This is a genomic window from Fictibacillus gelatini DSM 15865, from assembly GCF_000430745.1.
In the GTDB taxonomy this organism is placed as follows: domain Bacteria; phylum Bacillota; class Bacilli; order Bacillales; family Fictibacillaceae; genus Fictibacillus_A; species Fictibacillus_A gelatini.
The window spans coordinates 1-57,671 of record NZ_AUMP01000007.1; the positions used below are offsets into that span (position 1 = coordinate 1).

The 57,671-nt window shown below is 39.6% G+C and carries 58 protein-coding genes and 1 pseudogene; 53 read left to right on the top strand and 6 right to left on the bottom strand.

Annotated features, from left to right (window positions below):
- Nucleotides 1–232 (bottom strand): transposase (locus tag H538_RS23550; protein WP_035350548.1); only part of this gene is annotated, 232 nt, incomplete at its 3' end.
- 1,069 nt (nt 233–1,301) lie between these two features.
- Here H538_RS23550 and H538_RS0110275 point away from each other — a divergent pair.
- The 8 genes from H538_RS0110275 (at nt 1,302) to H538_RS0110310 (ending at nt 8,613) form a co-directional block, all read left to right on the top strand.
- On the top strand, nt 1,302–1,655 hold the full coding sequence (locus H538_RS0110275) for a hypothetical protein (RefSeq protein WP_026677521.1): 354 nt from the start codon (nt 1,302–1,304) through the stop codon (nt 1,653–1,655).
- Between the two features lie 233 nt (nt 1,656–1,888).
- Nucleotides 1,889–3,493: a tetratricopeptide repeat protein gene (locus tag H538_RS0110280; protein WP_026677522.1), complete on the top strand. Its 1,605-nt coding sequence runs from the start codon at nt 1,889–1,891 to the stop codon at nt 3,491–3,493.
- 216 nt (nt 3,494–3,709) lie between these two features.
- Complete coding sequence (trxB, locus tag H538_RS0110285; RefSeq protein WP_026677523.1) at nt 3,710–4,654, top strand: thioredoxin-disulfide reductase; 945 nt, start codon at nt 3,710–3,712, stop codon at nt 4,652–4,654.
- 242 nt (nt 4,655–4,896) lie between these two features.
- Nucleotides 4,897–5,364, top strand: coding sequence for an NUDIX hydrolase (locus H538_RS0110290; protein WP_245595223.1), 468 nt, complete (start codon nt 4,897–4,899; stop codon nt 5,362–5,364).
- A 95-nt stretch (nt 5,365–5,459) separates the two neighbouring features.
- The gene (gene rapZ, locus H538_RS0110295; protein ID WP_026677525.1) at nt 5,460–6,338 is read left to right on the top strand and encodes an RNase adapter RapZ; all 879 of its coding nucleotides are present in this window, start codon (nt 5,460–5,462) and stop codon (nt 6,336–6,338) included.
- Nucleotides 6,335–7,282: a gluconeogenesis factor YvcK family protein gene (locus H538_RS0110300; protein WP_026677526.1), complete on the top strand. Its 948-nt coding sequence runs from the start codon at nt 6,335–6,337 to the stop codon at nt 7,280–7,282. Before rapZ ends, H538_RS0110300 begins: the two co-directional genes overlap by 4 nt.
- A gap of 99 nt (nt 7,283–7,381) precedes the next feature.
- Nucleotides 7,382–8,323, top strand: coding sequence for a DNA-binding protein WhiA (whiA, locus tag H538_RS0110305; protein WP_026677527.1), 942 nt, complete (start codon nt 7,382–7,384; stop codon nt 8,321–8,323).
- 32 nt (nt 8,324–8,355) lie between these two features.
- The gene (locus H538_RS0110310; protein ID WP_026677528.1) at nt 8,356–8,613 is read left to right on the top strand and encodes an HPr family phosphocarrier protein; all 258 of its coding nucleotides are present in this window, start codon (nt 8,356–8,358) and stop codon (nt 8,611–8,613) included.
- Between the two features lie 74 nt (nt 8,614–8,687).
- On the opposite strand, the gene clpP is transcribed toward H538_RS0110310, so the two are convergent.
- Nucleotides 8,688–9,281 carry an ATP-dependent Clp endopeptidase proteolytic subunit ClpP gene (clpP, locus tag H538_RS0110315; RefSeq protein WP_026677529.1) on the bottom strand — a complete coding sequence of 198 codons (594 nt, stop codon included), beginning with the start codon at nt 9,279–9,281 and terminating at the stop codon, nt 8,688–8,690.
- 259 nt (nt 9,282–9,540) lie between these two features.
- Complete coding sequence (gene yvfG / locus H538_RS0110320; RefSeq protein ID WP_026677530.1) at nt 9,541–9,753, bottom strand: protein YvfG; 213 nt, start codon at nt 9,751–9,753, stop codon at nt 9,541–9,543.
- Between the two features lie 218 nt (nt 9,754–9,971).
- On the opposite strand from yvfG, the gene H538_RS0110330 reads away from it, so the two are divergent.
- The 14 genes from H538_RS0110330 (at nt 9,972) to eno (ending at nt 27,295) form a co-directional block, all read left to right on the top strand.
- Entirely contained in the window at nt 9,972–10,637 is a 666-nt protein-coding gene (locus tag H538_RS0110330) for an HlyD family secretion protein (RefSeq protein WP_026677531.1), read from the top strand.
- 8 nt (nt 10,638–10,645) lie between these two features.
- Entirely contained in the window at nt 10,646–12,463 is a 1,818-nt protein-coding gene (locus tag H538_RS0110335) for a DHA2 family efflux MFS transporter permease subunit (protein WP_026677532.1), read from the top strand.
- A gap of 272 nt (nt 12,464–12,735) precedes the next feature.
- Nucleotides 12,736–12,936 (top strand): cold-shock protein CspD, encoded by a 201-nt coding sequence (cspD, locus tag H538_RS0110340; protein WP_026677533.1) that lies wholly within the window; start codon nt 12,736–12,738, stop codon nt 12,934–12,936.
- A gap of 187 nt (nt 12,937–13,123) precedes the next feature.
- Nucleotides 13,124–14,443 carry an RNA polymerase factor sigma-54 gene (gene rpoN, locus H538_RS0110345; RefSeq protein WP_026677534.1) on the top strand — a complete coding sequence of 440 codons (1,320 nt, stop codon included), beginning with the start codon at nt 13,124–13,126 and terminating at the stop codon, nt 14,441–14,443.
- 146 nt (nt 14,444–14,589) lie between these two features.
- Nucleotides 14,590–17,742 (top strand): efflux RND transporter permease subunit, encoded by a 3,153-nt coding sequence (locus H538_RS0110350; RefSeq protein ID WP_026677535.1) that lies wholly within the window; start codon nt 14,590–14,592, stop codon nt 17,740–17,742.
- Nucleotides 17,743–17,874: 132 nt separating this feature from the next.
- Complete coding sequence (locus H538_RS0110355) at nt 17,875–18,582, top strand: ABC transporter ATP-binding protein (RefSeq protein ID WP_026677536.1); 708 nt, start codon at nt 17,875–17,877, stop codon at nt 18,580–18,582.
- Nucleotides 18,579–19,727 carry an ABC transporter permease gene (locus H538_RS0110360; protein ID WP_026677537.1) on the top strand — a complete coding sequence of 383 codons (1,149 nt, stop codon included), beginning with the start codon at nt 18,579–18,581 and terminating at the stop codon, nt 19,725–19,727. Before H538_RS0110355 ends, H538_RS0110360 begins: the two co-directional genes overlap by 4 nt.
- 26 nt (nt 19,728–19,753) lie before the next feature.
- Nucleotides 19,754–20,005 (top strand): glutaredoxin family protein, encoded by a 252-nt coding sequence (locus H538_RS0110365; protein ID WP_322786398.1) that lies wholly within the window; start codon nt 19,754–19,756, stop codon nt 20,003–20,005.
- 158 nt (nt 20,006–20,163) lie between these two features.
- The gene (locus H538_RS0110370; RefSeq protein WP_026677539.1) at nt 20,164–21,195 is read left to right on the top strand and encodes a sugar-binding transcriptional regulator; all 1,032 of its coding nucleotides are present in this window, start codon (nt 20,164–20,166) and stop codon (nt 21,193–21,195) included.
- Nucleotides 21,196–21,279: 84 nt separating this feature from the next.
- On the top strand, nt 21,280–22,287 hold the full coding sequence (gene gap / locus H538_RS0110375; protein WP_026677540.1) for a type I glyceraldehyde-3-phosphate dehydrogenase: 1,008 nt from the start codon (nt 21,280–21,282) through the stop codon (nt 22,285–22,287).
- A 113-nt stretch (nt 22,288–22,400) separates the two neighbouring features.
- Complete coding sequence (locus H538_RS0110380) at nt 22,401–23,585, top strand: phosphoglycerate kinase (protein WP_026677541.1); 1,185 nt, start codon at nt 22,401–22,403, stop codon at nt 23,583–23,585.
- 48 nt (nt 23,586–23,633) lie between these two features.
- A complete protein-coding gene (gene tpiA / locus H538_RS0110385; protein WP_026677542.1) occupies nt 23,634–24,398 on the top strand; it encodes a triose-phosphate isomerase in 765 nt (254 codons plus the stop codon).
- Entirely contained in the window at nt 24,388–25,923 is a 1,536-nt protein-coding gene (gene gpmI / locus H538_RS0110390) for a 2,3-bisphosphoglycerate-independent phosphoglycerate mutase (RefSeq protein WP_026677543.1), read from the top strand. Before tpiA ends, gpmI begins: the two co-directional genes overlap by 11 nt.
- Nucleotides 25,924–26,002: 79 nt before the next feature.
- Nucleotides 26,003–27,295: a phosphopyruvate hydratase gene (gene eno / locus H538_RS0110395; protein ID WP_026677544.1), complete on the top strand. Its 1,293-nt coding sequence runs from the start codon at nt 26,003–26,005 to the stop codon at nt 27,293–27,295.
- Between the two features lie 51 nt (nt 27,296–27,346).
- On the opposite strand, the gene H538_RS26695 is transcribed toward eno, so the two are convergent.
- Both H538_RS26695 and H538_RS0110405 read right to left on the bottom strand, forming a co-directional pair.
- A complete protein-coding gene (locus H538_RS26695; RefSeq protein WP_245595224.1) occupies nt 27,347–28,471 on the bottom strand; it encodes a TcaA second domain-containing protein in 1,125 nt (374 codons plus the stop codon).
- Nucleotides 28,472–28,476: 5 nt separating this feature from the next.
- The gene (locus H538_RS0110405; protein ID WP_035350551.1) at nt 28,477–29,550 is read right to left on the bottom strand and encodes a DUF5105 domain-containing protein; all 1,074 of its coding nucleotides are present in this window, start codon (nt 29,548–29,550) and stop codon (nt 28,477–28,479) included.
- A 500-nt stretch (nt 29,551–30,050) separates the two neighbouring features.
- On the opposite strand from H538_RS0110405, the gene H538_RS0110410 reads away from it, so the two are divergent.
- From H538_RS0110410 to H538_RS0110515, 20 genes are all read left to right on the top strand, one after another.
- A complete protein-coding gene (locus H538_RS0110410; protein ID WP_026677547.1) occupies nt 30,051–30,347 on the top strand; it encodes a WXG100 family type VII secretion target in 297 nt (98 codons plus the stop codon).
- Nucleotides 30,348–30,458: 111 nt separating this feature from the next.
- Nucleotides 30,459–30,872, top strand: coding sequence for a YwqH-like family protein (locus H538_RS0110415; protein WP_026677548.1), 414 nt, complete (start codon nt 30,459–30,461; stop codon nt 30,870–30,872).
- Nucleotides 30,873–30,878: 6 nt separating this feature from the next.
- A complete protein-coding gene (locus H538_RS0110420) occupies nt 30,879–31,163 on the top strand; it encodes a hypothetical protein (protein ID WP_026677549.1) in 285 nt (94 codons plus the stop codon).
- Between the two features lie 20 nt (nt 31,164–31,183).
- Complete coding sequence (locus H538_RS25500; protein ID WP_081412624.1) at nt 31,184–32,782, top strand: T7SS effector LXG polymorphic toxin; 1,599 nt, start codon at nt 31,184–31,186, stop codon at nt 32,780–32,782.
- A gap of 19 nt (nt 32,783–32,801) precedes the next feature.
- Nucleotides 32,802–33,560, top strand: a complete 759-nt coding sequence (locus H538_RS26085) for a hypothetical protein (RefSeq protein ID WP_154657950.1) — start codon at nt 32,802–32,804, stop codon at nt 33,558–33,560.
- 53 nt (nt 33,561–33,613) lie between these two features.
- On the top strand, nt 33,614–33,970 hold the full coding sequence (locus H538_RS23575) for a hypothetical protein (protein ID WP_051291421.1): 357 nt from the start codon (nt 33,614–33,616) through the stop codon (nt 33,968–33,970).
- A 457-nt stretch (nt 33,971–34,427) separates the two neighbouring features.
- On the top strand, nt 34,428–34,871 hold the full coding sequence (locus H538_RS0110450; protein ID WP_026677551.1) for a DUF5085 family protein: 444 nt from the start codon (nt 34,428–34,430) through the stop codon (nt 34,869–34,871).
- Nucleotides 34,872–34,874: 3 nt separating this feature from the next.
- Nucleotides 34,875–35,381: a DUF5085 family protein gene (locus H538_RS23580; protein WP_051291422.1), complete on the top strand. Its 507-nt coding sequence runs from the start codon at nt 34,875–34,877 to the stop codon at nt 35,379–35,381.
- A gap of 207 nt (nt 35,382–35,588) precedes the next feature.
- Nucleotides 35,589–35,885, top strand: a complete 297-nt coding sequence (locus tag H538_RS0110460; RefSeq protein WP_026677552.1) for a WXG100 family type VII secretion target — start codon at nt 35,589–35,591, stop codon at nt 35,883–35,885.
- A 146-nt stretch (nt 35,886–36,031) separates the two neighbouring features.
- Nucleotides 36,032–39,460, top strand: a complete 3,429-nt coding sequence (gene esaA, locus H538_RS0110465) for a type VII secretion protein EsaA (RefSeq protein WP_026677553.1) — start codon at nt 36,032–36,034, stop codon at nt 39,458–39,460.
- Nucleotides 39,435–39,941, top strand: a complete 507-nt coding sequence (essA, locus tag H538_RS0110470) for a type VII secretion protein EssA (protein WP_051291423.1) — start codon at nt 39,435–39,437, stop codon at nt 39,939–39,941. Before esaA ends, essA begins: the two co-directional genes overlap by 26 nt.
- Before the next feature lie 16 nt (nt 39,942–39,957).
- Nucleotides 39,958–40,209, top strand: a complete 252-nt coding sequence (locus H538_RS0110475; protein ID WP_026677555.1) for an EsaB/YukD family protein — start codon at nt 39,958–39,960, stop codon at nt 40,207–40,209.
- A 77-nt stretch (nt 40,210–40,286) separates the two neighbouring features.
- On the top strand, nt 40,287–41,633 hold the full coding sequence (gene essB, locus H538_RS23585) for a type VII secretion protein EssB (RefSeq protein ID WP_081412625.1): 1,347 nt from the start codon (nt 40,287–40,289) through the stop codon (nt 41,631–41,633).
- 63 nt (nt 41,634–41,696) lie between these two features.
- Nucleotides 41,697–46,229, top strand: coding sequence for a type VII secretion protein EssC (gene essC / locus H538_RS0110485; protein ID WP_026677556.1), 4,533 nt, complete (start codon nt 41,697–41,699; stop codon nt 46,227–46,229).
- Nucleotides 46,222–46,626, top strand: coding sequence for a chorismate synthase (locus H538_RS0110490; RefSeq protein WP_169729203.1), 405 nt, complete (start codon nt 46,222–46,224; stop codon nt 46,624–46,626). The genes essC and H538_RS0110490 overlap by 8 nt, the downstream gene beginning before the upstream one ends.
- Nucleotides 46,619–46,918 (top strand): WXG100 family type VII secretion target, encoded by a 300-nt coding sequence (locus tag H538_RS0110495; RefSeq protein ID WP_026677558.1) that lies wholly within the window; start codon nt 46,619–46,621, stop codon nt 46,916–46,918. Before H538_RS0110490 ends, H538_RS0110495 begins: the two co-directional genes overlap by 8 nt.
- Nucleotides 46,918–47,622, top strand: coding sequence for a DUF5081 family protein (locus tag H538_RS0110500; protein ID WP_026677559.1), 705 nt, complete (start codon nt 46,918–46,920; stop codon nt 47,620–47,622). The genes H538_RS0110495 and H538_RS0110500 overlap by 1 nt, the downstream gene beginning before the upstream one ends.
- Nucleotides 47,615–47,953: a hypothetical protein gene (locus tag H538_RS0110505; RefSeq protein ID WP_026677560.1), complete on the top strand. Its 339-nt coding sequence runs from the start codon at nt 47,615–47,617 to the stop codon at nt 47,951–47,953. Before H538_RS0110500 ends, H538_RS0110505 begins: the two co-directional genes overlap by 8 nt.
- 4 nt (nt 47,954–47,957) lie before the next feature.
- Complete coding sequence (locus tag H538_RS25085) at nt 47,958–49,949, top strand: hypothetical protein (protein WP_051291424.1); 1,992 nt, start codon at nt 47,958–47,960, stop codon at nt 49,947–49,949.
- Entirely contained in the window at nt 49,942–50,346 is a 405-nt protein-coding gene (locus H538_RS0110515; RefSeq protein WP_026677561.1) for a hypothetical protein, read from the top strand. Before H538_RS25085 ends, H538_RS0110515 begins: the two co-directional genes overlap by 8 nt.
- Before the next feature lie 140 nt (nt 50,347–50,486).
- Here H538_RS0110515 and H538_RS26090 read toward each other — a convergent pair whose 3' ends face one another.
- On the bottom strand, nt 50,487–50,675 hold the full coding sequence (locus H538_RS26090) for a transposase domain-containing protein (protein WP_161627201.1): 189 nt from the start codon (nt 50,673–50,675) through the stop codon (nt 50,487–50,489).
- Nucleotides 50,676–50,737: 62 nt separating this feature from the next.
- Between H538_RS26090 and H538_RS25505 the strand changes: the two genes are divergently transcribed.
- The 11 genes and pseudogenes from H538_RS25505 (at nt 50,738) to H538_RS0110575 (ending at nt 57,415) form a co-directional block, all read left to right on the top strand.
- Entirely contained in the window at nt 50,738–51,025 is a 288-nt protein-coding gene (locus H538_RS25505; RefSeq protein WP_081412626.1) for an ADP-ribosyltransferase, read from the top strand.
- A gap of 14 nt (nt 51,026–51,039) precedes the next feature.
- Nucleotides 51,040–52,053 carry an ADP-ribosylglycohydrolase family protein gene (locus H538_RS0110520; protein WP_026677562.1) on the top strand — a complete coding sequence of 338 codons (1,014 nt, stop codon included), beginning with the start codon at nt 51,040–51,042 and terminating at the stop codon, nt 52,051–52,053.
- A gap of 201 nt (nt 52,054–52,254) precedes the next feature.
- A pseudogene (locus H538_RS0110525) lies at nt 52,255–52,565 on the top strand (FtsK/SpoIIIE domain-containing protein); the annotation flags it as partial.
- A gap of 192 nt (nt 52,566–52,757) precedes the next feature.
- Entirely contained in the window at nt 52,758–53,540 is a 783-nt protein-coding gene (locus tag H538_RS0110530; protein ID WP_026677564.1) for a hypothetical protein, read from the top strand.
- Nucleotides 53,541–53,562: 22 nt separating this feature from the next.
- Complete coding sequence (locus H538_RS23595) at nt 53,563–54,153, top strand: Tle-like phospholipase domain-containing protein (RefSeq protein ID WP_051291425.1); 591 nt, start codon at nt 53,563–53,565, stop codon at nt 54,151–54,153.
- Between the two features lie 321 nt (nt 54,154–54,474).
- Entirely contained in the window at nt 54,475–54,813 is a 339-nt protein-coding gene (locus tag H538_RS0110545; protein WP_026677565.1) for a DUF4176 domain-containing protein, read from the top strand.
- Between the two features lie 26 nt (nt 54,814–54,839).
- Entirely contained in the window at nt 54,840–55,139 is a 300-nt protein-coding gene (locus H538_RS0110550; RefSeq protein ID WP_026677566.1) for a hypothetical protein, read from the top strand.
- Nucleotides 55,140–55,178: 39 nt separating this feature from the next.
- Nucleotides 55,179–55,529 (top strand): DUF389 domain-containing protein, encoded by a 351-nt coding sequence (locus tag H538_RS0110555; protein ID WP_026677567.1) that lies wholly within the window; start codon nt 55,179–55,181, stop codon nt 55,527–55,529.
- 168 nt (nt 55,530–55,697) lie between these two features.
- Entirely contained in the window at nt 55,698–56,171 is a 474-nt protein-coding gene (locus H538_RS0110560; protein ID WP_026677568.1) for a hypothetical protein, read from the top strand.
- 241 nt (nt 56,172–56,412) lie between these two features.
- Nucleotides 56,413–56,661: a hypothetical protein gene (locus H538_RS0110565; RefSeq protein WP_154657952.1), complete on the top strand. Its 249-nt coding sequence runs from the start codon at nt 56,413–56,415 to the stop codon at nt 56,659–56,661.
- Nucleotides 56,662–57,157: 496 nt separating this feature from the next.
- Nucleotides 57,158–57,415 (top strand): DUF3952 domain-containing protein, encoded by a 258-nt coding sequence (locus H538_RS0110575; protein ID WP_281172183.1) that lies wholly within the window; start codon nt 57,158–57,160, stop codon nt 57,413–57,415.
- Nucleotides 57,416–57,671 lie beyond the last annotated feature (256 nt).

The window sequence follows — 57,671 nt, forward strand, 5'->3', positions numbered from 1 at the left end:
GAAACTGCCCCTGCCGATCCCTGGGGATACTGAGTTCTTCTATTCGTCCGTACTTCGTGTCTAAGCCCCGTGGGTAATAGCCGTTACGCTGCAGCTTTTGATCCGGGTTTTCTACTTTGATGAAATTCTTGATCTCCTCCTGAAGCAGGAATTCAATCTTCTCTTTCAAAAAATCCTTTACCATTTGATCCAATTGATTTTGTGACAGAATATCGGTTATACTAAAATTCATAGTAGGGTCTCCTCTCGTTCTGGAATCTTCGACAATTCCGAGAGTACCCTACTTTTTTTATTTTGAGAAGGCCTTCTTTGACTTACACAAGATATTTTACATCACCTTAGAGAGGCGTTCTCTCGGACAAAACTCACGCCAGGAGAGTAAAAAATATCTTAGAGAGGCGTTCTCACGGACAAAATTCACGCCAGGAGAGTCAAAAATGTCCTAGAGAGGCGTTCTCACGGACAAAATTCACGCCGGGAGAGTCAAAAATGTCTTAGAGAGGCGTTCTCACGGACAAAATTCACGCCGTGAGAGTCAAAAATGTCTTAGAGAGGCGTTCTCACGGACAAAATTCACGCCAGGAGAGTCAAAAATGTCCTAGAGAGGCGTTCTCACGGACAAAATTCACGCCGTGAGAGTCAAAAATGTCTTAGAGAGGCGTTCTCTCGGACGAAATTCATGCCAGGAGAGTTAAAAATGTCTTAGAGAGGCGTTCTCACGGACAAAATTCACGCCAGGAGAGTCAAAAATGTCTTAGAGAGGCGTTCTCACGGACAAAATTCACGCCGTGAGAGTCAAAAATGTCTTAGAGAGGCGTTCTATGGGGACAAATTCACGCCGTGAGAGTCAAAAATGTCTTAGAGAGGCGTTCTATGGGGACATTTTTTATGTTGGACCCGAATTTGTCCTTGAGAGTCATTCTACGTCACGCGGTTTGATTTTGTCCGGAATAGGTGAGGGAGCCATACGAATCATTTTTCCATCGAGCACTTCACAACGCTCTTCTTCTCCCATGTTGCCTATTCCTTATAGGTTACCGTGTTGTCAGGCTTCCCCATACTCATTCCTCTCAAATGATTTCTATGTTTATTAGACAACAGGGGATGGAGAGTTAATAACGGACACCGGGAATAGAGAGATTTGCGAAAATAAACACTACTTTTTTCACAGTTTGAAAAGTGGAGTTCCTGTCGAAATGGGTATAGTACATAGAAAACGTGCTGGGCTCAAAGAATAGGTTGATTCTTATTCACTAGTTTATTATAATCGTTCAGCATGGGAGTGAGAGGGAGTTGATCGTTTGGGAGTAATCACTGGGATTACAATGATTTTTACCGTACTCGTAGGTTTGAGAATGTTTATTGAGTCCGCCAGAATTTTTTTAGATTCGAAAAAAAAGAAACATTGCGTCCATCGCTTTTTTAAGCTGCTTCCGCTTTATATTGTTTCTTTTATTATACATACAGCGCTTTGTTGGTTTTTTAAAGAAAATGAATTCGCCCAATTTGCCCTGTACCAATTGCCGATGATTTTCCTCATGTTCATTTTGGCGTGGCTGTTATTGCTTTTGGCCGCATTTTTGAACAAAGGGAAAAGACAGGCCGAAAAACAAACAACAACGAATAGAAGCAGGAAGATAAAAACAACGTCATAATGGAACGTCATGCCCATCCGGCATGACGTTTTTGATTCGTGCAGGAAAATATAACTATTGATTTTTGGGAAAAAAGAGCGACTATCCCAATCACTCACTTTTCAAAAGTTCGACACTCAAATTTTTGAAAAAGTAATGATGACATCTTCTACCTATGGTATACTTTCTTCGGTGAATTATTTGAGAATAAGACAATAGATGAAAATAGATAGATTAAAAAATTGGAGGAAGAAATGGAGAAGGAAAAAAGCGCGGATACAACTGGCCGTATCCTTCCTTTTAAGCAAGATGGGGAATATTATTTTCAATGCGGGCTAAAGGCGTATCAGAAAAGAGATTTGCATAAAGCGAAAAAAATGTTTGAGAGGGCCGTATTATTTGAACCGGATGAGCCGGCCTTTCATTGCCAGCTTGCGTCGACACTTGCGGAACTTGGCGAATTTCAAGAATCGAATAATTGCTTGCAGCACGTGCTTGAATATGTGGACGGCGAGATGGCGGAATGCTACTTCTTTATGGCAAATAATTATGCCCACCTCGGCATGTTTAAAGAAGCGGAGCAGCACGCCATCCTTTATATGAAACATGAGCCTAACGGTGAATTTTTTGACGATTCCCAGGAGCTGCTTGATTTAATTTACTTTGAAACGGGAAGGCCAGCCGAGCAGCTAACGGAGGAAGAGGAATTGATCGCTTCTCACGAGAAAGCGCGCCATAGCATCGAAACGGGAAATATGAAAGAAGCGAAAGTGCAGTTAAAGGAGATTATTGAAAAACACCCGAATTTTTGGGCAGCATATAATAATCTTGCCTTGACCTATTTTTATGAAAACAAGTATGAAAAAGCTCTTCAAATTTTGGAGGACGTGCTTGCGAAAAATCCGGGCAATTTAAATGCACTCTGTAACATGGCGATCTTTTATCACCATTTAGGGCAGAATGAAAAATGTAAAAAGATTACGGAAGCGTTGAAGGTCATCCATCCAATTCATCCGGAACAGCGGTATAAATTAGGAAGCACGTTTGGCATTTTAGGGGAGCATACTTATGCCAATCGCTGGCTTGTCTCTGTGAAAAAATTTCAAATGAACTACAGCCCGGCCTTCTTCCATCTCATTGCCGTTTCTTATTATGCCATTGGGAACGTTGATCTTGCCATCAAATATTGGCGAAAAGTAGAAGAGATGGATCCGGAAGGTGTTGTTGCCCCATTTTATTTGAAACAAGCGATGATCGGCATGCTTACGGTTACGGGTCTGGACTATCAATATCGTCTTCCGCCAGTTTCTAATGTTCGAAAAAAGAAGCCGGGCTTTTTTGTTCGCTTGAATCAAATTAAAAAAGCGCTTGAGAAAAATAAGTTGACGCATTTAATTCTTTTAAGAGGGAATACGAATAAAGAGGCTGTTTCTTTATTGGAAGCCTTTTGTTCAAAACGGGAAGAACATCCCTTTTTAAAAGAGATGGCGGCGAATTTACTGTTGGAAATGGAACCGGGCCGTACGGTCGTTGTCAAAAACAAACATGAAGAAAACATCTATCACACCGTTTCTTCTATTTTTACAAAAGGCTTTGACATCATCGATTTATTAAAAGAGAAGGAAGCAATTATTGATGATGAAATGACGTTCCTCTGGCTTGAAGTCATGAATCGGGCAAAACTAGAACCTGAACTTTTGAAAAATGAAAAAGGGATGGCGGCTGCCCTCGACTATTTATCAAGAAAACGAAAGCAAGGAGCGACGCAACGGGAAATTGCTGAGCGGTACGGGGTATCGGTTGCCGTTTTATCATCACGGTTGAAAAAAATAAAGAAACTGCTTGAAATGACGGATTGAGCAAATTAATAGACTTCCTTTATCGGTGAATATACCATTATTACAAATGAACGATGGGGCAAGATGACGCAGAACAAAATGGCGGAGCTATTTTGTTCGGAAATTAGAAGTAAGAGGTTAGATTTGTCGGAATCGGGAACAGACGATTCCAGTTATCCAACTTTTTCTGACATCTAAGTGAATGCGCATCTTTTCCGTAAAGGAGTGGGTTAAATCATGAGTGAAGAAAAAATTTATGATGTGATCATAATTGGAGCCGGGCCTGCAGGGATGACGGCTGCCGTTTATACGTCCCGCGCCAATTTAAGCACGTTAATGCTTGAACGCGGGATTCCGGGAGGCCAAATGGCCAATACGGAAGATGTTGAAAACTATCCGGGGTTTGAAACGATTCTTGGACCGGAATTATCGAATAAAATGTTCGAGCATGCGAAAAAATTTGGTGCGGAATATGCTTACGGTGATGTGAAAGAAATTATCGATGGCGAAGAATATAAAACGGTAGTAGCTGGCGGCAAAGAACATAAAGGCCGCGCCATTATTATCGCAACGGGTGCAGAATACAAAAAGCTCGGCGTGCCTGGCGAGCAAGAGCTTGGCGGCCGCGGTGTTTCGTATTGCGCCGTTTGTGATGGTGCATTCTTTAAAGGAAAAGAGCTTGTCGTTGTTGGCGGCGGCGATTCTGCCGTGGAAGAAGGGGTTTATTTAACTCGCTTTGCAACGAAAGTAACAATCGTCCACCGCCGCGATAAACTGCGGGCGCAACCGATTTTGCAACAACGAGCGTTTGATAATGAAAAAGTGGACTTTATTTGGAATCATACCGTAAAAGAAATTCACGGAGAGAACAATAAAGTAAATAAAGTAACGCTTGTCAATACACAAACGGGAGAGGAGCAAGAGTTTAAAACGGACGGCGTCTTCATCTATGTTGGAATGCTGCCGTTAAACCAGGCTTTCCTCAATCTTGGCATTACAAATGAAGCTGGATATGTAGAAACGAATGAAAAGATGGAAACGAAAGTCCCGGGTATCTTCGCTGCTGGGGATATCCGCGAAAAATCACTTCGCCAAATCGTCACGGCAACAGGCGATGGAAGCATCGCAGCGCAGGCCGCGCAACATTATGTAGAAGAACTAAAGGAGAAATTAAAATCGTAATTCGGTTTTAACCATTCTGTAATAATGGTGAAACAATAAAGGGGTATTATAATAGTAAGAAATTGACCCCCTTTTTATAAATAGCTAGACGTTAGGCACGGAACTCGTATCCGTGCCTCTTTTTTGTCTCTGGAATCGGCAGCCGGGCCGTTTTTCACCGAAATGCCAATTGTCTAAAGCAGTTGGCATTTGAGTGGAATACTATAATTTAGTATACTTAGTTTAATGTTCAGGCAATCGAGGTGAACTTTGTGCAAAGAGTAACAAACTGTGTTTTGATAAAAGATAATCAAGTTCTTTTACTGCAAAAGCCACGCAGGGGATGGTGGGTGGCCCCCGGTGGAAAAATGGAGTCTGAAGAATCGATCCGTGATTCCGTCATTCGGGAATTTCGCGAAGAAACGGGAATTTATTTGAAACATCCTCAGCTTAAAGGCGTATTTAATTTTATCATCAAAGAACAAGATAAAATTGTTTCAGAATGGATGATGTTTACCTTTTTCGCAACCGACTTTGAAGGAGAATCACTGTCTGAAAGCGAAGAAGGAAAGGTCGAATGGAAACCGATCGCTGAAATTCGAAACTTGCCAATGGCTCCCGGGGATCATCACATTTTAGATTATGTTCTTCGAGGAAGCGGCATGATTTTTGGTACGTTCACCTACACACCTGATTACAAACTTTTATCCTATCGGCTGGATCCGGCATAATATATATTTGTAATGCGTTTTCTAGAAAGAGATCAGAAGACTGTATGAATTAGGCGACTGCCAATTTCTTGCTTTTAAAAAAGGGGGGAGCGGTTATGGAAGCAAAAGATGTTCAAATGGTTATCATTACAGGGATGTCAGGCGCGGGAAAAACGGTTGCGATGCAGAGCTTTGAAGACTTAGGTTTCTTTTGCGTTGATAATCTTCCTCCGGCACTTTTGCCGAAATTCGTTGATTTGATGGAGGAATCTGAAGGGAAATTAAATAAAGTCGCATTAGTGATGGATTTGCGTGGACGAGAATTTTTTGACCAGCTGTTCTCAACGCTCGATCAGCTTCCAGTCTACTCACATATTCAACCGCAAATTTTATTTCTAGATTGTAAAGACGCTACCCTTGTCAGGAGATATAAAGAAACGAGAAGATCACATCCGCTGGCTAAAAGTGGAAACCCGCTCTCGGGAATTCTTCAAGAAAGAGAAATGTTAGAAGAGCTAAAAGGACGCGCTCAGCAAATCATTGATACATCTGAATTGAAACCGCTCGAATTACGCGAGAGGATCATTCAACGCTTTTCAACGAATGAAGCGCATCCATTTACGATTAATGTCATGTCTTTCGGCTTTAAACATGGCATCCCGATTGATGCAGACCTTGTATTTGATGTGCGCTTTTTGCCGAATCCGCATTATATCGAACATATGCGCCCACGAACAGGCCTTGAAGCAGACATTTCAGAATATGTTTTGAAATGGCCTGAGACAAAGACCTTTCTTGAAAAGTTATTGGATCTATTGAAATTTATGATCCCGCAATATAAACGTGAAGGGAAAAGCCAGCTCATCATTGGAATTGGCTGTACCGGCGGAAAGCACCGTTCAGTTGCGTTAGCAGAATATATCGGGAAAGAATTAGCAAAAGAATTTTCTACATTCTCTAGCCACCGTGATATGGGAAAGGACAAGGATAAATGAAAAAGGAACAACCGAAGATTGTCGTCCTGGGCGGTGGTACAGGGCTTTCCGTTTTGCTCAGGGGGCTTAAGCAATTTCCTGTTGATATAACGGCTATCGTAACCGTCGCCGATGACGGAGGAAGCTCCGGACGATTGCGGAAAGAGTATGATATGCCTCCTCCAGGAGATATTCGTAATGTGCTTGCCGCTCTTTCTGAAGTAGAACCGCTAGTTGAACGCATGTTTCAACACCGTTTTACAACGGGAGACGGTCTTACCGGCCATTCGTTAGGCAATTTGCTTCTTGCGGCTATGCATGATATTACGGGAGACTTTTTAACCGGGATCCAGGAATTGAGCCGGGTTTTAAACGTTCGAGGCCAGGTGCTGCCGGCGGCGAACCGGAGCGTCATATTGCATGCTGAACTTGAGGACGGCACGGTCATTAAAGGGGAATCGAAAATCCCGTTAACGAACAAAAGAATTAAACGCGTATTTCTCACGCCGGAAAAAATTGAACCATTAAGGCAAAGTGTGAAAGCGATAGAGGATGCGGATTTAATCGTCATCGGACCTGGAAGCCTTTATACAAGTATTTTGCCGAACCTGCTTGTAAGCGGCATAAGCGAGGCGATCAAGAAAGCAACGGTTCCACGAGTGTATATTTGCAATGTAATGACACAGCCAGGTGAGACAACGAATTATACGGCAAGTGAACATGTCCAGGCTCTCGTTGACCATATTGGCAAAAATGTGTTAGACGTTATTATTGTCAACAACGAAGACATTCCGGAAGATGTACTCAAGCTTTACCGTGAAGAAGGAGCCGACCAGGTCATCTGTGACGAAGACCGTTTAAAATGGTTTGGCGCAAAAATTATAAGCGAAAATATTATTCAATATGGCACACTTGTACGACATGATGCGAAACGTGTTTCCAAGCTGCTTTTATCTTTGATATAAGAGGCCGTGTTCAAAAAAGAAGGCTAATTGGACTTTTAGAACAGCCTCTACAAGAAAGCGGTTGCCCTCACGTTACCGTAATTGAGAGGGGTGAAAATGGTGTCGTTTGCCGCGGAAACAAAAAAAGAATTAACGCAATTGGAAATTAAAGATTGCTGTGCAAAAGCTGAACTTGCGGCACTTATCCGCATGAACGGTTCCATTTCATTTAGCAATCGAAAGCTCGTGCTTGACATACCGACAGAAAATGCGGCGATTGCCCGCCGAATTTATACATTGATTAAACGCCTTTATTCATTTCATGTTGAATTGTTAGTACGTAAGAAAATGAGATTAAAGAAAAACAATGTGTACATTGTTCGCGTTCCCGGGGAGGCAAAAGCGTTATTAGAAGATTTATCGATTATGAGCGGGGGCTATTCCATTAATCGGACGATTGCGAAGGAAATCAAAAAGAAAAGCTGCTGCCGGCGTTCATATATGCGCGGAGCTTTTCTTGCGGGAGGGTCGATTAACCATCCGGAAACGGGCTATCATCTTGAAATTTTCTCCATGTATGAAGACCACACCCAGGATCTTTGCGAACTAATGAATCATTATGAATTAAAAGCGAAAGTTCTTGAACGGAAAAAAGGGTATATTATTTATTTAAAAGATGGAGAAAAAATATCTGAATTTTTAACGCTCATCGGGGCTCATAACGCTCTTCTTTATTTTGAAGATGTCCGCATTTTAAAAGATATGCGGAACTCGGTCAACCGGCTTGTTAATTGTGAGACGGCGAATTTAAACAAAACAGTCGGAGCGGCATTAAGGCAAGTGGAAAACATTCGTCTGATTGAAAAAGAAGTTGGGCTTGATGTCCTGCCGGATAAGCTCCGGGAAATCGCTGAACTTCGGGTGAAACACCAGGAAATTACATTAAAAGAGTTAGGTGAAATGGTCTCCTCAGGTCCAGTGAGCAAATCGGGGGTAAACCATCGGCTACGTAAAATAGATGAAATAGCAAATAAAATACGATCGGGCCAAGCTATTAAATAAATTAATACGTGTTGTGGGAGGAAAAAGGGAAAATGATTGAGAAAAAAGTAAAAGTCCAATTGAAAACAGGTTTGCAGGCAAGGCCGGCTGCACTTTTTGTCCAGGAGGCGAATCGTTTTACTTCCGATGTTTTCATTGAGAAAGACGGGAAAAAAGTAAACTGTAAAAGTATCATGGGAATTATGAGCCTGGCGATCGGTTCAGGAGCTGAAATCACATTAATTGTAAAAGGCGCTGATGAAGAAGAAGCAATGAACGCGCTGGAAGCTTTCATTTCGGAAAATCACTAAAAAAGAGCACTCGAACGTGAGTGCTCTTTTTCTTTCGGTAATAGAAAACGTACGGGAAAAAATTTCTCTTGTCCTTATTTCGATTCGCTGATTGACGAAATCACTTTATCGACAAGACCGTATTTCACAGCCTCCTCGGCAGTCATAAAGTTGTCACGATCCGTGTCGCGTGCAATGACTTCAAGCGGCTGGCCAGTTCGTTCCGCCAAAATTTTATTAAGATGTTCGCGCATTTGAATAATGCGGCGAGCATGGATTTCGATGTCTGATGCTTGCCCCTGTGTTCCGCCGAGCGGCTGGTGAATCATCACTTCGGAGTTTGGCAAGACAAAACGTTTTCCTTTTTCACCGGCAGCAAGCAAAAATGCTCCCATTGAAGCGGCCATGCCGATACAAATGGTAGATACGTGTGGCTTAATGAAATTCATCGTATCATAAATGGCCATACCTGCTGTAATGGATCCGCCAGGGCTGTTAATATAAAGAGATATATCTTTATCCGGATCCTCAGCTGCAAGGAATAATAATTGGGCGACAATCGAGTTGGCCACATTGTCGTCAATCGCACTTCCTAGCATAATAATGCGGTCTTTTAATAGGCGGGAATAAATGTCATATGCTCGTTCACCGCGGTTTGTTTGTTCAATTACTGTTGGGATTAAGTTCATGGTTCTCCTCCTTTTTAAGAGTGGAAAAATTTTTAAAAACATTATTTCAAATCATCATCTTGCCTTTTATTCGGCTACTGACATCATACAAGAAAAGGTCAAATAAGGTCAAATAAAAAGCAATACAGTATGTAATTCGCTGTAAAGCCTTAAAAATCCTTTATTGAACTATCAATCATCATTCCCGCTTCACCATTTTTTAAACGTGTGAGAGCGGGAAATTATAGAAAAGAAAGCATATTTAGCGCAGTAATGAGCCTTACTGTTCTGATTTAACATTGTTATACGCTTCTTCCAAATTCCGAATGCGCCGGACGATTTCCGCATTTTTGTTCAAATGGTCATTAATTAATGTCCCGACGATTGAACGATAATACGCATTCATGGCATGAACCTTTGAAAATACATCTTTATTCCTTTCGATATATTGCTTAAAGTTCTCTTCAAAAAAAGATACTGAAAACTGTTCCATTTTATAGTTGCTCCTTTCTTCTATAATCGTAGCAAACGAAGCCGGAAAAGCCAATTGGTGAAAATGTGCATTATAAATCTTCTTTTTGTTGACATTATAAAAAATGCATATATAATTTTATTGTTCCATATTAATTCGTATACGAACTATTTGTTAACTAAATTACTTTCGCTTAAAGGAAAAAAGAAAAAAGCTAAACTCAAGGAGGATAAGTCAAAATGAATGCCCGACGCATGATTTTATTAAACGTCATTTTATTGCTTATATTAGTTGGCGGCGGATTTGCAGCATATTATTACTATACAAATTCCGTCAATTACTTAAAGACGGACAACGCCCAGATTACCGGTCAGCAAGTAACAATTGCAGCAACTGCGAACGGACAATTAACGGATTGGAAAGGCGATGTTGGCGAGAAATTCAAAAAAGGTGATGAAATTGGAACGATTCATCCTGCGGGAGCCGCAGTACCCGGAGCGCCGGCACCAAAGACAATTAAAATTAAAGCGCCTGCTGATGGTACCGTCGTACAGAAATCAGCCGTTAAGGATTCTTTCGTAGCAGCAGGAACGCCGCTGGCCCAAATGTATGATCTTGAAAATTTATGGGTAACGGCCAATATTGAAGAGACTTCAATTAATGATGTGAAAAAAGGCCAGGATGTTGATGTATATGTGGATGCTTATCCTGGTTCAACGTTAACTGGAACGGTGGACCAAATTGGCTATGCAACAGCTGGAACGTTTTCATTAATGCCAAGCTCGAATACGTCAGGAAATTATACAAAAGTAACTCAAGTTATTCCGGTAAAAATAAAATTAGACAATTATAAAGGACTTGATATAGTACCTGGCATGAATGTGACAGTCCGAATCCATAAGTAGGTGAAGAAATGTCAACATATTTAGCTGGATATATCGTGATTGCCATAATCCTACTGGCGCTCGTCAATGTGGCATTAATAAGAAGACGGAAGAAACAGGAAGCCCGGCAAATCGATGTCATTCAAACACAAAAGTTGCCAGAGACTAATGAAGAAGTGCGAACAGAGGCACCGTCGACAGCGGATCAAGTCATTGGCGAAACATTAAAAGAATCATCCACTGCCGAACCTGCCGTTGAATATGTGAATGAGGCGGTTGATCAAACCCCTGTTACAAAGAAAAGAATGATCAAAAATGAGCCTAAAGGCGAGTTTAAGGTTGGAAAAATATTAGCGTCGTTAATGCTAGGAGCTTTTGTCGCGATTTTGAATCAAACACTCTTGAATGTGGCAATTCCGCATATTATGACGGATTTAAACGTTTCCGCAAATACCGTTCAATGGCTGTCAACCGGCTATATGCTTGTCAATGCCATATGCATTCCGATCACAGCCTTTTTAATTGAAAAATTCGGCACGCGCAAACTGTTTTTAGCCGCTATGTTTTTATTTACGTTAGGCTCTTTCATTTGTTCCATTTCAACAACGTTTTCTCTTTTGATGATTGGCCGGGTGATCCAGGCAGCTGGAGCCGGGGTCATTATGCCTTTAATGATGACCGTGTTCTTAACGATTTTTCCTCCTCAAAAAAGGGGGGCGGCAATGGGGCTTATGGGTGTTGCCATGTTGTTTGCGCCAGCAATCGGACCTACGTTATCAGGATGGTTGATTGAACATTATTCATGGCGCCTGCTTTTTGACATTGTTTTGCCATTTGGAGTGATTGACCTCATTATCGCCTTTTTATGGATGAAGGACGTTATTAAAACGACTAATCCGAAATTTGATTTTTTAGGATTTTTATTTTCGACGATCGGATTTGGTTTTTTGCTTTACGGTTTTAGCGAAGCAGGGAATGACGGTTGGACCGATAAAGTTGTATTAACTTCCTTAACGATCGGAATCATTGGTTTGATCGCTTTTGTCTGGAGAGAATTAACGGCCGAGAAGCCGATGCTGGATTTACGTGTATTTAAATATGATGTATTTTCTTTAACTACAATTATCAGCATGGCCATTAATATGGCGATGTTTGGAGCAATGCTCCTACTCCCAATTTATTTGCAAAATATTAGAGGTTTCACTGCCCTTGATTCCGGCTTGTTGCTTTTGCCTGGAGCCATTATTATGGGGATTATGTCACCGATTTCCGGCGCCTTATTTGACCGGATCGGCGCCCGCTGGCTAGCGATTGTCGGGCTTTCGATCACGGTCATTACAACATGGCAGTTCAGCAAGCTAACGACAGATACAACGTATGTTCATATCTTATTTTTATACATGGCGCGGATGTTTGGCATGTCCTTCTTAATGATGACGGTCATGACAGCAGGATTGAACCAGCTTCCAAGGCATTTAGCCAGCCATGGAACAGCAGCTTCCAATACAGCAAGGCAAGTAGCGGGAAGTCTTGGCACGGCCTTTTTAGTGACCGTGATGTCAACCCGTTCTACGTTTCATCAGACGAACTTTGCCAGCAGCATATCAAGTTCAAATCCGTATATCGTAAATAAAATTACGCAATTAGGGCAGGGCATTGCCCATGCAGCAGGACTACCGGGCGAGGCCGGCCAGAGTCTGGCGACGAAAATGATTTACGGTGAAATGATGAAGAAAGCAACGATCGAAGGAATCAATGATTCGTTTATTGTGGCAACAGGCATTGCGGCAGTGGCGCTTATTTTATCGTGTTTTATCAAGCGGGTCTTGCCACAAAGCGGAAAGTAAAAACAGTAGGTCTAAAGTTATAAAAGGGAGACCCATAAAAATAGTTCTTTCCGTCTTTTGACATTAAGAAATGTTCATGGTATAGTAAACATAACCATTACTTGTTATATCGTCTGGATTTAAGCGGGTCGTAACTTCAAATGAGAAGTAAAACGTGTTTTGAAATCCTACTTCTCTTTGAATGTACGGCCCTTTTATTTTTAGTGTGTAGCATTGTAATTTGGTTTAGAAATTTTTAAGTGTTGCCACAGGCAATCGACAGGAGGATTACCATGCAAAACGGGAAAGTAAAATGGTTTAACGCAGAAAAAGGCTTCGGTTTCATCGAAGTTGAAGGTGGAAATGATGTGTTCGTACACTACTCTGCTATTCAAACAGAAGGCTTCAAGTCTTTAGAAGAAGGACAAGAAGTTTCTTTCGAAATCGTTGAAGGTGCTCGCGGACCTCAAGCAGCTAACGTTACAAAACTTTAATTGCCAAAAAATATAAGGCGTTGGGAAATCATTCCCAACGCCTTTTTTTGATGTTAAAAAAATAAAGGGCTTACTAAATATTTCATGTGTCCGCTTTCAATTTTTATAGTATGATGGAGATAGTACAAAAAACCTTATGTCTTTTTTTATATAGAGGAAATGGTTGTGTCAGGAAGGGGAATGGAGAATGGAACTTGGTTTATTTCAACAACAGAGCTTAAGTCTTGTTATGACGACGGAGCTTCGACAGGCCATTGCCATTTTGCAATATCCCTGTTATGAATTGTCGCAATTTTTGCAAGAACAGGCGAACGAAAATCCTTTGATAGAGCTTGTTGAACCATCAAATCTTATGTCCATGGGAAAAAGAAAAACGTCAGAGAAAACGATCGGTGAAGGGGAAGAAAATACCCTTGATTATCTTCACCATACGAAAGAAACCATGCATGATTATTTGCTTGATCAAACGATGTTTTTGCCATTAACGAAGGAAGAAAGTTCGATATTAAAATTTTTAATTTTAAATATTGATGATAATGGTTATCTTCAAGTGACAACAGAAGAAGTGATGAAACGGTTTGGCATCGACGAGAAAGCGGTGGAACACGTCATCGGACTTTTACACCAATTAGAACCTGTAGGAATCGGGGCCCGTGATTTAAGGGAATGCATTTTATTGCAGTTAGAAGCATTGGCGATGGAGGATGAACTCGTTTATCGCATTGCGGACAACTATTTAGATTTACTTGCAGAACGAAAATTAAAACAAATTGCCGAGCGCCTGCATGTGAGTGTGGAAATGGTGGAAGAAGCGGCTGATTTTATTCAAACATTGGAGCCGAGGCCGGGCCATTCTGTTTCACATCAAGATGAACGTCTCTTTCTTTACCCGGATATTACGGTTGTAGAAGAAAAGGGGCACTATCAAATCTACTTAAATGATCAGTTTGCGCCAAGAGTCCATTTAAATGAAGGCTATACCCATTTATTGAAAAGTGAAGGTGCAGCGGCTTCAAAATATTTAAAAGAACATTATCAAAAATATCAATGGCTGCTAAAAAGCCTTGAACAACGGCGAACAACGTTATTAAAAATTGCTGAAGAAATTGTAAAAGCGCAAACCGCTTTTTTGCAAAAAGGGCCGCAATATTTAGAGCCGATGACGTTAAAAGATGTCGCGGACCGCATAGGAATGCACGAATCGACGGTAAGCCGGGCGGTGAAAAATAAAGTCATTCAAACACCGAGAGGAGCGTTTGAATTAAAATCCTTTTTCACAACAAAAATTGAAAAAGCGAACGGAGAAAATACGTCCGCAAAAGTCGTAAAGCTCGCAATTGCCGAACTCATTAATCAGGAAGATAAATTAAAGCCGTTATCGGATCAGGCAATCGCAGATAAGTTAAAGAATGAAAGAGGAATGAATATTTCCCGCCGGACGGTGGCCAAGTACAGGGAAGAAATGAATATCCTTTCGTCAGCTAAACGAAAACGATACAGTAAATAATGAATGACCATCATAAGAAATCACGTTCTTATGACGGTCTTTTTTTGTTCACAATATTGATGATAATAATAGTTGCAACTGAATGAGCACTCATTTATATTTTAATTGGGTGACTAGTCGGTCAATGAAGAAGGAGTGGAAAATAGTTGAAACGTGTTATTCAATTTTGTTTAAAAAATAAATTTGCCGTTTGGTTATTGACGCTTATCGTCGTTGTTGCCGGGATCTATTCCGGGTTCACAATGAAGCTTGAGACGATGCCGGATATAAACGCCCCTGTGCTTATGGTATCGACGACCTATGCGGGAGCAACACCGGAGGAAGTGGCCGAGCAAATTACAAAACCGATCGAACAAAAGGTGAAAAGCCTTCCGGGAGTAGATGTGGTCAGCTCCTCCTCGATGCAAAACGCCTCTTCTATTCAAATTGAATACGGGTTTGATAAAAACATGGATAAAGCGAAGGACGAGGTTAAGGAAGCGCTGGAGAATATGGACTTGCCAGATAGATCCGAACGTCCGAAAGTATCCCGGATCAATTTGAATGACTTTCCGATTTTATCTTTAAGTGTTTCTAATGATAAAGAGTCTCTTAAACAACTGACAAAAACGGTTGAAGACGATATCGTACCAGAATTAGAAGGAATTGATGGCGTATCATCGGTTCAGACATCCGGGCAGTACGAAAGTGAAATTCAACTGACATATAAAAAGGATAAATTAAAGAAATATGGACTCGATGCAAGCACGGTTGAACAATTCATTAAAGGAACGAATGTAGCTGTCCCATTAGGATTAATGAATATTGACCAAAAAGAAAAAGCGGTTGTTGTTGATGGAAGTGTCAAAACGCTGAAAGACTTAAAAAATATTAAAATCCCATACACGCCTGTACCTACCGGAGCAATTGCGCAATCTCCAAACATGAAGCAAGGGACGGGGATGGGACAAGCACCGGGTAATGAGAAGCAGGCCGCCCAAAGTCAGGCCAAGCAAAGCAGTGTATCATTGCCAACTGTTAAATTGAGTGAGATTGCAAGTCTTACATTAGTTAACAAACATGAATCGATTTCCAGAACGAACGGGAAAGAATCGATCGGAATCCAAATTACAAAATCGCCCGAGGCCAATACCGTTGAAGTTGCGGATCAAGTGAATAAAACGTTAAATGATCTTAAAAAAGATCATAAAGGATTAACCGTGGTGAACACATTTGATCAAGCGACACCGATCAAAGATTCGGTCCACACGATGTTGTCTAAAGCGGTAATTGGAGGAATTTTTGCGGTACTTATTATATTGCTGTTCCTGCGAAATATCCGGTCAACCATCATCTCCATCGTATCCATTCCTGTTTCGTTAGTCATTGCGCTCCTCGTCTTGAAGCAAATGGATATCTCATTGAACATTATGACACTGGGAGCAATGACGGTCGCTATTGGACGGGTGGTGGATGATTCGATTGTCGTCATTGAAAACATTTACCGCAGAATGACGTTATCGACTGAAAAGCTAAGGGGAAAAGAGTTAATTCGTGAAGCGACGAGGGAAATGTTCATCCCAATCATGTCTTCCACGATTGTAACGATTGCCGTCTTTCTTCCATTAGCGTTGGTGGAGGGACCGGTTGGTGAAATCTTCTTGCCATTTGCCTTAACGATCGTTTTTGCATTAGTCGCGTCATTGCTTGTCGCCATTACTATCGTTCCGTCTTTTGCCCATTCACTTTTCAAAAACGGGTTAAAAAAGAACGGCGAGCATAAAGAAGGACACGGTAAATTAGCGGCCGCCTACAAAAAAATTCTCAACTGGTCGCTGAATCATAAGCTTGTCACATTTGGTCTTGCCTGTTTGATTCTTGCTGGAAGCTTATTTTTAATTCCGAAAATCGGTGTAAGCTTCTTGCCGTCGGATGAACAGAAAATGATGATTGCAACATACAATCCGGATCCCGGCCAAACCGATAAAGAAATCGAACAGATGGCTGTAAAGGCGGAGAACTATTTTAAAGATGACAATCGCGTGAAAATGATCCAGTATTCTGTTGACAGCGGCAACCCGATGACTGGCGTGGGAAGCAAGTCGGGCATTTTCTACGTTGAATATAAGAAGGACACGAAAGACTTTGAACAAGTAAAAAAACAGGTCATTGACGATTTGAAGAAAGTAACGAAAAAAGGGGAGTGGAAAACACAGGATTTCTCAACGGGTGCCTCCAGCAACAAGCTCGAAGTGTACGCTTACGGTTCTTCCATTGATGAACTTAAGCCGGTTGTTACGAATATTGAAAAAGTGATGAAGAAAAACGGTTCGTTAACGAATGTTGATTCAAGCCTTTCGAAGTCGTATGAAGAATATACTCTTGTTGCCAACCAGAACAAATTAAGCAAATTAGGATTAACAGCCGGGCAAGTCGGTTCAGGCTTAAGCAATATTGGCGAAGAGCCTGTATTAACGACGATTAAGCGGGACGGCAAAGAATTAAATGTTTATGTCCATGTGGATAAAAAGAACTATAAGGACATCAATGAATTGACGAACACTAAAGTAGAGACGGCCACAGGGACTCAAGTGAGATTAAAAAATGTGATGGATGTTGAAAAAGGAAGTACGCCAAATACGATTACCCATCGCGATGGCCGCGTTTATGTCAGTGTGAGCGCGGATATTATAGGGAATAATGTTGGAAAGGTATCGCAAGACGTTCAAAAGAAACTTGATGACCTTCAAAAGCCGGACGACGTTTCCATCTCAATGGGCGGCGTGACCGAACAAATTACAGATTCCTTCCAGAAGTTAGGTCTTGCGATGTTGGTCGCGATCGCGATCGTTTATTTAATTTTAGTGATTACATTTGGAGGCGGATTGGCGCCATTTGCCATCCTTTTCTCCTTGCCGTTTACCGTTATCGGGGGTCTATTTGCTCTTTACATTGCTAAGGAAACGTTAAGCATCTCTTCAATGATTGGTGCATTAATGTTGATCGGTATCGTGGTAACAAATGCGATAGTCCTGATCGACCGCGTCATTCATAAAGAAAGGGAAGGCTTATCAACCCGGGACGCTCTTTTAGAAGCAGGGGCCACCCGTCTTCGTCCGATTTTAATGACGGCGATTGCAACGATCGGAGCTTTGCTTCCGCTCGCATTCGGGTTTGAATCAGGAGGCTTAATTTCGAGAGGACTAGGTGTCGCCGTCATCGGCGGGTTAACAAGCTCCACGCTGTTAACACTTGTGATCGTGCCGATCGTTTATGAGTTTTTAATGAAGTTCAAGCGGAAAAAACGTGTAGAACACTAAGAAGGAGCCTGCAGACGGTAATAAAACCGTTTGTAGGCTGCTTTTTTTGTAATGAAATAATTGGGAAAATCTCTCTTTTTACGATAATATGGTACATAGAGAACCGCATTGCCGAAATGGGGGAGGACTAAAATGGAAGTATTGCAGATAGACATTAAGGAAGCTGGTTATGAAGAAGGGGAGGCGGTTTTGCGAAATGTCAATTTTAAGATGAACAGAGGGGAACTCGTCGGTCTAATCGGTGAAAATGGAGCGGGAAAAAGCACAACGATCAAGTCAATCCTTGGAATAATCCCACATTTGAATGGAAATGTTTCGATTTTAACGAACCAAAAGCGTTTTGGCTATATCCCGGAAAAACCGTTGTTTTATGATGAACTAACATTTTGGGAGCATATTGAATATTGTGCAGCGTCGTATGAACTGGCCGATTGGAAAAGCCGGGCAAATGAGTTAATCGCGCTTTTCCGGCTCGAAGAAAAAATACATCAGTTGCCTGTAAGCTTTTCGAAAGGAATGCAACAAAAAGTTATGCTCGTGCTCGGGTTCCTTTCTACGTCTGATTTATATATTGTTGATGAACCGTTTATCGGTCTTGATCCGCGGGCGCAAAAAGACTTTATTCAACTTTTAGTTAACGAGAAAAAACGTGGGGCGGGAATTTTAATGTGTACACACGTTCTTGATTCGGCAGAAAAATTATGTGACAGGTTTGTCCTTTTATCGAGTGGTCAATTGTTCGCCGATGGAACACTATCTGATATTCAGAGGGCATGCGGCATCCAAAATGGATCTTTGCTCGATTGTTTCGATGTATTATGGGAGAGAAGAGCGATATGACGGCGAAAGAATGGTATGACAAACGAAAACGCAAGGAAAAGCAATTTCAGAAAAAGGTATTCGGAATGGTGCTCGATTGGTCGGTTTATGCCTACTATGTCATCCCTGTAGGGTTAATTTTTGCATTCCTTTATGTTGGCTTTTGGACAAGTCCGCCGAAGTGGATCACTCACGTTTCCCCAATCATTGTCTTTGTCTTCTTTTATTCATTAACAATGTTCAATCATGTGCGGACATATATTGCTCCGGCTGACGAACTCTTTTTTCTCCAACGGGAGGAAATGTACAGTGAGTTTATTGCACTAGGAAAATGGCAAGCGGTAAGAAGATCGCTTGTTGGTTGCCTCATCTTGCTTTTTATTTTTCTTCCGTTGTTAGTGAAAGGTTTGTCCTATACCTATCAAGAAGTTTTAGCCCTGGCCCTTTATCTTTACCTCTGGAATGTTTATCAAATGCTTATTAGGCGGTGGGCGCTACTTCGAGGTTGGAAGTGGAAATATCGATTTCTCGTTTATCTTTTCTTTGGGCTGTTTATTGCGGGTTTATTTTTACAGACTACGGGGACGGTTTACTCTTTCATTTTCTATTTATATCCGGCGGTCGTCAGTTTTTTGTTAATGAAAAGAGAGCCTCATCCGAAACGCTATTTTTCTAGAGAATTGGAAATGGAACAGGAAGAAAAGTGGAAATGGGCCAACATGATTATGGTGCGTTCTGGAGCGATGGAAAAGCCGGTGAAAGTTAGAAAATACCCGCCGTTCAACCGGACGTCTAAACCGCTTTACCATAATCGTTATCCGGCCAATGTGCTCGTGGAAACATTTATTAAGTGGATGTACCGTAGCGGAGAAGATATTAAACTCTATCTTTACTTTTTGTATATTGCCTCTTTTGCAATCATTGTAACACCATATGCAATCAAATGGCTGATTTTTCCTGGAATCGTCGGATTGCTTTACATGCTTTCGAAGTCAATCTGGACTTCCTTTATGAATCATCGTTTTAACCGCCATTATCCTTTTCAAGAAAAAGTCGTATGGCAGGCGAAAAGAAAAGCACGGTTTTGGACGGTCGCTGTTCCAAGTATATGTTGTCTCGCCCTTATGAGTATATGTTATTTAATCAAGATGATTTTGTTGAATTAATAAAGAAAAAAAGGAGAACATAAACAATGAATCAATTGAAACTTTCTTTTTTTACTAAAAAGCACTGTCCGCTCTGCGATAAAGCGCATAAGATACTAGAGGAACTGCAACAAGAGATCCCGTTTCAGCTTGAAGAAATCGACATTTATACAGATGATGCGCTGATTGAACGATATGGGCTGATGATTCCTGTTATCGCAATGGATGATGAGGTTATTGAGTATGGGCAAATCAACAAAGAACAAGTAAGAAAGCGCTTGCTTATTTTGAGTAAGTAAAAATGATTGAACTTTCCAAAACGTTCTGATACAATAAGGACGTAAATTAAAAAAAGTCATTTCGGCTTTTTTTTGCAACAATCGGGACATAAAATGACTATGCGGGACAAATTAAGTCCATCGTTTTTTTTCGTTTCATTTAGATTGGGGTAAGTAAGATGAATAACTTATTGGGAATTCAAAAAAAACTAATACCGGATTTACTGGAACTTATGGAAAAGCGATATAAGATATTGCGGGTGATCCGTATTTCCCAGCCAATTGGGAGAAGGAGCCTTGCCGTCCAATTAAATATGACGGAAAGAGTGATGAGAAGCGAAGTCCAATTTTTAAAAGATCAAGGCCTGGTTTCAATTCTAGCTTCAGGAATGTCGCTAACTGATGATGGGGAGAATGTTCTTGATCAGTTAGAAGCGGTAATGAAAGATTTATCCGGTCTTAGTCGTTTAGAAGCCCAATTAAAAGAAGTGTTGAAGTTATCCGAGGTCATTGTCGTCCCCGGTGACAGCGATACCGATGAGTGGGTAAAAGCGGAATTAGGAAAAGCTTCCGTCCTTCGGTTAAAACAAGAATTAATTCACGATCATGTCATTGCCGTAGCGGGCGGTACAACAATGGCTGCCGTTGCAGAAATGATGACTCCAAGCATTCGAGAAAAACAAATCATATTTGTCCCTGCACGAGGCGGACTCGGTGAGAAAGTAGAGAATCAAGCAAACACGATCTGTTCCACCATGGCCAGAAAAGCGCACGGTGAATATCGATTAATGCATGTCCCGGATGATTTAAGTGAAGAATCCTACCTATCATTAATCGAGGAGCCCGGCATTAAAGAAGTATTGGCCCTTATTCATTCCGCAAGTATAGTCATCCACGGAATTGGCGATGCTGAAACAATGGCGAAACGGCGCAATTCGTCGCAAAAAGTGTTAGATAAATTAGAGCGAGAAGGAGCCGTTGCCGAGGCTTTCGGGTACTACTTTAACAAGCAAGGCGAAGTGGTACACCGGGTTCGAACGATCGGGCTACAGCTGAATGAATTAGAAAACAGTCCGCTTTTAATGGCGGTTGCCGGAGGCGCTTCGAAAGCCGAAGCGATTGCCGCCTTTATGAAACATGGCCCGAAACAGGTGTTAATCACCGATGAGGGAGCAGCACGAAAACTGCTTCGCCAGGCGGGAGAAGCTTAAAATTGTAAAAAAGTGTGTATCCTGCTTATTGTACATTTGTTTACATTTATCTATTTTTTTATTATAAAAGGAGGTCCATTTAACATGGCAACAAAAATTGGAATTAACGGATTTGGTCGTATTGGACGAAATGTGTTTCGCGCAGCATTAAATAACCCGAACGTAGAAGTTGTCGCGGTAAATGACTTAACAGATGCAAACACATTAGCCTTTCTTTTAAAACATGACACGGTTCATGGCAAACTTAATGCAGAAGTTGAAGTAAAAGAAAATACATTGATCGTTGATGGCAGAGAGGTGAAAGTATTAGCGGAGCGTGATCCGGCACAGCTTGGCTGGGGAGACCTTGGTGTGGAAGTTGTTGTGGAATCTACTGGACGTTTCACAAAACGTGCTGACGCGGCGAAACATTTAGAAGCAGGAGCGAAAAAAGTAATCATCTCGGCTCCGGCAACTGACGAAGACATTACAGTTGTTATGGGTGTGAACGAAGACAAATACGACGCAGCGAATCATCACGTTATTTCGAATGCATCTTGTACAACGAACTGTCTTGCACCATTTGCAAAAGTTATTCATGAAAAATTCGGCCTTGTTCGTGGTATGATGACAACTGTTCACTCCTATACGAACGACCAACAAATTCTAGATTTGCCTCATAAAGACATGCGTCGTGCACGCGCTGCAGCAGAAAACATCATTCCGACGACAACCGGTGCTGCAAAAGCGGTATCTTTAGTTCTTCCTGAATTGAAAGGAAAACTAAACGGCATGGCAATGCGTGTGCCGACACCGAACGTTTCATTAGTAGACCTTGTCGCAGAATTAGAAAAAGAAGTAACGGTGGAAGAACTCAACGCCGCATTGCGTGAAGCCGCTGAAGGTCCGTTAAAAGGCATCCTCGGTTACAGCGAAGAGCCGCTTGTATCTACTGATTACAACGGATGCACCAACTCTTCAACCATCGATGCTCTTTCAACGATGGTAATGGAAGGGAACATGGTGAAAGTGATTTCCTGGTACGATAATGAAACAGGATATTCAAATCGTGTCGTAGACCTTATTGACTTTATAGCTAAAAAAGGACTTTAATAGAGAGAGACGAATAAAAGGGGGATAAGAGAATAAAGAAGACTCTTACCCTCTTTCTCATGTAAACTAATATTCGTCTTATTATTACATGTTGTCAGGAGGTTTTATTACGTATGAACAAACAAACCGTTCGTGACATCGACGTTAAAGGGAAGGTTGTGTTTTGCCGCGTCGACTTTAACGTGCCGATGGACAATGGGGAAATTACAGACGACACGCGCATTCGTGCCGCTCTTCCGACGATTCAATATTTAGCCGAACAAGGGGCTAAAGTGGTGCTCGCCAGCCATCTTGGCAGGCCGAAAGGAAAAGTGGTTGAAAGTTTGCGTTTGGACGAAGTTGCGAACCGGTTAAGCGAACTTCTTGGCAAGAAAGTCGTCAAAACAAACGAGGCTTACGGAGAAGAAGTGGAAACAGCGATTTCGGCTTTAAAAGAAGGAGACGTTTTATTGCTTGAAAATGTCCGTTTCTATCCTGGAGAGGAAAAGAACGATCCGGTACTTGCGAAAAACTTTGCGGCGCTTGCCGATGTGTATGTCAATGACGCATTCGGTGCGGCTCACCGCGCTCACGCTTCGACGGAAGGAATCGCTCATCACTTGCCTGCAGTAGCTGGATTCCTGATGGAAAAAGAGCTTGAAGTTTTAGGTAAAGCGTTATCAGACCCGGAACGTCCTTTTACTGCAATTATTGGCGGCGCAAAAGTGAAAGATAAAATCGACGTCATTAACAATTTGCTTGAAAAAGTAGACAACCTAATTTTAGGCGGTGGTCTCGCTTATACGTTTATTAAAGCGCAAGGTGATGATGTCGGTAAATCGCTGCTGGAAGAAGATAAAATCGAAACTGCGAAAGCCTTCATGGAAAAAGCGAAAGAAAAAGGTGTCAATCTACTCATTCCGCAAGACGTTGTTGTAGCAGATGAATTTTCAAATGACGCTAATACGAAAGTGGTCGATACGAGCGCTATTCCTTCAGATTGGCAAGGCCTTGATATCGGGCCGAAAACGATCGATTCGTATACAAATGTCATCCGGAATTCGAAACTTGTTATTTGGAATGGTCCGATGGGCGTGTTTGAAATGGAATCGTTCGCAAACGGAACACGTTCAGTGGCGGAGGCTCTGGCTGATAGCGCAAATGCGTACAGCGTCATCGGCGGCGGGGATTCTGCAGCAGCTGTTGAAAAGTTTGGTCTTGCCGATCAAATGGATCACATTTCGACCGGCGGCGGGGCATCTTTAGAATTTATGGAAGGGAAAGCTTTGCCAGGAGTCGTTGCATTAAACGACAAGTAATTCCTTCTTTATTAAATAAGAAAAAAGCAGCAAGGAAGGTGGAGAATCGTGCGAAAACCGATCATCGCGGGAAACTGGAAAATGCATAAGACCATTTCCGAAGCGAAAAGTTTTTTGGAAGAAGTAAAAGGTCTGGTACCATCGAATGAAGTTGTCGATACGGTCATTTGTGCACCTGCCCTTTTCTTAGATACATTAGTGGATGGAATAGGTGAAAAGCCGATATACATCGGCGCGCAAAACATGCACTTTGAAGACAGCGGTGCTTTTACGGGGGAAATTAGTCCTTATGCGCTGAAAGATCTTGGCGTTACCTATGTCATTTTAGGACATTCTGAACGCCGCGAATACTTTAACGAAACCGATGAACTCGTCAATAAGAAAACGCATGCCGCGATTAAACACGGTTTAATCCCAATCGTTTGTGTCGGAGAAACCCTTGCAGAGCGTGAAGCCGGACAAACGAAAGAGATCGTGAAAAGGCAAACGGAAAAAGCGCTTGAAGGATTATCAGTAGATCAGGCGAAATCTATAGTGATCGCGTATGAACCGGTCTGGGCAATCGGCACAGGGAAAACCGCTTCTTCAGAAGATGCCAATGAAGTATGCCGTTACATACGTGGAGTGATTGGCGAGAAGTTTTCTCAAGAGGTGGCTGAACAAGTCCGCGTTCAATATGGAGGCAGCGTGAAGCCGAGCAACATTAAGGAATTGATGAGCATGTCGGATATCGACGGTGCGCTTGTTGGCGGTGCAAGTCTAGAGCCTGAATCGTTCCTTCAATTATTGGAGGGCGTTAATAATGGCAAATAAGCCTGTAGCATTAATTATTCTTGACGGATTTGCCTGCCGTCCCGAACGAAAAGGGAATGCTGTCGCACAGGCGAACAAGCCGAACTTTGACCGGTATTGGGAAAAGTATCCGCACAATCATTTAACGGCTTGCGGAGAGGCGGTAGGACTCCCGGAAGGACAAATGGGGAACTCGGAAGTTGGTCATTTAAACATTGGGGCGGGGCGCATCGTTTACCAGAGCTTGACCCGCGTGAACCTGGCCATTCGTGAAGGGGAGTTTTTTGAAAACCCGACCTTCATCGAAGCGATGGACCATGTGAAAAAGAACGGAACGAACCTCCACATTTTTGGCTTGCTCTCGAACGGCGGGATCCATAGCCATATCGATCATATTCTCGCATTGCTCGAACTGGCTAAAAGACAAAACGTAGAAAACGTTTTTGTCCATGGATTTCTGGATGGCCGGGATGTGCCGCCAAAATCGGCAAAACAGTTCATCGAACAAACGCTGGATAAAATGAAAGAACTCGAAGTTGGAAAGATTGCGACTTTATCCGGACGCTATTATTCTATGGACCGCGATAAGCGCTGGGAGCGTGTCGAGAAATCGTATAGGGCGATGGTGTATGGTGAAGGACCTTCGTATACAGATCCGCTTGAAGTAGTAGAAGACTCGTATAAAAACGAAATCTATGATGAGTTCATCATCCCATCGGTTATTACAAACGAGGACGGGACTCCGGTTGCAACGATTCAGGATAACGACGCGATCATTTTTTGCAATTTCCGTCCGGATCGTGCCATCCAAATCTCTCAAGTGTTTACGAACGAAGACTTTAGAGGATTTGATCGCGGGGACAAGTTTCCAAAAGGCATCCACTTCGTTTGCTTGACACATTTTAGTGAAACCGTCAAAGGAAATGTTGCCTTTAAGTCGATCAATTTAGACAACACGCTGGGCGAAGTTCTTTCCCAACAGGGCTTTAAGCAGCTGCGGATTGCCGAGACGGAAAAATATCCGCACGTAACATTTTTCTTCAGCGGCGGACGTGAAGCGGAATTTCCGGGTGAAGAACGGATTTTGATCGACTCGCCGAAAGTGGCGACGTACGACTTGAAGCCCGAAATGAGCGCTTATGAAGTAACGGATGCGCTTTTAAAAGAAATCGAAGCGGACAAGCATGACGCGATCATCTTGAACTTCGCCAATCCTGACATGGTTGGCCATTCCGGCATGCTTGAACCAACCATTAAAGCGGTTGAAGCGGTCGATGAATGCTTAGGAAAAGTTGTGGATGCCATTATCGCAAAAGGTGGATGTGCAATTATAACGGCTGACCATGGAAATGCAGATGAGGTTGTGACTTTGGAAGGAAAACCAATGACCGCCCATACGACGAATCCGGTTCCGGTTATCGTCACAAAGGAAGGAATTGAGCTTCGTGATGGCGGGATACTGGCTGACCTTGCGCCGACCTTCTTAACATTAATCGGAGGCAAGCAGCCTGCAGAAATGACAGGGAAAACATTAATTAAAGAATAAAAGACTTTCTTTTGCACAGTGGGCCCCTGTGCGAAAGAGTTCGTTTAAACTATTTTTAAAAATAAGGAGAGATGAAAGTATGTCACTTATCGTTGATATTTATGCTCGCGAAGTTTTAGACTCCCGCGGAAACCCGACAGTAGAAGTAGAAGTATTTACCGAGTCCGGCGCAATGGGGCGCGCGATCGTTCCAAGCGGTGCGTCTACTGGTGAATACGAAGCCGTTGAATTGCGTGATGGAGATAAAGAACGCTACAACGGAAAAGGCGTTTTAAAAGCGGTAGACAACGTCAATGAAATTATTGCACCAGAATTGGTTGGCTTTGATGCACTAGACCAGGTCGGCATCGACAAAACGTTAATCGAGCTTGATGGAACAGAAAACAAAGGGAAATTAGGCGCGAACGCCATTCTTGGCGTCTCAATGGCCGTCGCCCGCGCAGCCGCAGAACATCTCGGCTTGCCGCTATACGCTTATCTTGGCGGATTTAACGCGAAACAATTGCCGACACCAATGATGAACATTTTAAACGGCGGTGCGCATGCAGATAACAATGTGGACATTCAAGAATTTATGGTAATGCCGGTCGGCGCTCCAACGTTCTCTGAGGCGCTTCGCATGGGAGCGGAAATCTTCCATAGCTTAAAAGCGGTGTTAAAAGAAAAAGGTTACAACACAGCGGTTGGAGATGAAGGCGGATTTGCGCCAAACTTATCTTCAAACGAAGAAGCGCTTCAAACCATCATCGAAGCAATTGAAAAAGCGGGTTACAAACCTGGCGAAGAAGTGAAACTTGCAATGGATGTGGCTTCCTCCGAGCTTTACAATAAGGAAGACGGTAAGTACCACCTCGAAGGTGAAGGTGTTGTGAAAACTTCTGAAGAAATGGTTGCTTTCTACGAAGACCTCGTATCAAAATATCCGATCATTTCGATTGAAGATGGCCTCGATGAAAACGATTGGGAAGGACATAAGCTCCTTACAGAACGTCTGGGCGACAAAGTTCAGCTTGTCGGAGATGACCTGTTCGTAACGAATACGAAGAAGCTTCGTGAAGGAATCGAAAAAGGAGTAGGAAACTCCATTCTTATTAAAGTGAACCAGATCGGAACATTAACGGAAACGTTCGATGCGATCGAAATGGCGAAACGCGCTGGTTACACCGCAGTCATTTCCCACCGTTCTGGTGAAAGTGAAGACAGCACGATTGCAGATATCGCTGTTGCGACAAACGCCGGCCAAATTAAGACAGGTGCGCCATCCCGTACAGACCGTGTGGCGAAATACAACCAATTGCTTCGCATTGAAGATGAACTTGGCGTCATCGCAAGCTATGCAGGAGCTAATGCATTTTATAATTTGAGCAAATAACGACTAGAAAAAGAAGCCGTGATTAAAGTACATTCACGGCTTCTTTTTTCGTTAAAGCGCTTCTTTTTTCTTCGTACGCATCCATTTCATGACCGGCGGATTGTCAATTTTCATATCCACTTTGACTTTCCAATCATCCGGTTCCGTTCCATCGGTCTCTGTGTCATGCACCTTATCGATCATCCATTTCTTACGATCGGGTTCGTATTTAAGAGAGTATTGGCGAATCGACTTATACGACACATCTTTATAAGATTTTTGCCCACTGTATTTAATCTTGTTGTTATAGGAAACAAAAGCCTGAATATCAGCCTTCCACTGATTATCAAAATAATTAATCGATAATTCATCTATATTGACGACTGCCCCTAAATATTGTGCCTGCATTTCATTGATATATTTTTTGATGACATCAAAGTCTTCTTTCTCAAGCATCGAAGCTTGTTTTAAGGCTTCCGTCACATTCGTAAACTTATTCGTATCAAAACCTGAAGTTTCAACGACAGGTAAGTCACTGTTAAATTTATCAAGAGCCTTCGTAATGTCCTTTTGGATCTTTTTATCATTCCTCGCAAGTTTACTGTCATCCACAAGAAGACTTACGTTTGTGCTGCCCCATACTTCCTTTTTTTCTTTTTTCATAAACGTGCCAAGTTGATTCGTAATCGTCGTCACGAACTGATACGTACCGGGAAGGACTGGACCGTATAGCGCGTCTTTATTTTTTTCTAATGGTTTATTTAATGATTGGATCGAAAGGTTAATTTGATCATCTTCATTTTGCCCGGTTACTTTAATTTTTACAGTTTTTACTTTCAGCTTATAACTCGTAAAAAAGCCCCATTTTTTTTCATCTTTCACTAAACTGATTTGCTGGTTGGATGTTGTGAAATCTTTATCTTTAATTTGTTTGTTTAAACCTTCTTTAATCGCTTGCATGCTGTCGTTGTTCGCTTTTAAAAAAGAGATAAGCGCATTCAACGAAGCATCGTTGACAGCTGCTTTTTTATTATCGGAAATAATGAGACCGTGAAGCAGATTCGGCTTTTTCTGTTCAACAGCCTGTTCGAATGTAGCGACGGTTTTTTCCGGTTTATTCATTTGCTGCAAGATGACAATCCCAATGACAAGAACAACGGCTACAACAATGCTGGAGATGAGCCATTTGTTTTTCATTATTTTTAATACACCTCACCTGCAGCAAACACATTTGAAATTTCTTCAGCACTGTTTTCGTCCGAATTATCAACGGTCCATTTTCCGTCCTTTTGAATCATAAGAACTTTAAGATCATAATGTCCTTCCTTAGGATCTAGTTTGTTAAGGATCGTATCGAATTTTGAAAGGGCATACTTCTCGGATTTTTTCGGATCGTAATCATCGGTATTCTTCCAGTATTCTTTTTTATAATCAAATACTTTTCCCCGTAAATCGCTCAATGGAATGGCAGAGTAATTTAAAACAACAACCGCTTTTCCCTTGGCATTTGCACTTACTTTCGCCTCGATTTTCGCTTTTTGTGCTAAAAACGATTGATAACTTGAATAAAGCTTATCCAATTTTGAATCGGAAATGTTGTTTTCAGTAAATATTCCGTCCATCTTCTCTTTAAAATTCTTCTTAGCTTTATCTTGCAAAGCAGCCTTATCGGCGGTTACATATTTTTCGTAATCACTGTTATCTTTTCCAAGATAAATCGTATCAATATAAGCGGTTAATGCTTTTGCCGGATCGTTTAGTGCATCGAAACTTTCCGCATATTTTTTTGTATCCAATTTCAGCTTAATTTCTTCGCTTTTTTGATTTTGATCATGGTCCATCGAGTTTGGATGAAGGCCGATTTCATACGTTTTATCTTTTTCTACGTCGAAAACATACGTCATCGTTTTCACCTTGCCGGCGCCGATATCACCCGAGTTATCAATTTCCAGGTCGACTTCTGAACTATAGACATTTCGTTTAGGATTGAATTGCTTGTCACCGTCATAAAGCTTAATATCTTCGGAGCCTAAAAATGTAACATCTGAATCTGATACATTTTTCACTTTCAGAGTGACAGCTAACAATCCATGCTTCTTATTTTCGGATACACCGTCATCTTCACCGGTTAGTATGTAGGATGCGTTATCAATAGATGCCTCTACTAATTCGCTTTTAGCTGTGCCGGATGCTGCTTTTTCTCCGGATTTGCCACAGGCGGCAAGAGACGCGATAACGACACAAAGCAATGAGATCATGCCTAATTTCTTTAACATCATGTTTCCTCCCTATTTTTTTGAAATCTCCTTTTTCACCGTTAAAAGTTAAGTAGTTCAGCATTCTAGAATATTCATCTGCGCAGATCTTTCTACTAGAACTTGCACTTTTATTAATAGCATCAATACCCCGTTTAAAAAAGTACTATCTTTTTCTAGTACCCATTAATATTTGGAATATAAGTAAAATAAATCCTTATGTTTGTTGAATAGCTAATGTTTGTTAAACTTATACATTTAACTAGTCTAAAATCATCTATATGAGTGAAATCAAAAACTTTCATCATTGAAAAATAGTATAAAAGAACCATCAAGGAAGTTTGTTTTGCATTTTATTGGTAAAAAAGAAATGGGTCTTTAATGCCGTTTTTCAGAAATATGGAAAAAATGATTGACTTCGGAAACTATTGTTTTTTACAGTAAAGAAGAACTTTAACGGGCAACTTATCTGTCAGTTTGGAAGTTACTCGTTAGAAAATTTTTTAGAGGAGTGATTAGTAATGGCAGGAACCATTCGTATGACCCCGGAAGAGTTAAAAGCGAAAGCGACACGCTATGGACAAAGTGCACAGCAAATCGAGCAGATTTTAAAAGATCTAACCAATTTGCAAAACGAATTAAGAGGAGAATGGGAAGGTCGCGCATTTGAAAGATTCGATGATCAATTTAACGAATTGAAGCCGAAAGTGCAAAACTTTGCCCAGCTTATGCATGACATTAATACACAATTGAATAAAACGGCTGAAGCAGTGGCTCAACACGATGAGCAGTTATCGCAAAACTTTGGGCTTCGATAATCAATCAGCCGCTTGCTTAAACACCAGGCCACACAACAACATTGTTGTGTGGCTTTTCTAAATCGAGATACCTAACATTACGTGAAACACCGGAAGAATGAGGTGATAGAGGTGGAAAAGGCAGACCTTATTCGGAGAAAAGCTGAAATGCAAACGCAGTTAGCCGAAAAGAGGCAACAAATAATGGCTTTAGAGAGAAAAATAGATCGGCTTCAAAAGGCTAAAGGTCAACTAACGATTGTCATCAACGATTCTCAGCGACATAAAAAAGAGATGACATCCATACAGATTGATCCTTCCTTTTGGCAAGGAAATACAAAAAATGATTACCAGAATCATTCTATTCATGAAGTGGGTTCTTCTGCCGGTAAATATGTTACGGATCTTCATCAAGTGGAAGAACGAATCAATGAAGAAATACAAAGACTTTCAAGCCAACTGGATCAATGTGAAAGCGACAGCTATTTACTTCAATCAACGATTACAAATCTTGATGATACGATGAAGTCGATGAAAGAGGGATAATAATCGATGGGGAAAATTTCGTTAAACAAAACAGTGTTTGATTCAACGCTCAATCATGCCCATTCAGCAAATGCCGAATTAAAAGAAATGAAGTCGATAAATGTGTCTTTAAGCAAAACCGATTTAAAAAGCGTAAAAGAACAACTTAAGGTTTTAAAAGATTTCGAGAATACGTTATCGTTATATAGCGAGCTTCTAACGATGGATTTGAAAAAGTTGCAAAATATAGGTGACGACATGGTTCGGAAGGATGAAGCAATTGGGAACCACCTTAAAATGCACGGTGTGTAGAAAGGAGTTGACAATAACCAATGAAGATAGCGATTGAAGAATTAAACGATCTTCAGTCAGAGTTCAGTAAACGTGTGAAAAACATTACGGCAAAGTTAGATACTGTAAAAAGCAAGACGGAAGCAATCACCAAATTGGCTTCGTTTCAAGGGAAAGCTGCTGATAATGCCAAACACTATTTTCAAACGGTTCATGGTACATCCGTTGACCAATTAAAAAATACTGTATTACATTTAGAGAAAAAACTTTCAAAAATGATTTCAGAGTTTCATCAAACGGTTGACGAAGCTTCGAATGCTGTTATTACGGAAGAGTATTTAAATGATGTCAATAAAAAGGTGCAAAAAACGAAGAATGAAATGCTGGCGACTCACCACGAAGGAGAACAAGTGATCAAGAGTGTAGCGGATGTCATTCCTCTTACGGCACCAGACATTTCACGTTTTATCGATCGAGTGAACCAATCGCGAAAGTATATTCATGATGTCAATAAGAAGCTGCTTGATTTTGACCGAAAGGCATTACAAATCGTCAACGAAAGTAAACAAGAAGTCGATAAAGTTTTAAAGAAAATTAGCGGGTATACAGCGAACAGTTTACTGGCGGCCGGTCATTCAGGAGGTGTCAATGAGACAGACTTCGAAGTAAGAGATAAGTCCGAATTCAGCGAAGAGAAAATGTTGGCTTTAATGATTGCAGGTAGTAAGTCGTTTAGTAAAGTTCTTAAGAACATCAATAAATCCAATACGTATTCAACGGCGGCTATGCAATTTTATGCCTATTTTAAATTGGATAAAAAGACACGCTTATTATTTAGAAAATATGGAACCCATGCATTTACCAGGGAGCAATACCGAAAGTTTAACAATTACTTAACGTCAACCGTATTCAAATTTAAGTTCAAGGAATTGATGAATCATCTAAAGACGTATAAAACGGCAGCTTTTACAAAAGAAAACATGAAATCATTACAAAACGTAATTGAAACGTTCGGAAAAGAGCGGGGAAAACTCGCGATGTTCCGGGAATTTGATAAGTTATTTGGGCTGGAAAAATATAGAGAGTTCAAAAAGCTTTCATTAGGCAAGAAAACGTTGAAAATGGCGACAACGTTCGGTGATGAATTCGTCGGGAAAAAATATAAAGCAACGAAAAAAGCCATTCAATCGTTACCGGAATGGAAAGACCCGAAAAAAGCTTATAAAAATGCGGTCGAAACGTTTAAAGAAAATACAAAGGACCTTAACGCATTAGGAAAAACGATGAAGATAGCCGGAAAGAGTCTCGGCGTCCTCGGCATCGGAATAGCTGCAGCAGATAATTATAAAACTTACAAAGGAGACACCCAAAAAACCATCGTCGGCACAGCAGTCGACACGGCGTTTGGTGCAGGAGCTGCCGCTACGGGTGCAGCGGTCGGTTCGGCATTTTTACCGCCGATTGGTACTGTTGCTGGAGCTGGCGTTGGAATGGGTGTGAGTTATGTAGCGAATATTAAATGGGGGAAACCTCCGAAAAGTACAATTGAACATACAAAAGAGTTGGTGAATAAAGGAGTAGATACAGTTTCAAAAGCTACAAAGAAAATTGGTAGAAAAATTGCTAGTTGGTTTAAATAAGAAACTTTGGGGTGCAAATATGAATCACTTAACAGAGAAAGATTTTTTAGATATAAAATATGAAGTTCAAGAAGGGCGACTGACGATGTCAGGGATGCGCTTCTATCTCATGGGAATATTCCTGTATTCAGGATTTACTGTCGGGGTATCATTTGCTATAGCTAACGCTAACACAGTTGGTTGGGACACACTCTCTAAAGGTTGGCATGTGATTTATTATATTGAGGCGGTTTTATTTGCACTGCATTTTCTTATCCTTCTATTATGCTGGGCCAATAATTCTTTTAATCAAAAAATTTTAATCTTTGGTGTAGTGTTATTTACGTATAAAACCGCCTTAGATCCCTACACAACTATGTTTATGTTAACAAAAGATAGAGGAGTGTATAATTTATACGCACCATTTATATTTTTAATAATAATGTTTGGTTTAGTTCTTCATATTTTAGTTTTAACCAAATGGATAAGAGGTCTTAAAGAAGAGGATAATTCAAAAAAAATAAGAAAATCAAAAGCAAGAATATGGATTCCAGCATTATTTGTACTTGTAACCTTAACTACAGTAATCGTTAGAAATGGTTTATTAGGAAATTTAGAGCTCATATCCGGATTATTTATTTTTACATTTATTTACATAGCTCTATTAATCGGAGTATGCGAATTCATTATAGCTGCATATTGTATCTTTCGGTTCCCGTCGTTCTCCGTAAACGCACCGCCTGAGAAAAAAATTCAATATGTAAACAAGAAAAAGAAGAGGAAGAAGAAAAAGAGATAAAGAGATATTGAAGATGGATTAATGCCAATTACGAAGTCAGAGGTTATAGTTGTATGAAGCGCTTTTCGGAAAAAGACTTTGAAGATATCAAGTATGAAGTTCAAGAAGGGCGACTGACGATGTCAGGGACAAGGAATACTCTTTTAATTTTCTTGCTATACTCAGGGTTTCTTGTTGGTTTATCGTTTGCAGTTGCAAATGCAAACACGATAGGTTGGAATAATCTTTCACAATGGTGGCATGGGATATATTATATTGAAGCGGTTCTTTTTGCGCTACAAATCTTTATCCTTCTATTTTGTTGGGAAAACAACTCTTTTAATCAAAAAATATTAAGTATTAGCAGAGTTGTATATACGTATAAAGTTGCGTTGGATCCGTTTTTATTAATTAATGTTTGCGAAAGATGATAAAACAACTAGCACATATTTACCAATAATTTCATTAATTTTAGCGCTTGGTTTTTTAATTCATATAACTCTTTTAATAAATTTGATAAAAGAAATTAAAGAGAATCACAATCATAGAACTAATTTAATGAAAAATAAAAAAACAAAATCAAAATGGATGACACCTTTTATTTTAGTTGTTGTCATAATAATCGGAATATTATCTAAAAATGTTTTTACGGGCGATTTCAATATGTTAATCATGGTTATTGGTTTTACGATTGCATACATAGGTATGCTAATCGGAGTAAATGAATTCATTATAGCCGCCTACTGCATTTTTCGTTTTCCATCGTTTTCTGTAAATCCGCCGCCGGTGAAGAAAGTTCAATATGTAAACAGAAAAAAGAAAAGGAAGAAAAAAAGATAAAAAATACAAAAAAATTCCGTTTAGGGAATTTCTGAAAGGGGTAATGAAATGATTGTAAGGGAAGAATCTTTAGTTTTGCAAAATGTGATTTGTGTTGAAGAAGTGATCCCTCATGAAGAATGGTTTATACCCGCATTAAGTTTACGACAAAATCTCGTAAACGAAGAGATTTATTACACAAGCCCGGTTGTTTTTAAAGTAGAGGAAATGGAAAATGAGCCGTTGTTTGGTAAATATACGTATTATATTAGTCTGAACACCGAAGTGGAAGTAAAAGAAAATGCGTCGTTTAAACAATTGGAGTATCTGGAACTAAGCCCGGCCATTAATGTACGGTGCCCCGAAGTAGATGAGTTGGAGGAAGCGTACGAATTATTAAGAAATTATGCAAGTAAGAACGGCTTCCAAATAGAAGAACCTTTTTATCACGTATGTTTTGATGCGTTTGATCGTGTCATAATGGACATTTACGCTATAGTGAAAGAAGGTTGAGAAATGGTCATTGAATATGAAACTATCATGCATAAAAATGTCGTATGGCATACATATGAGATCCATTATAGCGAATTTGAAAAAGCGCTGGATCATTTTAATGATTTGCTTGTGAATGCCAGGTTAACCATTTCCGGGCCGCTCTTTTATGCACTTTATAATATCCCTTTTGATGAAAGAATGCTCATTGATATTTTTATACCTGTTGAACAATCCTACGTTTCGAAAGAGAGTGATTTGAATTTTCAAAGTTATTTATATATTGATGAAATGCTAATGACAAGGGTAAACAATAACTTTGAATCAAATACTGAACATGCTTATGATGAGCTGTTCCGTTATGCATTGAGCCATGATTACAAAATTATTTCCCCGATATTTCATATTTTAAGAGGGGACGAAAAAAGGCAATGGGTAGAATTAAAAGTCAAAGTGCTTCGTACAGATGAGGAAATCGAATCGATAGAGAATGGAACGGAAAGCTCAATAAGTAAACTCTTTCAAAAGTAGGCACAAAGAACTAGTGCCTTTTTACCCATTTTAGTAATCTACTGAATTACAATTGACATAGTTAAACCCATCATTTAGAGTAAAAGTGATTAAAAAATTGTAATAAAATGTAGTTTTTTGCCAGAGGATTGTTTTTAAACAGCATTTGTTACTAATGTTATAAAACCTATTGTTACCAATAGGTTAAAATATAAAGGAGTGATATTCATGGCAGGAACAATTCGCATGACGCCAGAAGAGTTAAAAGCAAAGGCAACACGTTATGGACAGAGCGCACAGCAAATTGAGCAAATTTTAAAAGACTTGACCAACTTACAAAACGAATTAAGAGGAGAATGGGAAGGTCGTGCATTTGAAAGATTTGATGACCAATTTAATGAATTAAAACCAAAAGTGCAAAACTTCGCTCAGCTCATGCATGACATCAATACGCAATTGAACAAAACGGCTGATGCTGTGGCTCAACATGATGAGCAATTATCGCAAAATTTTGGATTAAGATAAACAAAATCTTAGTTGCTGAGTGGTCAATAATAGTGCATTAATACTAGCGATCTCTTAGCGGAAAGCCACGCAACAAGTGTTGTGTGGCTTCAATTGTTTAATATAGAGAGAAATACATAACAAGTAATTTACAGGGGTTGATGTGAATGGAAAAATTGGGACGGGGTATATTGGTATTTCTCGTTCTAATGCTTGTTCTTTCCGCGGGCATTTCTTACCTTGCTTTTAATCAAGCATCGAAGGGAAAGAACAACGACGAAACGAAGAAAATGGCAGTTGCTCTGGTCAATGAAGACCAGGGAGCCGAATTTAATGGAAAACATTTTGAATTCGGTGATGAATTTATTAAACGAATTGAGAAAGATAATAAACATGACTGGTATGTCGTTAGCCGCGGAGTAGCGGAAAATGGGCTAAAACGGAAAAGCTACAATATGATGATTGTCATCCCAAGCAATTTTACGGAAAAGGCACTATCTATTAATTCTACAATACCCGAAAAAGTTACGTTAAATTACAAAATTAATTCTTCCGGAAATAATAATATGAAAGCGGAAGCGGAGAAAACGGCTAGTTCGATTCTGGCGGATTTTAACCGGAGAATTATAGATGTTTATTTTGCAAGTGTACTCGGGAATTTACAAGACGCCCAGGACAACATTGGAAAGCTTGTCAATAAAGAACTGGCATATACGAGCATTTATAAAAAAGATATTCACAATCCGTTATCCAATTATACATCGCAATTTAAACAAGTGCAGGACAGTACAAAACTATCAAAAGAGAGCTTTAAAGGTCTACAGGATCTCTTAAAATCTTTCGGCAACAATTTAAATGAAGGTTTTAAAACGAACCAGCTTTTTCAGACGGAGTTTGGGAATATTATTCTAACAAATAAAGCAAATGGCCTGTTAGCCAAAAACTTCTCAAATGAGCTGGGTCTTTTTAACAGCAGTTTGAATAGCGATAATGTGATGCAACAATTGCAAAACCTTGAATCGGCCAATAAGGCAATCAATGAACTTTTTCAAAAAAATGAAGAAACGAGCATTATGTTTTCGAAAGCAACAGCAATAAAAAATTATTTAACTTCAACGAAAGCAGAATTGGGACAAATCGATACTAAGTTAGACGAAACATTGCCTTCTGACATGGAAGCATTGAAACGTTCCATTATCGCTAAGCTTAAGAAACAGATGCAAACTCCATCAGGTGAAGAGCAAAATGTGAATTTAAGTAAGTTTTTCGATGGTCCGGATAAAAGTGTCACAGAACATCTTAAAAAGCAAATTACGAAACTTCCTTCATTGAACCCGGAAGATATGGATCCATTAGATTTAGATGATTCTACGAAAACCCAGCTGAAAAATATCATGGCTTTAACCCATAAATATATTGATGAGTTTGATGTTCAGGCATCACCTTCTGGTTCAATTCCGACCAAACAGATGAATGCGGATTTTAAAAAACTTCAACAGGAAGGAATGACCTTAACCGATACAGTTCAATTACCGGAAACTAAGAAATCGGGACAGGAGTTAACCATTACACCTCCAAAAGGGTTTGAAATCGATTCAGTAAAATTAACATTACCTCACATGGGGGAAGGAACTTATACAAGACCATTCATTGAAAATGGGAAAATTGTGCTCCCGGCAACAGGGGAAGGGGATTTCACCATCAAGTTGCATGTGGTGTTAAAGAATGCTTCGGACATTACGAAACAGTTTACATGGAACTGGCAGCTCAACCAGAAGGATGTGACTAATGTTGATCAACCGGAATCGCCATCCGCTCTCCGGAAAAGTTCTGTTCAATCAGAAGAAGGTTCATTAAGACAAACAAACACTGTTCAAAAGGAAGCCGAACAGACCGACACTGAAAGCTTAAATGAACAAAAGGAAGATAGTGATCAGAAAGAAAACGGAACTTCAGACGAAGAATCAACTTATCAAAGTACGAACAAAGAAAAACAAAGCAATACGGACAATGATAAAATCGATCCTAAAGAAACACCGGACACTGGAGAACAAAATAAAGAAAAACCTCAACCCGATCAGAATGACCAACCTGGAGAAAAAGTTGTTGTAGAAAATAATTATATTAAACACATTGTAACATCTCCTCTCCCGGTCGATATGACAAGTGATCTTATCAATGTGATCAGCGAATATAGAAAAATGGCAGCTTTATTTGATGTTTATTTTGAGACAAACCAACTTGAGAATACCGACATATCCAGTCCCGACTACCAGAATAAACTCAACGAAAAACGCCTTGATGAATGGGCGGGTGAAAACTCTCTCTACTCTTTATTCAATAAGCAAAATATTATCGATGTTTTGACCAATTATATCGCCGATCAAATAACAGAAGACGTTCATGGGGAAGCAGAGGAGTTAAAAGGTAAAATCGACACGTACATTCAACAGGTCGATCAAGCGAATGAAAATTCGAATCAATTAATTGAAATGATCAATCGTACTTCCGAACAAGCGGAGCTATTAAATAACAGTCTCGCCCAAACGTTGCAAAACCTGATGTCATGGCGTGAACAAAGTCTGAAATTGCAAGATGAACATACAAAAATCTTAACAAATAAAGAACAAGAGCAGTCTGATATTATTGCGCTCGATGATCAATTCTCTTCTTTGCTTGCTGAAAGTCAGTCACTTGCGGATCAATCAAAAAGTAATTTGAATTCCGCAGACAGTGTCTATGAAACATTTGATTCGATTAACAGCCAGGCGAAAGCGATTAAGGACAGCGGATCGACGCTCGTGACGAAAGCGGATGAGTTATCCAACGATTGGACGAACAAAGTGAAAGAAGATAAGAACTTTGCCAATAATTTTGCCAGCGTTTTTGCCAACAGCCGGATTGGAGAGCGGCCAAATGATTATTTGCTTAACTTTCTTTCAAATCCGGTACAAACCAAAAATGAAGGCGTTATTGTGGAAAAAGGGGACACGTTTACACCTTATTTTATCGTGTTAATTTGTTTTATCGTTTCGCTGTTCACAGCATATGTCATCTCAACTAATGAACGAAAACGAATCCAGCAAGATATGTTTGAAGAAGAAAGATCATTCATCCGAAGCAACGTACCTATTACGATGATTACGACGGGAATTGGTATTGTCGAAGGAATTGTAATCGGTCTTCTGTCCGGTTATTTATTGGAAATTAATCAAGAAAAATTCATGTTCTGGATCGGTCTCATTACAGCAATCGTACTGTCTATGGTTCTTGTAGCAACCTATTTGTTACGCCAATTAAAAATGATAGGGATGTTTGTATTATTAATTGTATTGAGCTTATATCTGTTCTTCACTCAAGCCCTTGGACTTCACTTTGACAAATCATCCCTTGCAGCAGATATTAAGACCTATTCCCCATTGCAATATGTTGAAAAGTTACTCATACAATTTGGGGATGGAACAGCGGATCTTGTATTCTATATTTCCAGTTTACTTGTGATTGTTGTCATTGGTTTTGCATGTAATCTTTTTGTCTTTAAACGTTCGGAAAGAGCAGAGGAGATTGTAGATGAAGGGATTAATGAAGCTCATTAAGTTTATCGTACTTTGTTCAGGCATTTTTCTCCTATGTCCGCTTCAGACGGTACTGGCGGACGAATTGGAACATGATGGAACGATTCACTGGAAATCGGATCGTATAAGCCAGAATGAAAGCGAAAAGAAAAAAGCGGAATCACAAAGCAATAAAGAGACAGAGTTGGAGAAAATCGCGCCCGATTTGTTTTCAGAACAAACTCGGGCTGCGATTGAGTCCAAACAAAGAAAAAACAAGCAACAGATGGAAAGTATTAAACATTCACTTTTTGTCACACCTGTGAAAAAAGATATGGTCATTAAGAATTCAAGAAAAGCTCTCTTTACCGACAACTACCAGGCGCCATTCGTTGCAGAGCCTCAAAGTGATGAGGATGGTAGGAGTCGTGGGATGAGCAAAACGGTTACCACAATATTGGGCGGGGTGGCTTTGTTAATTTGTACCGGCATTTATAAGATGATAAGAACATTTATGGAGTAAAGGAGAAGAGCTAAAAATGCCCGCTGAAACACATATTAATGTAACTGTTGATTTTTCAAAGTGGGACGGTGACCAATATGATTTAAGAATACCCGTCCATCAAACGGTTAAACAACTGCTTGGCAATATAACCGAAACATTGAATCTTAGCCTTTCAAAAGAATCACTGTTTGCCGTTAAAGTCCCGGCAAAAGACCTTCTTTTAACTGATGATGACCGACTCATTGATTACCCGGTCACAAATGGCGATATTTTAATCGTTTTATAAAACAATGTGTCTGAGTAGTTTTAAGATTTAGCGAATCTATTAAAAAAGATGAACAAGAAAAAAGGGAGTAAGCAAAAATGGATGAGAAAACTATACAGATTGATTCAATACCTTTTCGTTTTTTAATAAATGAAAGAACATGGCAATTAAATCTTGCTAAATCGCAGACACATGTTAAAGATCTCCGTCAGTTAGGACCAATAACTGAAGACAGGGACCATTTTGTCCCTGCAGTTGTTACAGAAGGTGAAGATTTATTCGCGTTTTCCTTCACCGTCGATCAATATTTAAAAAAATGGGAAGAGATCCAAAAAATCGGGCGTAATGACAAATTGCGCCTGTTACGCAATATAGCGCGATTTAAAGAATGGTTGAATACGAGAATAACGTTCTTTCTACACCCTGATAATCTGGTGTTTGATGACAATCTTATGCCTTATGTCATTTATCGAGGAATCCGAAACCTTGTCCCGCCTTTTGAGATGGATGAGGAACGGTTTTTACTTCAATATAAATGTCTAATTATTGCCTTGTTTTCAAAGAATTATAGTTTTGATGAATTATATTCAGGCTCGCTCAACAATGCGAAAGAAACGGCATTTGAGCGTCAAGTGGCAGAAGCGGATAACTTTGAATCTTTAATGAAGATACTCGAAGATCATTATGTCAAAGAGCAAAAAGAGACCGAAGAGAAAATGCTGCTCGTCCCTAAAAAACGATTTAACCTGTTTAAGCAGCTAACATTTATTTTTATCGGAGTCTCGGTTCTTTTGGCCATACCACTCAGCTATCTATACTTTGCCAGGGAGCCGTATCAAAATCATTTGCTCGATGCCCATCGTCACTTTCTGGCTACTGATTATGAAAAAGTCATCAACGATTTAGAAGGCGAAGATCCTGAAAAGTTACCGATCGCCGGAAAATATATTCTGGCAAGTTCTTATCTTCAAGGTGTTCATTTAGATCCGGAGCAAAAAGAAAATATTCGTAAAAACATGAGTCTGAAAAGCGATCCAAAGTATTTATTGTTTTGGATCTATTCCGGGCGCGGGAATGTCAACAAGGCATTAGACCTTGCGAAATCTCTCGATGATCCGAGGCTCATTGTCTATGGCATCACTCAAAAAATGGAACAGGTAAACAATGACCCGAACATAAGCGGTTCTAAGCGGGAAGAAGAAGTTGAGAAATACAAAGAGCAATTAAAAAAATACGATGAAGAGTACCATTTAAATCTTAATCTTGATTCAGAAACTTCCGGCAGCCCTTCTGGCCAACAGACGACCGAACCGGTTGAAAACAACAATCAAAACGAGCCAGTACAAAAAGAGGAAAAGAAACCGGCGGGCGATACTAAAGAAAGCAAAAAAGAAGAGAAGCCAAAAGAAAGTAAGAAAGAAGAAAAATCTAAAGATAAAAAATAGATAAGAAAGAAATGTTTTTGTTGATTGAGGTTTTACTTTTTTGAAGTGGAAAGGAAGAGAAAGATGGCACAACGATTATTACTTATTAGTGATGGAATTCAATTGCATAAATGCCATTTAAATATAAATGAACAACAAAAAATCACGATTGGAAACGATTGGTCACATACGTTAACCTTTCCAAAACTCGATCAACCATTAGATATCGAATGGGACGGGGAAATGTGCAAAATCGGCAATCACTCGTTACTTCTTAATAAAAGTTTAACAGTCCACCATTCCAATTGTGTCCTGAAATTTCATTTAATGGAGTTCGATAAGTGGTTAGTCTATGACACGTCACCACATCATCGTATTTCCTTTGGAACAAACGAATACGATGATGTGAAAGTGAGAAATACAAAAGTGGACATGGCGTTAACCCGCCAGGAACTCGGGCAGGCTTTCCGGCTCGAAGCATACAACGGGGAAGTTTACCACAATTGTATTCGACTGGAGGAAGATGTAATACTTCAACCCGGAGATCAGGTTTTTTTTGACGGAGTTTTGATTCAAGTCGGAAAGAATGAAATCCGCGTTCTTCCATCGGATACGTTTGTTTCCACAAAGTTAATGCGAATTTATGATGATTGCGAGCGGTTTAACGCCGAATATCCAGATTATCATCGTTCACCCCGTATTATTTATCGGGAACCGACGGAAAAACGAAGAATTGCCAAACCATCAAGCAAACCGAGAAAACCAAGCGAGCAGCTGGCGCGTGTCATTGTCCCTCCACTCGTCATGGTAGCCGTTATGATTTTAATTTCCTTTTTCCGACCGAGCGGCATTTATATTATCGCGATGCTCTCGATGACGATCGTAACGGTCATTTTTTCCATTACCACTTATATTAAGAGTTTAAAGCAGTATCGAAAGGACATTAAAGAACGAGATGAAAGCTACCGGGAGTATTTAAAACAAAAAACAAAAGAATTGTATGAAGCGAGTGAACAACAGCGTCATGCTCTGAATTATCACTATCCAACGGTGAAGCAGATTCGGGATATGGCCGTGAATGTAGATTCGCGAATTTACGAAAAAACGATGTTTCATCATGATTTCCTGATGTACCGCGTTGGGTTAGGCTGGGCTGATTCAAGCTTTGAGATTGAATTTTCTGTGGAAGAATTTACACAGGAAAAAGACGAATTGGTCGAAGCCGCCCGAGAATTGAGATCGCAATATGCCGGGCTAAAGGATGTCCCGGTTGTCACTTCATTAACGAACGGTCCTGTCGGATATATCGGAGAACGCCGGCATGTCATTGAACAATTACAGCTATTGGTCATGCAAACGGCCTTTTTTCATAGTTATTATGATTTACAGTTTATCACGATCTTCCCGGAAGAAGAAAAAGCGAACTGGGAGTGGATGCGCTGGCTTCCGCACGCAAGCTTACGGGAGATGAATGTACGGGGATTTGTTTACCATGAACGTTCCCGTGACCAGGTATTAAACACGCTATACCAAATTTTAAAAGAACGAAAACTGGCTGTGGATGAAAAAAGCAATAGTAATGAAAAACTGTATTTCTCGCCACACTTTGTCGTCCTCATTACCGACGAAAAATTGATATTGGATCATACGGTCATGGAATATTTTAATGACGATCCGAGCGAGCTCGGCGTTTCGCTCGTATTTGTCCAGGATGTAATGCAGTCACTTCCGGAACATGTTAAGACGGTCATCGATATTCGTGATGTCAAAAACGGAAATATCATCCTGGAGGAAGGAGAACTTGTCAACAGGAAATTTACGCTCGATCACTTTCCGGAAGGATTTAATAAAGAAGACGTATCACGGGCACTTGCTCCGCTCAATCACCTGCAAAACTTGAAAAACTCGATCCCCGAAAGCGTCACATTTCTTGAAATGTATGGGGTAGAGAAGGTGGAAGAGCTCGAAATCGCGGGTCGCTGGGCTAAAAATGAAACGTATAAAAGCCTTGCCGTACCGCTTGGCCTGCGTGGGAAAGAGGATATTGTCAATTTGAACTTGCATGAAAAGGCCCATGGTCCACACGGATTAATTGCCGGTACAACCGGTTCAGGTAAATCGGAAATTATTCAATCCTATATTTTATCGCTTGCCGTCAACTTCCACCCGCATGAAGTCGCCTTTCTATTAATCGACTATAAAGGAGGCGGGATGGCGAACTTGTTCAGGCAGTTGCCGCACTTGCTTGGGACGATTACGAACCTCGACGGTGCCCAATCCATGCGTGCGCTCGCCTCGATTAAAGCGGAATTGCAAAAGCGGCAGCGCTTATTCGGTGAACATCATGTCAACCACATTAATCAATATCAAAAACTATACAAACAAGGTGAAGCAAGTGAGCCGATGCCGCATTTATTCTTAATTTCGGATGAATTTGCGGAACTAAAAGCCGAACAGCCGGACTTTATGAAAGAGCTCGTTTCCACCGCCCGGATCGGCCGTTCACTCGGCATTCATCTCATTCTTGCGACACAGAAGCCGAGCGGCGTTGTTGATGATCAGATCTGGTCGAACTCAAAATTCAAGCTCGCGCTCAAAGTGCAAAATGCGAGCGACTCAAACGAAATTTTAAAAACACCGGATGCGGCGGACATCACCTTGCCGGGCCGTGCTTACTTGCAAGTTGGAAACAACGAAATTTACGAACTGTTCCAGAGCGCATGGAGCGGCGCCCAATATGTGCCTGATAAACATGATGAAACATATATGGACACGACCATCTATGCAATTAACGAACTCGGACAATACGACATCCTATCCGACGACTTAAGCGGTCTTGCCCATCAACAAGAAATTTCAAAAGTCTCAACAGAACTTGACGCGGTGATTGAGTATATTCATGCCTTTACAAAAGAACAAAATATTGCAGAACTTCCAAGACCGTGGCTCCCGCCATTAGAGGAAATGATTTTCCTTCCCGACTTACATCAAGTGGATTATAAAAAAGCGTGGTATGAAGAAAAGAAACCGCTTATTGCGACTATCGGTTTATTGGATATTCCGGAGATGCAAGCACAGGAACCATTGTCGATTAATCTTACGAAGGATGGCCATTTAGCCGTATTTTCAAGTCCTGGCTATGGGAAATCAACTTTTCTACAAAGCATTGCAATGGATATAGCCAGACAACATAGCCCGGAAAGGCTGCACATGTATTTAATTGATTTAGGAACAAATGGTTTGCTTCCGTTGAAAGAATTGCCTCATGTTGCTGATACTATTATGGTGGATGAGGAGACAAAACTGTTAAAGCTTCTTCGCAGATTAAGGAACGAACTGAAAGAAAGGAAGCAAAAATTAAGTAAATTTGGTGTAGCTAACATTTCGATGTATGAACGGGCAAGTGGAGAAGAAGTTCCAACCATTCTTTTAATCATCGATACGATTGATTCAGTTGGAGATGCTACTTACAAAGAAGAGTTTGAGAAGGTAACGGCTCAAATTGCCAGGGAAGGTGCCGGTGTCGGCATTCATATGGCGATCAGCGCCGGACGACAAAATGCGATGAGAGCGCCATTACTGGCTAATATTAAAAACCAAATCTCTCTCTATATGATTGATGAAATGGAGCCGAGAAATATCGTTGGAAGAACAGCATTAACGATTGAAGAACTGCCGGGACGGGGACTTGTCAAATTGGAGCAACCGACCGCCTTCCAGACTGCTCTCCCCGTAAAAGGTAAAGATACACTCGCCATTATTGAAGGGATTCAAAACGAAGGAAAAGAAATGCGGCAAGCCTGGAAAGGAGAGGTACCATTACCAATTCCAATGGTTCCAGAAACCGTTGAATTTTCTAAGTTTATCAATGAACCTGAGACAAAAGCAATTCTTGAAAAAGGCGGAATACCATTTGCCGTTGACTTTGAAAACGTTAAGCCAGTGGAGTTAATGATTAATCAAAATACGTTGATTTTAGGAAGTTTAATCGATTCGGTAGAACAAACCTACTTAACCCTTCTTTCTATTATTTCTGATAATAGACAAATGGATATTGGAATGATTGATAATTCTTCCGGAAGATTTGGATCTTTCAAAAATAACGTCGATATTTATGCGGATAGCGGTGCGGCTATAGAGGATTTAGTTGACCGGCTACAAGCATTAAGTGAAACAAGAGAAGACGCATTCCGCGAAGTACAAAGAGAAACGGATGGAAGAGCAACAATGGGTGACTTCTTGAAGGAGATTCGTCCAATGATCGTATTTATAACTGATGCTTCGTTCGTCATTGATTCTATTTCACTTACAGCGCAAACCGCACTTGCGAAACTCATTGAAACAGGTTCCAGAGTCGGCATTCATTTTATTATCGGTGCAGTATATGGCGCAATTGAAAGACTGTATGATGACATTTCAAATATATTGAAAAAGCAAAAAATCGGAGTATTAATCGGAAGAATATCGGATCAAAACATGTTGGAAGTCATGAACAGACCTTATAAAGAAAATAATTTGCTTCCGTATGAAGCTTATTATATTCAACATGGTAAAGCTGAAAAGATAAAAATCGTTGCCCCTCAACAAAAGAGAAAGGATGTGAATGCCCATGTTTGATGATTGGTTTGCAAGTGCGGAAACCGTTCGGAAAAGAGATAATTATGATACATTACATGACATATTGAAGGATGCGCTCAAAGAACACGATAAAAAAGTGGCTGAAGCAACTGATGCATACAACAGTTATATTAAAGCTGTCCCTAACCTTTCAAATTCAAAAATTCCTTCCAATGATTTTGATCCGAAACGAGAGGAATTAAACGAAAAACTTAATCAATATTTTGATAAAGAAAAAGACATGAGAAGCGCCCTTGTTATAGCCATTGATAAAGCGTATGAAAGGTATTTACACTATAAAAACTTGGCCGCAAAAGAGGCAAAAGCCAAAAAGGAGAAATTAGAAAAAGAATTTGAAGAATTAAAAGAGGGATTGGAGCGATGGATAAGTGGGTAACGTTAGAATTCACGATGACAGGGTGAATGAGGCCAAGATCGCTGCGGAGGCATTAGAACAATCCATTAAAACGACATATGCTAGTTGCGAACGATTAATTTCTTACATTCATTCGGCCGAGTGGAGCGGAAAAGCAAGGGATGCCTTTTTGAGTTATATCGAAATTATTCAGAAATACCATAAAGATATGGTTCATGCGGTTGAAAAGCAAACAAAGGCATTAAACAACTTAGAAGGCTATATGAACAATTTCCTTCAAGATCCATCCGTGAAGGAAGTGAAAAATTTATAATGAAGCTATCAACGTATACATTTACAGCTCCTGAACTTTATTTAATTGCCGCGGCTTTTGGTGGTAATGTACTTTTTGGCTTGCCTGCAAAAGAAATCTATCAATTAAAAGGAGGGGAAGTCTTTAAAGAGGCCTATGAACGGCTTATCGAAAAAAAGATTTTAACAGAAGAAGGGAAACTAACAGAAACCGGTACGGTCATCATTCGAACGGTAGAGTTATATTATAAAAGTGAAAAATATGTACGTATCAATAATCTCATGTTTGCTTTTCGTGATAAAAAACATGATGAATTAATTGTTCTCATCGAATTTGAAGATCATCACTATGAACTTCGGGTTATCTCGAAAGCCCTTGTTTTGCGACTGTTAACCGAAACATTTCCAGTCATGTTAAGAGAGCCGGAAGAAAAAGAAAAAACGTTTTTAAAAGAAGAACTTTCTCACCGTGAAAAACGAGAAATGGAAACTTTTGAACCCGAACCGATGTTGATGAATCTCGAATTCTTTCATTTAAAAGAAGAGCCGCAAGATGAAAATAATGCGGCTTACTATCAACAATGGCTGGTTTTTACGAAAGATGAAAAATTAATCATGGTCGATACAGTTCAGCAAAAGTATTATCATGCCAGTCAATATTGGTTCTTGAAAATCCTTTTTGACGAACTGGATTTCCCTTACAAGGAGGTAAAGGCAAATGGCTAATGCAGTAATGGGAGACGGAGCGGGAGGCTCCGGTGTACTCGTTGATATTAATCCACATGAGATCGCGACCATTGTAAACTACTTAAGAGATATCATAAAAGAGCTGGAAACAAATGCAGCCCCAAACATTAAAAAGTTAGGGAATATTCACTTTTATACGGCAGGAAAAGCAATGAGGACAATGAAAGTGTATGATGAAGCGAATGAAAAAGTACTGGATTTATACGACAATTACAGCCGGGCATCCTCCCTTGTCATTGATATATTAAACACCATGAAAAAAGCAGACGCAGAAATTGCTGAACGAATTATTGCAAAACTGGAGGTATAACGTAGTGGATGTCAAGTATATCGCAGGCGATTGGGAAAAGATGAAAGAAGGTATTGGAGATCTGATCGGTTTAGGCCACTGGGGCAAAGGGATGATCGATACGCTGAAAGACATTACCGACAATTTGGAAGATGCCCAAGAAGCGATTGAAGAATATGACAGTGATCGCGTCATTTCCTTCCAGCATACGAGCCTGAAAAACAAATACCAGGAACTATTTGAAGACTTCGATGTGTTACATACATTTGCGGGAAATGTCGGCGACATTGTCGACCGGACAATTGACGACCCCTTCTACAAAGACATGGACGCCTTTGTAGAAGCGATGAGGAATTTAACGCCATCCAACTATACGACAACCAACCGGATCGGGGCGACAGAAACAAAGGTCGTCTACGGAGAATACGGCACAACACAGTCTTTTGAAGTGAAGAAAAAGGAAATCAGCCTGGATGATCTGTTTAATGGGGATAACTTCTACGCCAAACAGATTAAGAGTGAATATGAAGCGTGGAAAGTGGAAAATCCCGACGAAGACCTTTCGAAGGAAGACTATCAAAAAGCGATCGTCAACATGCATGCGTTCAAATACGAGTCAATTAAGGACCAGCAAGAAAGCAAAGAATTCTGGGTGCAGCTTGGCGCTCTCGTCGTTATCGTCGGGGCAACGCTCATCTGCCCGCCGGCAGGCATGGCGCTCGGGGCCGTCTATGGTACAATGGAGCTAAGCTCGGCTGTATCCGGAAAAGACTGGGTATCGGGTCGGGAGCTCGGCACAAAAGAGCGATGGATCCGTGGATTGATGAGCCCACTCGATATCGTTCCCGGGGTCAACAGTGCTGCCAAATTCAGCAATACGGTACGAATCGCCAATAGGAGTAAAAATCTCAGCAAGCTGGGAGTCGAAACGGGCCTTAAAGCGGATTTGAAATACAGCGCCGCCCATGTTGGCGATCTGGTAAAAGCCGCCCGCGAAATGAGCTTTACCCGATTAAGAAATGCGAAGGCGGTCGTGAGAGACTGGTCAAAAGCAGCTGTTCATAAGGTCGCAAAAGACGCGGTGGATGTAGGGAAACTGGCGGATAATGCCATAACTAAAGTGAAGAACGCCAACCTCTTTCCGGGCAAATCAGTTGCGGCATCCAATGTGGGGGATATGGGCAAAGTAAGCATACCTGCCGAAAATACCCATGCCGTTGAGAACAAAATTAGAGCGGTTCTAAGCAAGATTGATGGAATTAATCTTGGCTATACTGAAAAGTTTGCTAGTAACGTTAAACCTAAACCTAAGCTAAAAACCATTAATCATGGGTTTGAAACACAACTTAATCACTCTAAACTTCCACAAGGAAAAGGATTTGCTGCGGAAATTGATCATGTGTTAGGAGAAATAGGGATGACTAAAGATGAATTCTTCGAACTTCAAGCAAAACACCATACGGAACTTACTCCGAGCCAGCTAGAAAAAATGAGGCAAGTTCGTGATTCCGTACCATCACTGAATAAAGATAGTGTTTTACAAAAGGTTATACCACTTGAAAGATTAGATGATTATTTATCCGGAGAGGAAGCGAAAGTTGGTGGTTGTGTTGCTAGAATTGAAGATGTAGCAGATATTACAACCTCCAGCGATGTTTACTACTCTTTGCGTATGGATTATGAAGGAACTCCTTTTTCACCTTCCAAGGAATATGCAGTAATTCGATTTAAGACGGATGATTATGAGAAGTTCGGTATTCCGTTTGCGGAAGAACTAAATCACTCAAAATCTATAAAACCTAATGAGTATATTACGTATCCTCAAACTGGGCATGGCTTTACCGCGGCGGAAAATAGTCGAATCGTCCCAGAGTTTGAGACAAAATATCGAGATTGGAGCTTACCAACGGTTGGTGAAATTTATATTGTAAAAGACGGTACCGAAGAACTTGTAGGTCTATTCGATAAAGAAACAAAAAGATTTTATAATGTAAAGGAGCTATCCATCAATGATTAAAGATGGGAAATATGCAATTTATAAAGGTAAAGAATATTCAATTATTATCGAGGATGGTTATGTAACATTAAGATCATTTGATCAATCCGAACTTAAAAACGGTTTTAGAGTTGGTGGCTTACTAAAAAATGTGTATTTAAAAGATGTAAGTATAAATGAACTTGAAGATGCATATGAAATAATACCATACTGTATTTATAAAGGGTACGACTTTGGAATTATAGGATATAGTAAAGAAAAACAGACGGTCACTATTGTTACAAGTAATCCAAAGGCTAAAGAGAAATTAAACCTAGAGTCTCCAGGAAAAGGTGAGTATATAAAAAAAGTTCCAATTCAAGATATACAAATTTTTGAGGAAAAAAGACCCCTCTTCGGATTTCGTAATAAACAGTAATTATCCATATTCCCTTTAAGTAACGTAAGCGTCAAATAATCCCCACCTAAAAAAGGATGGGGATTTTGTTATGAGTTAAGTATTCTTCTTAAGTACGCGGCATTTGATCGGGATCTTGGACGACCATAGCATTACATCATTTATGGCGTCTTTATCCCAAGTATCCATGTATGGCAGTTTTTCAAACAAATAGTAAAATAAGCGAACGGGTTTAATCCATTTTCTTTTGCAGTCTCGATGATGCTGTAAATAATTGAGCTGGCCGAGCGCCTTTTTTGATTATTACTGAATAACCAATTTTTGCAGAAAATAACATAAGTCTTGATCAAACATTCAATTCGAACCGTTGTCTTTTAAAAAGTCTACTAATCGATCCCACTGGTTCAAACAATTGTGGACAGCCTTACAAAGAGTACTTTTAGGCAACACTTCGGACTTTTGCGTTTGTAGTCATGCTGAAAAAGCTTCCAACAGGAGGGCTTTAAAATCTTCTATTGATTATAATCTAGTTTCTTGGACAATAAATGTTCCAAAAGGTGCAAATGGGGCTTATGTTGCAAAAATTAGTCATTACCCAAATGAGGCAGAATTCCTTTTTAACTCTGGGCAAGAAATGATTATTAGGGATGCAAAGCTTGATCCAGACGGGAAAATTCATTTAGTTTTAGATTTAATGTGAAAGAAGGAAATAAGATGAGATATAAAACAATGTTAGAAAGATGGAACGAAGATGATCGAATGTTTTTAGCTCTAAGGATTAAAAAACGGTTAATACCAACGATATTAGGTGGAATTGTAGGAGATGCTCTCGGTGTACCGGTAGAATTTAAATCTAGAGATTTATACATAAAAGGAATGACCGGATATGGAACGTATAATCAACCAGAAGGAACGTGGTCAGATGATACTTCTTTAACCCTTTGTCTCATTGAAAATTTAATAGAAGAAAAAGATGAAACAGATTTAATGGAAAAATTTATTGCGTATCGGGATAAAGGATATTGGACGCCATATGGAACAATGTTTGATATCGGAAGAACAACAGATGAGGCGATTGAGCGTTTTAAAAATGGAGTACCAGCTGGGCAATGTGGGGGGACAGCCGAGTTCGATAATGGAAATGGAGCTTTAATGCGAGTCTCTCCATTAGTTTTCACGCTATGGGAAGAATTTGATTTTAATAAAAGAAAAAAAGAAATCGAACGAGTGGCACAAATTACTCATGGGCATCCACGCTCCACTCTAGGTTGTATCATCTATTTGGAATTTTTAATTAATTTATTCCATAACAATTCTCCGATAGAGGCATTAGAAATGTCAATGGATACTTGTTTTAATGAACTTAAAACAAATGAAAAATACATCAGAGAATTGAGTTTTTATAAAAAAATATTTGATAAATCCATCTTAAATGCTAATAGGGAGGACATCCGGTCTGATGGATATGTCGTCCATTCTTTAGAAGCTGCATTATGGTGTTTTTTTAAACATGATAATTATAAGGATTCTGTCCTTGAAGCGGTTAATTTGGGCGGAGATACAGACACCATTGCCTTTTTAACAGGAACAATGGCTGGACTATATTACCGAATGGAAAGCATACCGGAAGAATGGATAAATACATTAGCAAGAAAAGAGGATATCTTTACCTTGTGTGAAAGATTTTTTCAATACTGTTTTAAAAAAGCCGATAAAACAAAAGAGTAGCAGTTTTTAAGTTAATCGTACTATATTGTTGAAATTTCAAATCTGATTTTATAGATTTGGATCATTATTTGGCTATGTTCGTCTATCCCCTTAGACTGACATAGCCAAATTTCTTATGAGAATCCTCTAACATGACTACATGGAAGGAATGAAGGAGGAATTTTGTAGAAGGAGCTGCTTTCATTGATGTCAAATCCATCTCAAAAGACTGAAGAGCTCGAAATCGCGGGTCGCTGGGCTAAAAATGAAACGTATAAAAGCCTTGCCGTACCGCTTGGTCTGCGCGGGAAAGAGGATATTGTCAATTTGAACTTGCATGAAAAGGCCCATGGTCCACATGGATTAATTACCGGTACAACCGGTTCAGATAAATCGGAAATTATTCAATCCTATATTTTATCGTTTGCCATCAACTTCCACCCGAAGTCGCTTTTCTATTAATCGACTAAAAAGGAGGCGGGATGGCGAACCTGTTCAGTCAGTTGCCGCACTTGCTCGGGACGATTACGAACAGTGTCAAAGACAATTACACCATACAGAACATTTGTTTTTGGTACTAGGAAAAGATAGTACTTTTTTTCCAGATTGTCTTTTGTAAAATAAAATATAAGGAAATGATGATTTAAAAAAACGCGTGGCGACAAAAGAATTACTGTTAAAAAAATCAAATTTGAAATGCCATTAACTAAAGTCGAGGTGCACATATGAAAAAGCTACTTTCAGTACTGTTATCAATCATAATCATATCGTCAGTAAGCGGATGTTCATCATCCGACAGCTCTCCATTTGAAAAGAAAGTGGATTACAAAAAAATCGCAAAAGACTTAAATGAGAAAAATATGGATTCCATTTTACATGCAGTAGATGGGTATTCGAATATTAGACAACGATATTTTATTATAGCACGTTCTAAAAATGGTAATGAAAACAATATAAGAAGGGAAGATAAAGACATTGGCTTTAACGGTGTATATAATACCGTTACAAATAGCGCTAAAGGATTAGGGGGAACTAGTTTCGAAACAAGTATTGAAAAAGGGTCTGGTGAACAAGATTCAGTGAAAAAGAATAGTTCTCCCGATTTTAAGGTTAGTTATTCTAACAATCAGTTTATAAATGAGAAAACGAAAAAACCATTGGATCTAGTATTTATTTTTGATAAACTTCAAGGAATTGAAAAAGTGAAACCATCAAAATATACATACGGTTTAGATGAACCACCATCTGTTTCTTATAATTTGAATGAAAAACAATTTAATGAAATTATAAATGACGATTTAAAAATTAAATATAATACTTTTAAAAAAGCTATTGTTTCTATAAGGTTGCAAAAGGCCAAAAAGGGAATGCAAATATTCTCCATTACGGTAGGGGCGGAATGGGAAAAGAAGGATAAAAATGGAAGGGTTATAAATTATGATATGGGCAACAGTATTTTTTTAGAGAGTGATAATCTTGATGCTAAAAATAAATTTTTGAAAAAATAAAAAAGAAGAGGGAGGAGATTAAATGTCTGAGGCAACAGTCGAAACATATGAATTAACATCTGATAAAGGCAAGTTGGTTTTAGCAGGAAGCATGATTTATGATTATGATGATAAAAAAAGTCCCGATCACATTGATAAAGACATTCTACAAAAAACATTTAATGCAAACATTGTTGATCAATACGTTGACCCAAAATCAGGATTCTCCGGCTACGCTTTAAAGGATAATAATACCGGTGAAATTGTCATTGCTTATGTCGGTACGCAGCCAAAACAAGACGGGAAATGGGACCTTGTAACTGACGGGGCAATCGGACTTGGAAACGTAGCAGGATTACAAATATCGCTAAAACAGGCCGATCAAGCGAATGAATTCTACCAAAGGGTAAAAGAAAACACTAATGGAGCGAAAATCTCCTTAACTGGGCATTCACTTGGTGGAGGTCTTGCAAACACAGTGGCAATGAGGAACAAGAAGGACAACATAGATACACTAACATTAAATCCTGCTCCTTTGTTAAATTTAGATGTTGTAAGGTACGGTTACGGGTTTGATCAAAAAAATATCCGTAATGTAATTAACGAAAAAGATCCTTTGCATACAGGTGTATAGGATGGGGACATGGTCATACCCGGCCAAATGTATAATGTACCTAATAGAGAGGGACATTCTTATAGATTTACAAAGGAAGATTTTGATAAAAATGGTAGTTTGATTTGGTTTTAAAAAATTAAAAAGTGATAATGATACTGGTCTTGAAAGTTTAGAAGAGTCAGTGCACACCTTAACGGATTATATTACTAAACTTAAAAAAATTGTTGACGGACAAATGAAAGGTAAAACAAGAGACGCATTTATTGATAGAATTGAAGATTTGGAACAGAAACGAAGGAAAATTGAGGACAAAATGAAAGAATTAAGGGGGTCAGTCAATTGACAAAAAGACCGGAACTTAAAGAAGTGTTGCCATTAGGTAGTGTTGTTTCTCTATTTTCAGAGGAAAACCTTGATTACATGATCGTCAGCAGGGGGATTTTAGTTGATGAAAAAACATTCAAAGATTATGGAGCCGTACTTTTACCTGTAGGGCTAACAAAAGATAGTTATAAATTATTTGACGCAACGGATATTGAACAAGTGAAATTTAGAGGGTATGTCAACCGAACAGAGGGCGAGTTTGAAGAGAAATTTAAAATTTGGAGAAATGATTTTGCCGCAAGAGTCGATGATGTAATTGAACAAAGTGAAAAAAAGGAAACTGAAGAACGATGAATGCTTTTTTTAAGAAGGTGTAAGAAATGGAAAAGACAGTGAAGGCGAAGAAAATTTCTCCTATAAGTTATATCGCTTTGTTTTTAAGTCTAATTCCTTTTCTTTTTGGAATACCCCTTTTATTAAGTATAAACATTTATTTAATTATTTTTGGTTTTTTAATTTTAGTAGCGGGATTAACATTAACGGGAATCGGATTGATGAGGAAAGATGAGAAAAAGATTCTTCTCTATATATCCTTAGCGTTAAATGCTATTAGTCTTTTCGTTTGCGCAATGACAGCTTGTGTTATTATTTTCATTTTCTTGGTTCATCTTGGATCTTAATCTTTTGCCAGTATTTCGTAACCTTGGAGAGTGGATCATGTGAATGAAGGGAAGTACGGATTAGCCAGTCTATTTGCTTTAATTGGAGGAAGTATTTCTATTTTAAAATCAATAGCCCTTTTAATTTTGGGTATATTTTCCTCATATGGTGTCCTTTACATAATATCTGTCGACGAATTTTTTTGGACAATATCAGTAGTCTTTCCGCTATTATTTGGAATTGTCGGCATCATATTTGGTTTAGTAATAAAAAGAAAGGCGTCAATTGGAAAAGGTATTGCTTTGTTGTTGATTGGAGTTTTTGCCTTTGTTTTTAGCGGATTTATTACTGGAGCTCTTTATATTGCTGCCAGTATATTAACGATGCAAAAAAAGGTAAAAAGAGCATGAGGACAAATTAAAGTAACGCTTTACACCATTAGCCTTTTTCGGGATATTTCAGGTGGACGAAAGGGTCTATGTATCTATTACAAAGTTTATCTTGTAACAGACCGTAACAATTGTAATGAAACTTGGGACAATGTGTAGCAGTAAAACGTCCCGTAAGGAGGAAAATGAATGCAAAGTGAATCAATAAAGTTTTATTCGAATCGGCTCATAACAGGGTTGTTAGGTGTTTTGATGATCGGCGTGATTTATATATTTTATACGAAAATTCTAACAGATACCTATCTTTTAACAGGTATTGCGGTAGCTGTTTTCTGGGCGCTGACCATCATTGCCTTCATATTAGGAATCGCTTGTTTCATCAAAACCTTTGATCCACGACCTGTTGTAGAAATAACATCGGAAGGTATGAAAATAAGAACATTTGTATTTTTTGAAGCGTTTGTCCCATGGCATGAAATTTCAGGGATCAATCAAGAACGATTTACCAATGTCGTTGCTACTCCTGTCACGTTTGCGTTTACAAGATCCAATTTCCTGAGGGTGTATCGACACGGAAAGCGTTCAGTTGCGATTAATTTACTGCTCTTAAACAAACGGGGAAATGAATTTTCCGATACGCTTGCTCGGCATTTGGCTTCTTAAAGATAGCTGGAAAAATTGTATATTATTTTTCGTAACAGATGGTTCTCGCACATTTGATTTTTGTTGTTAGACACCCAAAGTGGTGACAGAAGAATAAAATATAACTCAGAAGCAATGGTCTAAGAAAGAAGGTTTGGAAATTTAGCGTAAAGGGGCTACGGTGTGATCAATCCTCCGAATGATATCACTTAAAATTTGGAAGAATCAATTCGTTAATATAACAGTGATAGGGTTATCTCTTTTGACCACACAGATCAAACGAATTTCAAGAACTGTAAAGAGCACTTCGAGGTATTATACAACTACCGGAAAAGTAGGCGACATTGTTGATCGAACGATTGACGAACCGTTCTATAGAGACATGGATACATTCGTGAAAGCGATGAGGAATTCGAAAATTGCTGAGTACAAAACAAGCAATCGGATTGGTGCAACGGAAATGAAATACTTCTACGCGGCCGGATCAGGACAGTCGTTGGAGATTCCATAAACAGAATTGAACCTCGATGACTGATTCGGCGGTAATGTAGCAAATAAATGAAATAAGCCGTATATTCGATTGAAAAGGATAGTCGGCTATTTAAGTTGCGTTCCGAAAAGGTGCGCTTCTTTTTTATATTTTAGGCTTACGTTCAGACAGCGTTTACGGCAGCAGGAACTGCATATATCCCAATTCCGGGTGTTGGTACAATAGTAGGAGTCGGTGGAGGATTATTAGCAAGGGGATTAAGTTAATCTTACTTATCGAATAATTGGACCTGGGTACTAGAAAAAGATAGTACTTTTTTTCCAGCTCACCTATTGTAAAATAAAATAGAAGGAAATGATTGTTTAAAGAAACAGGTGTCAACAAAAATTATTGTTTGGTATTTCTTAAAATTGAGGGTGTACATATTGAAGAAACTACTTTCCGCATTACTATTGATCTCAATCCTATTAACGGTCAGTGGATGTTCATCATCTAATAGCTCACCATTTGAAAAAAGATAGATTATAAAAAAATCGTAAAAGACTTAAATGAGAGAAATATGGATTCAATATTACATGCCGTGGATGGGTATTCGAATATTAAATTGCGTTCCTTTATTATTACTTCGCAAAAAAGGAATGACAGTATTAAAAATGATAAAAGTAAAATTGGATTCGATGGAATATATAATACCGTTAAAAATAATGCAATAGGAGTAGTCGGAACAAGTTCCGAAACGAGTATTGAAAAAGGAACGGGTAGGAAAAAACAATAAAAAAGAATAGTTCTCCTGAATTTAAGGTTAGTTATTCTAACAATCAGTTTATAAATGAAAAAACGAAAAAACCATTGGATCTAGTATTTATTTTTGATAAACTTCAAGGAATTGAAAAGGTTAAACCATCAAAATGTACATACGGTTTAGATGAACCACCATCTGTTTCTTATAATTTGAATGAAAAACATTTAATGAAATTATAAATGACGATTTAAAAATTAAATATACTACTTTTAAAAAAGCTATTATTTCT

Coding starts and splice junctions, on each gene's coding strand:
- H538_RS0110280 (WP_026677522.1), top strand. CDS start 1,889: ATGGAGAAGGAAAAAAGCGCGGATACAACTGGCCGTATCCTTCCTTTT.
- trxB (WP_026677523.1), top strand. CDS start 3,710: ATGAGTGAAGAAAAAATTTATGATGTGATCATAATTGGAGCCGGGCCT.
- rapZ (WP_026677525.1), top strand. CDS start 5,460: ATGGAAGCAAAAGATGTTCAAATGGTTATCATTACAGGGATGTCAGGC.
- H538_RS0110300 (WP_026677526.1), top strand. CDS start 6,335: ATGAAAAAGGAACAACCGAAGATTGTCGTCCTGGGCGGTGGTACAGGG.
- H538_RS0110310 (WP_026677528.1), top strand. CDS start 8,356: ATGATTGAGAAAAAAGTAAAAGTCCAATTGAAAACAGGTTTGCAGGCA.
- clpP (WP_026677529.1), bottom strand. CDS start 9,281: ATGAACTTAATCCCAACAGTAATTGAACAAACAAACCGCGGTGAACGA.
- yvfG (WP_026677530.1), bottom strand. CDS start 9,753: ATGGAACAGTTTTCAGTATCTTTTTTTGAAGAGAACTTTAAGCAATAT.
- H538_RS0110330 (WP_026677531.1), top strand. CDS start 9,972: ATGAATGCCCGACGCATGATTTTATTAAACGTCATTTTATTGCTTATA.
- H538_RS0110335 (WP_026677532.1), top strand. CDS start 10,646: ATGTCAACATATTTAGCTGGATATATCGTGATTGCCATAATCCTACTG.
- cspD (WP_026677533.1), top strand. CDS start 12,736: ATGCAAAACGGGAAAGTAAAATGGTTTAACGCAGAAAAAGGCTTCGGT.
- rpoN (WP_026677534.1), top strand. CDS start 13,124: ATGGAACTTGGTTTATTTCAACAACAGAGCTTAAGTCTTGTTATGACG.
- H538_RS0110355 (WP_026677536.1), top strand. CDS start 17,875: ATGGAAGTATTGCAGATAGACATTAAGGAAGCTGGTTATGAAGAAGGG.
- H538_RS0110360 (WP_026677537.1), top strand. CDS start 18,579: ATGACGGCGAAAGAATGGTATGACAAACGAAAACGCAAGGAAAAGCAA.
- H538_RS0110365 (WP_322786398.1), top strand. CDS start 19,754: ATGAATCAATTGAAACTTTCTTTTTTTACTAAAAAGCACTGTCCGCTC.
- H538_RS0110370 (WP_026677539.1), top strand. CDS start 20,164: ATGAATAACTTATTGGGAATTCAAAAAAAACTAATACCGGATTTACTG.
- gap (WP_026677540.1), top strand. CDS start 21,280: ATGGCAACAAAAATTGGAATTAACGGATTTGGTCGTATTGGACGAAAT.
- H538_RS0110380 (WP_026677541.1), top strand. CDS start 22,401: ATGAACAAACAAACCGTTCGTGACATCGACGTTAAAGGGAAGGTTGTG.
- gpmI (WP_026677543.1), top strand. CDS start 24,388: ATGGCAAATAAGCCTGTAGCATTAATTATTCTTGACGGATTTGCCTGC.
- eno (WP_026677544.1), top strand. CDS start 26,003: ATGTCACTTATCGTTGATATTTATGCTCGCGAAGTTTTAGACTCCCGC.
- H538_RS26695 (WP_245595224.1), bottom strand. CDS start 28,471: ATGAAAAACAAATGGCTCATCTCCAGCATTGTTGTAGCCGTTGTTCTT.
- H538_RS0110405 (WP_035350551.1), bottom strand. CDS start 29,550: ATGTTAAAGAAATTAGGCATGATCTCATTGCTTTGTGTCGTTATCGCG.
- H538_RS0110410 (WP_026677547.1), top strand. CDS start 30,051: ATGGCAGGAACCATTCGTATGACCCCGGAAGAGTTAAAAGCGAAAGCG.
- H538_RS0110420 (WP_026677549.1), top strand. CDS start 30,879: ATGGGGAAAATTTCGTTAAACAAAACAGTGTTTGATTCAACGCTCAAT.
- H538_RS25500 (WP_081412624.1), top strand. CDS start 31,184: ATGAAGATAGCGATTGAAGAATTAAACGATCTTCAGTCAGAGTTCAGT.
- H538_RS26085 (WP_154657950.1), top strand. CDS start 32,802: ATGAATCACTTAACAGAGAAAGATTTTTTAGATATAAAATATGAAGTT.
- H538_RS23575 (WP_051291421.1), top strand. CDS start 33,614: ATGAAGCGCTTTTCGGAAAAAGACTTTGAAGATATCAAGTATGAAGTT.
- H538_RS0110450 (WP_026677551.1), top strand. CDS start 34,428: ATGATTGTAAGGGAAGAATCTTTAGTTTTGCAAAATGTGATTTGTGTT.
- H538_RS23580 (WP_051291422.1), top strand. CDS start 34,875: ATGGTCATTGAATATGAAACTATCATGCATAAAAATGTCGTATGGCAT.
- H538_RS0110460 (WP_026677552.1), top strand. CDS start 35,589: ATGGCAGGAACAATTCGCATGACGCCAGAAGAGTTAAAAGCAAAGGCA.
- esaA (WP_026677553.1), top strand. CDS start 36,032: ATGGAAAAATTGGGACGGGGTATATTGGTATTTCTCGTTCTAATGCTT.
- essA (WP_051291423.1), top strand. CDS start 39,435: ATGAAGGGATTAATGAAGCTCATTAAGTTTATCGTACTTTGTTCAGGC.
- H538_RS0110475 (WP_026677555.1), top strand. CDS start 39,958: ATGCCCGCTGAAACACATATTAATGTAACTGTTGATTTTTCAAAGTGG.
- essB (WP_081412625.1), top strand. CDS start 40,287: ATGGATGAGAAAACTATACAGATTGATTCAATACCTTTTCGTTTTTTA.
- essC (WP_026677556.1), top strand. CDS start 41,697: ATGGCACAACGATTATTACTTATTAGTGATGGAATTCAATTGCATAAA.
- H538_RS0110490 (WP_169729203.1), top strand. CDS start 46,222: ATGTTTGATGATTGGTTTGCAAGTGCGGAAACCGTTCGGAAAAGAGAT.
- H538_RS0110500 (WP_026677559.1), top strand. CDS start 46,918: ATGAAGCTATCAACGTATACATTTACAGCTCCTGAACTTTATTTAATT.
- H538_RS0110505 (WP_026677560.1), top strand. CDS start 47,615: ATGGCTAATGCAGTAATGGGAGACGGAGCGGGAGGCTCCGGTGTACTC.
- H538_RS0110515 (WP_026677561.1), top strand. CDS start 49,942: ATGATTAAAGATGGGAAATATGCAATTTATAAAGGTAAAGAATATTCA.
- H538_RS0110520 (WP_026677562.1), top strand. CDS start 51,040: ATGAGATATAAAACAATGTTAGAAAGATGGAACGAAGATGATCGAATG.
- H538_RS0110530 (WP_026677564.1), top strand. CDS start 52,758: ATGAAAAAGCTACTTTCAGTACTGTTATCAATCATAATCATATCGTCA.
- H538_RS23595 (WP_051291425.1), top strand. CDS start 53,563: ATGTCTGAGGCAACAGTCGAAACATATGAATTAACATCTGATAAAGGC.
- H538_RS0110550 (WP_026677566.1), top strand. CDS start 54,840: ATGGAAAAGACAGTGAAGGCGAAGAAAATTTCTCCTATAAGTTATATC.
- H538_RS0110560 (WP_026677568.1), top strand. CDS start 55,698: ATGCAAAGTGAATCAATAAAGTTTTATTCGAATCGGCTCATAACAGGG.